This is a genomic window from Terrimonas sp. (assembly GCF_003075435.1).
In the GTDB taxonomy this organism is placed as follows: Bacteria; Bacteroidota; Bacteroidia; order Chitinophagales; family Chitinophagaceae; genus Agriterribacter.
In genome coordinates this window covers 1-57671 of the sequence record NZ_QCZJ01000011.1, presented here as the reverse complement: position 1 = coordinate 57671, position 57671 = coordinate 1, and the positions used below count along the sequence as shown (strand labels likewise).

The window sequence follows — 57671 nt, the reverse complement described above, 5'->3', positions numbered from 1 at the left end:
AAACGGCATCATAAAAAGCGATAAAGGAGAAGTATTATCATTTGCATCTATTGTAGTAAAAGGATTATCAGCCGGAACTACCGCCAATAATGAAGGAAGGTATGTGCTTAATCTTCCCGATGGGAAATACACATTGCAATGTATGCATGTTGGCTATAAAATGGTAGAAAAGCAGATTTCCATCAGCGGAACAGGTATACAGGTTGATTTTGTTTTACCACAACAGGAATTAACATTAAAAGAAGTAGTAATTGGCAGTAATACGGAAGACCCGGCTTATGAAATAATGCGCCATGCAATAAAGATGCGCCCGGTATATAAAGACCAGGTTGATGCATTTGAATGCCAGGTATATATTAAAGGGCAATTACGCCTGAAAGATTTTCCAAAAACTATTTTCGGCCAAAAAGTAGCATTTGATGATGGCGATACAGGAAAAAATAAAATGATCTACCTGTCTGAAACGATCGCCAAATATTATTTTCAGAAGCCCAATAAAGAAAAGGCTGTTGTTACCTCAACCCGCGTTAGTGGTTCTGCAGAGAGCTTTGGATTCAGCAATCCTAAATTCCTGACTTTTTATGATAATAATATACAGATAAGTAATGTGCTCAACCCGCGGGGTTTTATTTCCCCGGTTGCGGATAATGCGCTCAATTTTTACCAGTATAAATACCTGGGAAGCTTTACTGAAAATGGCAGGCTGATAAACAAAATAAAAGTGATTCCCCGCCGGGCTTATGAGCCTTTATTCAGCGGAGAGATCAACATTGTAGAAAACGAATGGCGCATACACAGTGTGAATCTCCTGCTCACCAAGTCGTCGCAGATGGAGCTTGCAGACTCACTCCATATTGAGCACCTATACGTTCCCGTTACCAATGATGTATGGATGATCCACAGCCAGGTACTATATCCATCAGTAAAAATGTTTGGATTTGATGCAACGGGGAGTTTCGTATCGGTCTATACTAACTACAATCTTGAGCCAAAATTTGATAAAAAATTCTTTAACAATATTGTGATAAAATATGACTCCGGTTCCAATAAAATGCCAAGGCAGTATTGGGATACGGTTCGCCCTGTGCCATTGCTCAATGATGAATTGCTTGACTATGTAAAAAAAGACAGTATAGAAATTGTGCGCAGGGATCCACGGTATCTTGATTCAATAGACAGGAGAAGAAACAGAATTACGGTTGGCGGACTGCTTGTTTTTGGACAAACCTTTACCAGGCAAAGTAAAAAATCTTCATTCAGTTACCCGCCGCTCATTGATATTGCCAATTTCAACACCGTAGAAGGATTTAACCTGAATATGAATGTAACATATTCAAGAAGGTTTGCTGAAGCAAAATCCGTTTCTTTTACGCCAACAGTGCGGTATGGTTTTACCAACCGGCACTTCAACACTGATCTTTCCGGCAGGTATACTTTTGGTAAAAAGCATACAAATGTTATTGCACTTTCAGGCGGTAAGCGGGTATTTCAGCTAAACAATGAAGCGCCTGTTCATCCCTTTGTAAATACGTATAATACTTTGTTCTTTGGAGATAATTATATGAAGATTTATGAAGCCTGGTTTGGAAGAATGGACTATACAAGAGGCATTGGCGATGGCTTTACAATAAAGGCTTCTGTAAGCTACCAGGACAGGATACCGCTTGAAAATACAGACAATACTTTCTGGGGCAAAAGTAAAAATCTTACCAGGCGAACACCTAATTATCCCGTAGAGCTTACCACTTCAAATTTCCCGCGCCACCAGGCATTATTAACTTCTTTTACCGTAAGCTACCGGCCCGGTACTAAATATATTCAATTACCGGAACGTAAAATAAATTTAGGCTCAAAATATCCATTGTTCAGTATCAGTTATGCCAAAGGGCTTAACGGTATTGCGGGCAGCGATATTGATTTTGACCGCTGGAAATTTTCAATTAAAGATGATATCAATGCAAAGCTTTCGGGTATTTTCAGCTATCATTTTTCTTTGGGAGGATTTTTAAACAGCCGCAAAGTTGAGTTACCCGATTACCAGCATTTCAACGGTAATCAATTACTAACTGCAACGGAATACCTGAACAGTTTTCAATTGTCGCCTTATTACGCCCGCAGTACAACAGCCAGGTTATACGGCACATTAAATATCGAGCATCATTTTAACGGCTTTCTTACCAATAAAATCCCGTTGATCAAAAAATTAAATATCTATCTCGTAGCCGGCGCAAATGCTTTTGTGGTAGATAAAAGCAACTACTATTATGAAGTATTTGCAGGAATAGAAAACATATTAAAAATTATTCGTGTTGATTATATACGCGGCTATGGAGACCGGGGGTTTTATGATTATGGCATCAGGATCGGCTTCAGGGGAGTGACAGGAAATTGATTGGAGATTGGAAATAAAAGATGAAGGGAAGGCATAGGGGTGGGAGTATCTTCGCGTTTTTAGTTTGTGGTTTACGAAACCTCTAACCATAAACCACAAACATCTCAAATCTCCTTACCTTTGCGCCGTTAAGAAATTTTGTTCGTCATGCAAACGATCCGCCAGAGGGCGTAAAATTTCAATCTTATGGCAGTATTACACAATCGCGTTTCTCAAAAGGAACTCAAACAGCTTTTGCTGGAAGAAAAAGAGCCCCGCAAAACCATTTCATTTTACCGGTATTTTTTTATTGAAGACCCTCAACAGTTCAGGGATGAATTGTATAAGGCATTGAATACTATAAAAGTCTTTGGCAGAATATATGTTGCTTCAGAAGGCATCAATGCGCAGGTAAGCGTTCCGGAAAGCAATTTCGAAGCGTTCAGAAGTTATTTATACAGTATTCCGCCGTTAAATAATCTCCGGCTTAATATTGCGGTAGACGATGATGGAAAATCTTTCTGGGTATTGAAAATAAAAGTCCGGGATAAAATAGTGGCAGACGGTATTACTGACCCGGATTTTAGCATGTCTGTAAAAGGGAAATATGTAGATGCAGAAGGATTGAATAAGCTTGCCAACGACCCGGATACTGTTGTGATTGACATGCGTAATCATTATGAGTTTGAGGTAGGGCATTTTGAAAACGCTATTGAAATTCCAAGTGATACTTTCCGGGAGCAGCTTCCGATGGCGGTGGATATGATGAAAGAACATAAAGACAAAAACATTATTATGTATTGCACCGGTGGTATTCGTTGTGAAAAAGCCAGTGCCTACATGCTGCATAGTGGCTTTAAAAATGTATTCCACCTTGAAGGAGGCATTATCAATTATGCAAAACAGGTAAAAGAGCAAGGACTGGAAAGTAAATTCATAGGTAAAAACTTTGTGTTTGATGATCGCCTGGGAGAGCGTATAACGAGCGATATAATTGCGCGTTGCCACCAGTGCGGGGAACCATGTGATGATCATACCAATTGCAAAAATGATGGCTGCCATTTATTATTTATTCAATGCAAAAAATGCGCTGAAAAATACAGTGGCTGCTGCAGTACAGTATGCCAGGAGGTTTACCAGATGCCTGAGGAAGAACAGAAAGCGCTACGAAAAGGAATTGACAAGGGTCAACATATTTTTAATAAAGCTAAAGCAAGAGTACGCCCGCGGCTTGGAGAAGTATAGGTTACAGGTTATATGTGTACCAGCTTATTAACCGTTTTGTGCTTTAAGTACCTGCAACTTGAAACCTGTAACCATTAAGATACATTTTACGTTTTACGTTTCCCGTTTAATTTGACATATCTCATAAAAAAGCAGGCTTTCACAATGAAGAAAAAAGTGCTCCGTTAAATACGAAACAAATAATCAAACGAAGTCCCGGTGCTAAAAAACTTTAATCAGCATCGGGGCTTATTTTTTATTCCTGTACGCAAAGCTGTTTGTATCTTTAAGTATATCTTTAAACCTGCAATAGTTTTTGCCGTGAAAAAAAATACATCCCGCATTCCATCTATATACATTGCCTTAATAGCAGTCGTAACCATTCTTTTTTATGCAGCTGAAGGCACAGCACAACAAAGAAGAACGAATAACAAACCTAATATCATTTTCATAATAGCAGATGATTTGGGATATGGTGATATAGAGCCATATGGGCAAAAGCTTATTAAAACTCCTCACCTCGTAAAGTTGGCAAAGGAAGGTATGCGCTTTACGCAGTTCTATTCCGGCACTACGGTTTGCGCACCATCACGCTCATCGCTTATGACAGGCATGCATACCGGGCATACTATAATCCGCGGTAATAAAGAAATGAAACCAGAAGGGCAATATCCTATAGCTGATACTACATTCACTATTGCCGAAGCATTAAAAAATGCAGGATATACAACCGGGCTTTTTGGCAAATGGGGATTAGGTCCGATGGAAAGCACAGGCGATCCTTTAAAACATGGTATAGACAGATTTTACGGTTATAACTGCCAGCGGGTGTCACACAGGTATTACCCCAATCATCTATGGGATAATGAAAAGAAAGTGATACTTGAAGAAAATGAAAATCTCAAAAAAGCGGTTACATATGCACCGGATCTTATTCAGCAGCAGGCATTAAAATTTATTGATGAAAACCAGCAACAACCTTTTTTAATGTTTCTTACCTATACATTACCGCATGCTGAATTGCTTGTGCCTGATGATAGCATCTATCAATATTATAAAGGAAGGTTTCCGGAAACACCTCACAAGGGAGATGACTATGGCACGGATGCAACAGAAGGAGGCTATACATCACAAGCTTTTCCACATGCAACATTTGCCGCGATGGTAAGCAGGCTCGATTTATATGTAGGACAGGTAATGCAAAAATTGAAAGCATTGAACCTTGATGATAACACGATCGTATTTTTCACAAGTGATAATGGTCCACATGTAGAAGGAGGTGCTGATCCTGTTTTTTTCAATAGCGCCGGCGGATTTCGTGGTGTAAAAAGAGATATGTATGAAGGCGGTATACGCGTGCCATTTATAGCAAGATGGCCGGGTAAAATAAAATCCGGAACCAATAATAATTATATTGGCGCTTTTTGGGATATTTTCCCCACGTTTACGCAAATTGCTAAAACCGAAACACCAACCAATTTAGATGGGATATCCTTTTTCCCGGCGCTCCGCTCTTCAAAGCAACACCAGCATGAATATTTATATTGGGAGTTTCATGAGGGAGGCGGTAAGCAGGCTGTGCGGAGCGGCAACTGGAAAGCCATCCGGCTGAATATTTTTGATGCGGGAAAAACTACAGTTGAGCTATATAACCTCAGTAAAGACCCTCATGAAACAAATAATATTGCCACACTGTACCCGGAAATTGTGAAAAGGCTTACAAGCCTCATCGACGAGGCTCATAATCCTTCTGATATATTTCCCTTTCCAAAAGAGAAGTAAGGCATTTCATTAATATCTTTCAGCAAAGGATCTTTATAGTTTTTTATAAACCTGAGTATATTGTTGTACCCGGTAAATTCATCTTCTGTATGCATAGTAGTAAGTACTATTGATTTCATGCCGGCGTTTTCAGCGGCTTCAACGCCTTTAGGCGCGTCTTCAAAAACAATGCAGTTTGCCGGGGAAGTATGCAACAGCGCCGCCGCTTTGGTAAAAGTTTCAGGATCAGGCTTGCTCATCTTCACATCATCAGCACTTACAATGGCAGAAAAGTAATGCCTGATATGTAAATTATCAAGCACAAAATTAATATTGAAAGGAATGGCTGCTGAACCTATAGCCATTGGTATATTTTTGCTGTGGGCAAAAGCCAGGAAGGGTTCAAGCCCTTCTATTAATTTTAAATGCGGAAGAAAAGCACGCTGGTATCTCTTTTCTTTTTCAATTGATATGCGGTTGGCTTCTGCTTCATTAAAATGCCCCTGCCCGAAAATGCGTGCAAGCACTTCTTCATTCTTTCCATACATCTGCTTTTTTACCTCTTCTTCAGTAAGATTTGCTTTCAGATCATTGTTTAAAATATCATGCCAGGCAATGGTATGGAAGGCCATATCATCTATCATAGTGCCATTAAGATCAAAAATCAAAGCTTTAATTGCTATATTTTCACTCATTATTGCTGTCTTTGAAAGCGGCAAAATTCTGGTTTTTGCCCCAATATTTAAAATAAAGCTCATGCATTATGTAAAATAATATATGTATGTACCGTGTTTTCACAGCTAAAATTAATTTTCTGTAAAATGCTGCGGCATATTGGCTCTATATGCAATACAGATGTATAATTCCTTTAAATTTGTATCCATGGCGGCAAAAACCTATGATGCAAATTTCCGCCGGTTTACTTACTAATTCCATTATTACGGTACTATAACCTCATTAAAATTCTTACTACTTACCCATTAAATCTGTATTGATCAGGTTTAAAATTGAATTGTTATGTACTCGTATGCTTTGTTAGAAAAAGGATGTTATTATCTTATTCAGGAGAAAGAAACTTCACCTGTGGTGCTGATCAGGATAATGTCAGAATCTGATCATTGTGTTTTTGTAACCAGGTATGTAGAATCTGAAGTAACTGAATGGAAAAGAAAGACAGACCCTATTGTTGAAATCCTGGAACTGCTTGATGACAGGGCGGTGAAGGAGTGGCAATCTTCATATTATAATAATGAAGACGCCTATTATGAAGACGAAGATTAAGCCATTTGTAAACAAAACAATAACTTCATCCATTGTAAAATGAAAAATACAATGGATGATTTTTTTTTACGCATAGAAGATGTTACAGTAAGGTCCGGGGAAAAAGAAGTTTTAAAAAAGCTTAATCTCAATATAAAGGATAATGAAGAATGGGCGATAGTTGGCGCATCAGGAAGTGGCAAAACCACATTGGCCAACACACTTGCGGGCAAACATTATTTTACCGGCAATATTCAATTTAAAAATGGTGCTAAGCCGGATATTGTTGTGGTTGAACAGCAGCATCGTTTTAAAAACCTCTCTAATGTTGCTGATTTTTATTACCAGCAGCGCTATAATTCTTCAGACGCGGAAGATGCAGTAACCGTAGCTGAAGCGCTGGAGCAATTAAATCCCCGGCAAAAAAAAATTGCCACAGGTATTGAAGTGGCAACTTTGCCTGCGGTACTTCATATAACACATATAATGAATGAACCCCTGATACAATTATCAAACGGGGAAAATAAAAGACTACAGATAGCCAAAGCTATTTTGCAGGAACCGGAATTACTGATACTCGATAATCCGTTTGTTGGACTTGATGTTGAAGGAAGAAAAATATTAGCGCAGATCATAGATACCCTGAAAAAAACGGGCGTTAAAATTTTGCTCATCACATCGCCATTTGAAGTGCCTGACAGCATAACGCATGTTGCTGTATTGCAAAACGGCACAATAGTATCCGCCACTAAAAGAAAAAATTTTGATCCGTATTCCGTACCTGGAAGCGAGACATTCAGCATCGATCATAAAGCTTTGCATGCGCTTAAAAAAAATGAAGCACAGGATTTTGATTATGCCATACGAATGAGAAATGTGGAAGTAAAATATGGTGATCGTATTATTCTGCATAATATAAACTGGGATGTGAAGAAAGGAGAATGCTGGAGTATATCCGGACCAAACGGCGCAGGCAAATCAACTTTATTAAGCTTGATTACAGGCGATAACGCCAAAGCATACGCAAATGAAGTATATCTTTTCGATAAAAGGCGGGGCACAGGCGAAAGTATATGGGATATAAAAAAAAAGATAGGGTACCTGTCACCTGAAATGCATATTTACTTTGACTATACGTCCACAACCTTTCAAACAATAGCTTCCGGACTTTTTGATTCCATCGGCCTATTCCGGCAGTTGAATGAAGCGCAAAGAAAACAGGTAAACGAATGGATGCACCTGCTGCAACTGGAAAAAATTCAAAACAAGCTGCTGTCCCAACTTTCTGCCGGCGAACAAAGACTTGTTTTATTAGCGAGAGCGCTGGTCAAAAATCCGCCCATGCTTATCCTGGATGAACCCTGCCAGGGTCTCGACAGCAGGCATATTGATGAATTCCGGCAGATCATAAATGATATCTGCCAAACCTTTGGTACTACATTATTGTATGTAAGTCATTACAGGCACGAAATACCCGAATGTGTAACAAAGGCTTTGTATTTGAATAATGGTGAAATGAGGATTGAAAAGCGTGATTAAATCATTTCGTGCATTTATGATTATTCACAACTGTAATTTTATCTTCAACCTGTTCAATCCTTTCACTATAAATATAGTTGCCACTGCAAACAAAAGCGACCACACAATTCCTGCGGCTCCGTTTTGCATGGAGCGAGGTGTTATTGTAATATGCAGCACGCCGGATAGCGCGTAAATAATTCCGGGCATTATATAGGCAAGCAATGGATTTGTGGCAACAGGCTTAAAGAAATTAGCCCATTTTTGTATCCCCTTTATATCAATAAGCCAGTATAAAAAACAAAAAACAACACAACTTATACCGGCGCTGTATAAAGCCCAGGTAGGTGTAGCATATATTTTAGAGATAGTATAATATGGGCGGAGAAAATAACCGGTTATAAAAAGCAGACCTGTAAAAATTGAAGCCTGTATATAACTGCTTTTAATATTAAACTGAGAGCGTTTGTCAAAAAATATCAGTGATAATATTATACCGCAAAGTACAACGGCTGTATGTATAGCGTTGCCGGATTGGCTCTTTATCCAGAGCAGGTATGGTCTTTCAGCCACATAACTGGTTTTACCCGCCATATAAAACAGTATACAGTAAATAAGACAACCAATAAGGTACCCCTTTTTTGCATCAGAAACCTGGTATAATATACAGGCGTACAAATATGCCCAGCCAATCAATCCCAGTATACCCCACCAACGCGGTGTTAAATATTCCGTGCCTTCTTCCCCACCCCGGTATATCAGCCCGAGTATAACCAGGCCTATAAAACCTGCCAGTTGAAAAACGTATTTCCACCATCTTCTTTTAAAAGCATATACATTCCATACAAGTATAATGCAGGTATAAAAAAGTAAAAGCCAAAGGCTCCTGCTCATACCGGTAGCTTTTTCATTCAGGTTTCCACCCTCACCGTTTACCATAAAAACACCCAGTATCAGTAATCCAAATGTGCGCCATATTACATGCCATTGTATCTGCAAAAAATCATCGCCCTTTTGTAATCTCCTGTTCATGGCAAATGGTATTGACATACCTACAATAAAGAGGAAAGCCGGAAACACCACATCTACAAAGGTCATGGCATCGGCATCCGCGGCTACATGCTTCATCCATGCAGGAATATTACTGATACCAGCAAGCTCATTCACAAAAATCATTACCAGTATAGTAATACCCCTGAAGGCATCAACAGATAATATACGATTAGAGGGAGAAGGCATGTAAATGATGTATTGCTTTTAAATGTGCTGATTTTTTCAATATGCCGGTTGGCTATTCAAATCTGTATCCTCTTAAAAAATCATCAATATGCATTCGCTTTTTCCCTTCAAGCTGTATATCCGTTACTGCTATCCATCCGTTACTGCACGCAAAGCGTAAGCTGGTTTTCCCATCGGTTATATATTCGCCGGCTTTAACTGTTGGCATTTGCTTTATCTTTTTTGCCGAAAATATTTTCAGGGTTTTATTATTTAAAATAGTGAAGGCCGCAGGATAAGGCGCCAGCCCCCTGATAAGATCATATACTTCATCAATGGTTCTATTCCAGTCTATTTTACAGGTGTCAGTAAAAATTTTAGGTGCATGCTTTATATCTGTATAAGATTGCGACTGTTCTATTTCTTCAATCGTTTTATTCATTAGTCCGTCAACAGTTTTAACCAATAACTGCGCACCGGTTTCCTTCATTCTGTCATGCACTTCGCCTGCAGTTTCATTTTCCCCGATGGGTATTTTCTCCTGCAACAAAATATTACCGGTATCTATTTCATGTTTGAGCTTAAAAGTAGTTACACCGGTTTCTTTTTCACCATTTATTACTGCCCAGTTTATCGGAGCCGCGCCGCGGTATTGCGGCAGCAATGAGCCATGCACATTAATCGTTCCCATCGGCGGCATATTCCATACAACTTCCGGTAACATACGAAAAGCTACTACAATTTGTAAGTCGGCATTAAGTTGTTGCAGCGCTTCAATAAATTCAGGTGCTTTCAATTTGAGTGGCTGCAAAACATGCAAGCCTTTTTCAACCGCGTATTTCTTTACAGCGCTTTCATTCATCTTCATGCCTCTGCCAGATGGTTTATCCGGCGCTGTAACTACCGCTACAATATTATAACCCGCATCTACCAACGCAGCAAGTGATGCTACTGCAAATTCAGGCGTTCCCATAAATACTATCCGTACATCCTTTTTATCCATATTACTCGGCTGAAAAATCTTTGTACAATAAATACTTTTTCCTGGTCACTTTAAATTCGCTCAACTTAGGTTCCCAGCTTTTCCTAATTTCATCTTCAGGCGTGCCTGCTTTTATCTGTTGCCACAGCTCATTATTGCCCGCCAGCTTGTTAAAAAAACTTCCTTCCATATTGCCGGATTTAGGAATAATAAAGAAGCTGTCTTTTTTTGGGAAAAGCCTATATGCTTCAAGTATCCATTTTAATTGCAACCTGCCGTTTGTTTTTTGCAGTACTTCTTCTACGGTTCCGCTAAGATCCCAGCCATAGCAAAGCTGGCCATATAGTTTGGAGTTTTTTGCACCCTCAGTAGGATTAGGTGTAAATGAAAAAAGATTTTTTGGTAAAGAAGGATGTCCAATCCACTGGAAGGGTTTGGGCGTGCCGCGCCCTTCGCTGAATACTGTTCCTTCAAAAAAACAGGTGGAGGGGAAGAGATATACGGATTGCATATCAGGAATATTAGGCGATGGTTTTACCGGAAGTGTATACCTGCTGTTGTGATCATAATTACCACATTTAATAATAGTAATACTGCATTTGGTAAGATCAATGGATGAACGCTTATCTTCATCAGTAAAGATTTCAGGTTGTGTATTTTTAAGGTCAATCCATTTTTCACGGATGATCATTTGGGCATATTCGCCCATCGTCATGCCATATACAGCGGGTATAGGCTGCATGCCTATAAATGATTTGTATTTCATGTTCAATACCGGCCCATCAACATAAAATCCATTTGGATTTGGCCTGTCTAAAATAATAACAGGCTTTTTATATGCAATAGCTGCTTCAATATAATCCTGTAAAGAAGATATATAGGTATAATATCTCACACCAATGTCCTGCATGTCAAACATTAAAATGTCAATATCCTTTACATCATCTGCTGAAGGCTTTTTTTTATTTCCATAAAGAGAGATAATGGCAACGCCGGTTTTCTGATCAATATAATTGCCAACCGTTTCGCCGGCATCAGCAGTACCGCGAAAGCCATGCTCTGGTGAAAATACTTTTTTAGGTGTAACGCCTAAGCTTTTAAGGGTGTCGATGAGGTGTTTATTCCCCACAATAGTGGTTTGATTGGCAAATATGGCAATTGATTTGCCTTTTATTAACGGAAGATATTTATCAAAACGGAAAGCACCAGGTAAAATATCAGTTTTACTTTTTTGCTCAGATAATACCGGAACAGTAGTTGTGTTGGTACAACTGTTGCAACCAATATTAGTAAACGAGAGTATAAAAGAAATTACAAAACTGGTAAAATGAACAGTTATTTGTGATAACAACATCATGAGCAAATTTTTTATTCAGGTAAAGTTTCAAAAATATAGCAAAAATGCTTCTGTATAATTTAATCAAACATTGGAAAAAATGAAAATACAGACTTGATCAGCAATAATAAGGTTATAATAACTAACAGAACCACAACTATGACATAAATAACACATCCGATGTCGGGTCTTTTATTCTCCATTTTTCAATAATCAAATATCTTAATCTTTTTTGTATAATAACCGGAATCGTATACCTTTCACGATTAAATCAATAAAACAATCTATATGAAACAGGCAAAAAAAGGTGATGTTGTAAGAGTGCATTATACAGGCCGCTTAACAGATGGCGATCAGTTTGATTCATCAGTAGGCCGTGAACCACTGGAATTTACTGTTGGCGCCGGACAAATGATAAAAGGTTTTGATGCAGGTGTGGAAGGTATGGCAGTTGGCGAAAAGAAAATTATCAATATACCATTTGCAGAAGGTTATGGCCCGAGGGATGAGCAGGCAATGATTGAGTTTCCCATGAACCAGGTGCCCGAAGGCATGAAACTGGAACCCGGCATGCAGCTTCAGCTACAAAACCAGCAGGGCTACCCTGTGCCTGTGGTGGTGGCTGAATTAAAAGATGATGTAGTAATATTTGATGCCAATCATTCTCTTGCCGGCAAAGACCTGGTGTTTGATGTGGAATTGGTGGAGATAGTGTAGGGCTGTGAGCTATGGGCTATGGGCTGTGGGCGATGAGTTATCATCAGCCCACAACCTCACAACCTGTAACTTGCAACTCACAACTACAAACCACAAACCCGAAACCTGCAACTATTCATCACCGCTTCTCTCCGCCCTCACCATCCTGTCTTTGCCCTGCATATCTTTTTTTATTACGCAATTTGAAAGTCCACGCTCTTCAAATATTCTTTTTACTGCTTCGCCCTGCGCCTCATGAATTTCTACATATACTTTACCACTGGCATTTAAATGTGATGTTGCAAACTTTGCAATGGCTTTATAAAAAAGCAACGGATCTTCATTTGGAACAAACAACGCGGTGTGCGGCTCAAAGTTCAATACATTCTCCCGCATTTCAGCCATATCTGTTACCGGTATATAAGGCGGGTTACTTACTATAATATCAAATACCGGCAGGGTATCAAGCTGTTCTTCATTCAGGGCGTCAACCAGTAAAAAATCAATATTTACATTATTATCATCTGCATTTTTTTTTGCAATGCTTAATGCTTCACTGCTGATGTCTATTGCGGTTATTACAGGTGTTGCCAGTTCTTTTTTCAGTGCGACAGGTATACAGCCACTACCAGTGCCTATATCTAATATGGCAGATGGCGGAGATGGCAAAAGCTTTGCATCTTTAATGATCCAGTCTACCAGTTCTTCAGTCTCCGGGCGTGGTATCAGCACATATTCAACCACCAAAAAACGAAGCCCGTAAAACCAGGCTTCCTTTAAAACATACTGTACGGGTTTGTGCTGTAAAAGTTCTGTGGAATATTGCGCTACTGCTTTTTCCTGTTGCATTGTAAGCTCAGTCTCTTTTTTCAATACTCTTTCCATTCGTCTCAGCCCGGTTATTTTCTCCATAACCAAATCGGCTATATTCTCCGACTCACGCTTATCATATAAACTATGGAGCGTATCAGTTAATTTCCGGAAGGCTTCAACTACGGTCATAATACAGATTCAGTGCTTAAATTTATCTACTAAGAAAATACAGGATGCATTCCAAATTATATTAGAATCAGCCACGAATTCCGGCGTCCGCCTGCGGCAGATGATTCAGGATTACAACCATTAAGAAGTTAAGAAACATTAAGACCAATTATGCAATATCCTTAGCTTCCCTCATTTCTTAATGATTGTACAGCATGCACAAATAATATTACCTGTGTATTGTTGCTGTCCAAAATCTATTTTGCAGGTTCATCCAGGCCAGGGTAATACGCCAGCTGCCATAAATCAAAACGCTTAAACTGAGTTGCGATGCGTTGCTTAAAACTGTCCCAGTTTTTATTTTGTTTCGGGCTCCATAATACTTCACTGAGTGCTGTCATGCGGGGCAAAAGCATATACTGCACTTTGGCAGGATTGGTTACATATTCCGTCCACAAATTCGCCTGACCGCCCAGTACATAGTGCTGCTTATCCGCACTTAATGCTGCGGGTACAGGATCATAGCCATATACATGCTGCAATGGAAGGTAACCACCAATCACCAGTGAATCTTCATTTCTTCTTTGTGCGTAATCAAAGTATACATAAGTAGTAGGCGTCATGATCACATCATGCTTTTGCTCCGCTGCTTCAATACCACCTTTTTCTCCACGCCAGCTCATGACAGTAGCATTGGGAGCAAGACCGCCTTCCAGTATTTCATCCCAGCCTATAATTGCTTTGCCTTTGCTGTTCAGATATTTTTCAATTCTTGACACAAAATAACTCTGCAACCCATGCTCGTCTTTTAAATTATTATCCTTGATAAGCTTCTGACAAAACTCAGATCTCTTCCATGAATCCTTGGGGCACTCATCTCCGCCTATATGAATATATTTTGAAGGAAACAACGCGGCAACCTCATCCAGCACATCCTGCAAAAAGCCAAAGGTATACTCGCTTGGGCAAAACACATCAGGATATACTCCCCATGCCTGCTGCACATTTTTACCGGTTGTATCTCCATTCCATACAACGCCCTTTGCCGGCCGGGTTGGCTCATCCGGAAAACAGCTTAACTGCGGGTAAGCAGCAATAGCAGCAGAAGCATGCCCCGGTAATTCAATTTCAGGAATGATAGTAATAAACCTGTCAGCGGCGTACTGAATGACATCCTTTATTTCCTGCTGGGTATAATAGCCGCAATATTTTGTATTGTCACTGCCTGTGCCGGGATGATGCCCGGTGATGGTTCCGTTTCTGCAAGCACCCACTTCAGTAAGTCTCGGGTATTTCTTTATTTCAATGCGCCAGCCCTGGTCGTCGGTAAGGTGCCAGTGAAAAGTATTGATTTTATGCAGCGCCAGCAGATCAATAAAACGCTTTACAAATGCTGTATCAAAAAAATGCCTTGATACATCAAGCATTATACCCCTGTACCCAAAACGCGGATAATCTTCAATGCTTACAGCAGGAATTTTCACAGCTGCGGTTTTTTCTGCAGGCAATAATTGTATAAGTGTTTGCAAGCCGTAAAAAGTTCCCTGGCGGCTGTCGCCATTAATTTTTATTGATGCCGGCGATATGTTTAGCGTATAGCGTTCAGGTTTTTCAGGCGCCTGTATAAAAGTGTTGGTGGTAAAGCTTATAAAATTTTTGGCAGCCGATTTTACAACCGGCAGTTTAATACCAAAATATTTTGTAAGGTAGTTATTGAAAAAATCAACGGTTTCTTTTTCAGTATCCTGCTTTGCAACAATTACTGTTTGTTTATTAATAGTAAAGCTGCCGCTCTTTGCCTGCAATGTAACCGGTACCGGAATAACCGGTAATGTGGTTTGTGCCTGTAATTGCATTACCGCACAACCCAGCAAAAGGAAAAATAATTTTTTCATTACATTTTTTTTAGGTGAAATAACTGAAAGCTGAACCACAGTATTTTCGGGACAAATATCTGCAAAGTTTATGATTTGGCAGATGTAAGTATATTTCAAGATTAAATGTAGGGGTTACACAAAAAACACAAAGGATTACACAAAAGACACAAAGAAGTAAATACACCCGAAGCGATTTACTAATATAAAATTATCCCGTTAATAATCTATTAACAAAAAAATTAAACAAACGTTTGATTTATTCGTTTCAATATTATTACCTTTGCACACCTGATTAATTCCTTTCCCGGTTTTTTGCCTGCCGTATGATGTACAATTTTATACATGCTGTTTAATAACTCCATGTAGCTTTTTAATTATAATTATGACAAACAGGAAGCTGCTTTTTTTTACAGGTTTATTGTTAGCCTCTTTACAACTTGCTGCGCAGCAGGAACAAGATTCCACTTTAGCAAATGCTACCTTGCCTAACGTTATAGAATATGCGCTGAAAAGACAACCCGTTGTTCAGCAATCTTTGATTGATGAAGAGATCACCAACCTGCAGGTAAAATCAAAGCTGGCAGACTGGTTTCCCCAGATCAATTTCAATTACCTGTACCAGCACAACTTCCAGGTACAAACCAGTATTATTGGAGGTAACCCCGTAAAGCTTGGTGTTGATAATACTTCGGCATTGCAGTTTACAGGCTCACAAACCATATTCAACAGGGATGTTATGCTGGCAAACCGCACCGCAAACGTGGTGAGGCAACAGGCTAAGCAGCAAACCGCCAGCAATAAAATTGATGTGGTGGTAAATGTAAGCAAAGCCTTTTATGATGTGCTGGCCACCGAACAGCAAATAAAAGTGATTGATGAAAACATTGGCAGGTTACAAAGAAGTTTAAAAGACGCGAAAGCGCAGTACGATGCCGGCGTGGTTGATAAAACGGATTATAAAAGGGCTACCATTGCATTAAACAATGCCATTGCCACAAAAAAGAGCAATGAAGAAGCTTTAACTGCCAGGAAAAATTACCTGAAAAGTTTAATGAATTACCCTGCAGGCGAAACGCTGAACATTATATATGACAGCGCTTCTCTTGAAAAAGAAATTCCGGTAGATACTTTAAACGGGGCAGATTATTCAAACAGAGTAGAATATAAAATATTGCAAAGCCAGCGCCAGTTGCAGGAAGCAAACGTGAGCTATAACAAATGGAGCTTTATTCCCAGCCTTTCTGCAAACGGCGCTTACATACTCAACTATCTTAATAATGATTTTGAAAAGCTGTACAATACATCTTATCCAAATTCTTATGCAGGGTTATCGCTCAATTTCCCCATTTTCCAGGGAGGCAAGCGCAGGTATAATATACAGCAGGCTGAATGGCAATTAAAAAGAACTGATCTTGATATAGCAAGCTTAAAAAACTCGGTGAGCAGCGAGTACAGTGCAGCAATAGCCGGCTATAAAGCAAACCTGGCTAATTATATCGCGGTAAAGGAAAATGTAGAGCTCGCCAAAGAAGTATACGATGTTATACAGATGCAGTACCGCGCCGGCGTAAAAACTTATCTTGAACTGATAACCGCAGAAACAGATCTGCGTACGGCACAGATCAATTATTTTGACTCGCTATATGGCGTACTGAGCAGTAAAATAGATGTACAGAAAAGTTTAGGGCAGATCAATCCTTAATTATTCAATTATATTATTCATATACCAGAACCAAATGATATATATGCTTTTTAAAAGAATGAATGTTTACCTGGCAGGTGCTGTAATGATCGCATTGTCTGCGTGTGGAGCTAAGCAACAACAACAGCAACAGGGCCCTCCGCCTGCATTACCGGTTACACTGCAAACTGTTCAAACAACAGATGCGGTATATTATGACGAATACCCCGGAACAGTAGTATCGCTGAACCAAACCGATATACGTGCGCAGGTTACCGGCTATGTTACCGGTATATATTTTAAAGATGGTGATAAAGTAAAAAAAGGACAAAAGCTTTATTCAATAGATCAACAACTGTACAATGCCAATTACCAGCAGGCAATTGCTAACCTGCAGGTGCAGGAAACCAATTTACTGAAAGCCCAGAAAGACGCTGATCGTTACCATGAGCTTGATAAGAATGACGCCATCGCGAAACAGCAGGTAGATTATGCTGACGCGGCGCTTGAAGCTGCAAGGAAGCAGGTAGATGCAGCAAAAGCAAATGTAAACGCGGTGAAATCTAATGTAAGCTTCTCAACTATCGTTGCGCCATTCAGCGGTACTATAGGAATTTCGCAGGTAAGAAACGGAACATCCGTTGTTGCCGGTCAAACCATATTAAATACCATTTCAACCGATGATCCGATAGCGGTTGATTTTACAATAGACCAGAAAGAACTGTATCGCTTCACACAATTGCAGCAGCAGAAAAAAACAAACGATTCAACTTTCTCTATTGCATTTGGCACTGATGTTTATCCTAAAAGCGGAAGCATCAGCGTAATTGACCGCGCTGTTGATCCGCAAACCGGCACCATAAAAGTAAGGCTGTCTTTTCTTAATGATAAACACCTGCTGAAAGCCGGCATGAGCACCACTGTTCGTGTGTTGAACGCATCAGGAAAGGAATCCATTATGATTCCGCATAAAGCCGTTACCGAACAGTTAGGAGAATTTTTTGTGTATGTATTGAGCGACAGCAGCAAGGTAACACAGCGCAAAGTGCAGCTTTCAAGATCCATTGGTACTAACATCATTGTAAAAGATGGACTGAAAGCAAATGAGCAGATAGCAGTGGAAGGAGTGCAGAATCTCAGGGAAGGTGCTGTAGTAACCACACAGGCTGCGCAACAACAGCAGGCTGCTCCTAAAAAATAGTTGAACTATTCTGGCAGAAGTGTAAGCGCATTGATCACACACTATTCATTATTATGATAGCAGACGTATTTATAAAAAGGCCGGTAACGGCAATCGTTATATCCATTGTAATTGTACTGGTTGGTATTATCTCACTGATCAATCTGCCCGTAGCGCAGTATCCTGAAATATCTCCACCCACTGTAAACATCTCCGGAAACTTTACCGGTGCGGATGCGCAAACGGTAGAGCAAACCACCACTACCGCTATAGAAACGCAGGTAAATGGTACGCCGGGCATGACGTATATGAGCAGCAACAGCGCCAGCAGCGGGCAAAGTAATATTACTGTAAACTTTGAAGTAGGCACCGATATTAATATCGCAACGCTTGATGTGCAGAACAGGGTAAGTGTGGCAGAGCCTACTTTGCCGGATGCGGTAAAGCGTTTAGGCCTTACCGTTCGTAAGCGTAACCCCAGTGTGATGGCAGTATTCGGATTTTATTCTCCTAATGGCACGCATGATGCATTGTTCATTGGTAACTATGTAAACATGTATGTTAAAGACGCGATTCTCCGTGTAAAAGGTGTTGGGGATGTATTATCCCGGTCAGATGATTTCAGTATGCGTGTATGGTTAAATCCTGAAAAAATGGCTGCTTTGGGTATTACGCCTGCTGAAGTAAATGCCGCATTGCAGGAGCAGAACCTCCAGGTTGCCGCAGGCACGGTTGGTGGCAACCCCCAGCCTGGCGTGCAAACATTTGAGTATTCCGTTTTAACCAACAGCCGCATCAACAAAAAAGAAGATTTTGAAAATATAGTAGTACGCACCCGTCCTGCTGATGGCAATATTGTTTACCTGAAAGATGTGGCAAGGATTGAGTTAGGCCGGTTTGATTATGGCATCAACGCATTTGTGAATGGCGGAAGGCCTGCATCATTTCTTTTGATATACCAGGCGCCAGGCGCTAATGCGCTCGATACTTACAAAGGTGTGATGAAAGCAATGGACGAGCTCAGAAAAACTTTTCCAAAAGATATTGATTTTATGGTGCCGCTGGAAACAGTGTCTGTCGTAAACGCATCCATCAATGAAGTGGTACATACCCTGGTTGAAGCATTGATACTGGTGGTACTGGTGGTGTTTCTCTTCCTGCAAAACTGGAGAGCAACATTGATACCTGTGCTGGCGATACCTGTATCATTGATCGGTACATTCATCCTCTTTGGACCACTTGGCTTTACCATTAACACGCTTACCTTATTTGCTTTTGTACTGGCTATTGGTATAGTAGTGGATGATGCCATCGTTGTAGTGGAAGCCGTGCAGCATAATATTGACCATGAAAAGATGTCACCCAAAGAAGCAACCCGAAAGGCGATGAAAGATATATCAGGCCCGGTAATCGCGATTGCACTGATATTGGCAGCGGTATTTATTCCTGTAGGTTTTATTCCCGGTATTGTGGGTAGATTGTACCAGCAGTTCGCCATTACCATAGCCGTGTCTGTACTCATCTCTGCGTTTGTGGCATTATCCCTTACGCCGGCGCTCTGCACTATTATGCTCAAACCATCAAAAGCCGCAGATGCAAAAAAGAATTTACTGGAAAAATTCTTTGCATGGTTTAATAACTGGTTTGGTAAAATTACCGGCAGTTACACAAGAGGTGTTGCAAAATGGGTAAGAGCAACACCATATGTATTGGCAATGATGGTAGTATTATTTGTGGGTTTATTCCTTCTTTTCAAAAACAAACCAACAGGATTTATTCCAACAGAAGATGAAGGAAGGGTAATGGTTACTTACGAAATGCCTGAAGCATCTTCAACCACACGCAACATTACATTGCTGAGAGAAATGATTGACAGGATTGGAAAAATACCGGAAGTAAGGGTTGTAGGAGGTATCTCCGGGTTGAATATAGTAAGCGGTTCAAACAGGTCGAATGCGGGTACTGTGTTTGTAAATCTTAAATCCTGGGATGACAGAAAAGGTGAAGGACACCATGCCCAGGATGTAATGAACAAGATACGTGGCGCTATAGCAGATATTAAAGAGGCAAGAATACTGGTGATTGCGCCGCCTGCAATCCCGGGTTTGGGTGCAACTGCCGGTTTTACGTTTGAATTACAGCAAACCAGCAGTTCAGACGATATAAAGCAATTTGAAAAAGTAGCGCAGCAGTTTTTAGCAAAACTCAATCAGCGCCCGGAAATTGGCGCGGCATATACCTTCTTCAGCTCTAAATCGCCAAGCTACCAGGTTGATGTTAATAAAGAGCAGGCAAAAAAGCTGGGGGTATCCGTATCTGAAGTGTATACAACGCTGTCAACCTTTTTAGGCAGCAGCTATGTAAATGATTTTAATTTATACGGAAGGAACTTCCGTGTAATGTCGCAGGCAGACAGCAGTTACAGAAGTTCACTGGAAGGGATTGAAAAATTTTATGTGCGCAACAGCCAGGGTAGTATGGTTCCGCTGGGTTCTTTAATTACAACCAAAGTTATTGAAGCGCCTGCGGTAATATCGCACTATAATATTTACCGCTCTATAGAAATCAATGGTAGTCCAAAACCAGGCATAAGCAGCGGGCAGGCAATTGAGGCATTAAAAGAAGTGGCGAAAACACTACCTGCCGGATATGGTTACGAATTTTCCGGTATGAGCCGTGAAGAAATACTGGCAGGCAACCAGCAAACCATCATATTCGCCATATCACTGGTGTTTGTATTTTTATTTTTGGCGGCGTTATACGAAAGCTGGTCAATACCTTTTTCCGTATTATTCGCGGTGCCTATCGGGGCGTTTGGTTCTATCTTAACCCTTACGCTGTTACCAAAATTGTCTAACAATATCTACGCGCAAATCGGTTTGATCACGCTGATTGGTCTGGCTGCCAAAAACGCCATATTGATCGTGGAGTTTGCAAAGGAAAGAGTAGATGCCGGTATAGATATTACACATGCCACCTTACAGGCAGTGCGGCTTCGTTTACGCCCCATTGTTATGACCTCGCTGGCATTTATCCTGGGTGTATTACCATTGGCGTTTGCAGAAGGCGCAGCAGCAGAAAGCCGTAGAACAATAGGCTGGACGGTATTTGGCGGTATGATAGCAGCCACAACGCTGGCGATATTTGTAGTGCCGGTATTGTTTGTGATCATCACCAAAATATCTTACGGCAGAAAATTAAAACGCCTGCAGGAAGAAACCGACAGGCAGCATAATATTGATAAAGAGATTGTGAGCAGCGGGCTTTAAGGAGGCGGAAGGTAAAGGTGAAAGGTGTAGGGCGTGCAAGGTGAAGGGTAGAGGATGTAAGGAAAACCTGTAACCTGTATAACGTTTTCGGCCTTACGCCCTCTACCCTTCACCTTACACCTTTTTAATCGGGGCTTTCTGCTTCATCACTTCTTTCAGCAACAGTTCCGGCTGTACGCTGCAAGTCCGGCACAGCGCCAGCACACGGGGCTTCACCGTGCTTTCCGCTTCCATCCGGCAGCCATTCAGCAGAAGAATATTATTCAGCAAGGGGAAGCGCGTATTGTACTAATAGCAATACAAAATGATAATTTCAAGTGGTTGATTTTCAGCATTGATTTTTTTGAAGAACTGGGTGTTATAATATAAATTTATGTGTTGCAAGCAAGCGTATGACGAGCCTCAAATCATTTCTCATCTTATTTATATTGACAATGGGACTTTTTTCGTTCTTTGGCTGTGGAGACAAATCAAAAAAGACGGACAACTTACCAATAACTGAGCTTGACACTATTTCATTTTATGACCTTTCTAAAAGGGCTTATGACTATTTAAACAAACAACAAGACACCTGTAATTCGGTTTACAAAATTGGGACATATCAAAATTGGTACTATGACCAGCTTACAGGAGAATTGACTTTTAGCGACAATGGCATTAAGAAGTTAATTATAGATTATGAAGAAGTTGGTTCTGTTTCCGAAGTGACGAATACATTTCTTTGGGCATGGGGCAACCCACATTTAGAGGAAAAAATAAAATCAGAAATTGTTAGAGTTAAGGAGTATGGACAGAAAAGAAAATTTGAAAAACTCATTAACCCCAAGTGGACAGCAGACCAATATGATGGTTGGGAAATGACAGCTATTGCATCGTATTTACTAAAATCAAAAGGAGCATATAGAGTTCCGACAAGCAATGACAAACTATTCTCGTTTATGATTTTTAAAAACATTCGTTGGGCTGACACAACACATTTAAACTAAAAACAATTCCTATGACAAAGAACGCCAGCTTGCAATCGAGTAGGCGGCCTCACCGCTTGCAGGCGATGAGGTGTACCTCTCACACCACTGTACGTACGGACCTCGTACTTGCCTACCGGCAGGCAGGTACAGCGGTTCATTAAGTTGTGGCTTACTTTTTCGTAGCAGCCGGGCATGGATGCATAGCCGCGTTGTTGTAATCTTTCCACTATCAACCACATATACGGCAAACCGAACAAGCAGACTGAATGATAATTCCCAACCTGAATAAAGCCGTACTCGTTAGCGGGCATTGTAAAAAGACACCGAACTCCAATAAATTCATTCCGAACAAAACTCACCTTCATACTCGGACTTGTACACTTTATAACAAAGCTCAAATAATTAACGACTTATCTTAATCTTTGGAGGGATCAGAAAATATTTTTTGAATAAAAACTTATATTTATTGTTTATCAATAAATATTTATTATATTCGTAGCATCAATTTTAAATATATTCGATCATGTTAAAAACAAACAACTTCGTATTTTGGGGCTTATATATTGTGGCTTGGCTCATTTTTGTCGGCTTGTGTATTGAAGCCGGGGGCTTGATAGTAAATTTCTTTTTCAGTCTGTATAAGCCTGAATTTGTCCAAAATCTTTATCAAAAGTTGGACTTAACTAAAATGTATAAAGACAGTAGACTAGCTTTTTTCGGCATCTATAGCTTTATTCTAACCATTTCAATTTTAAAAGCTTGTCTATTTTACATAGTTATCAGACTAATGCACAAAATGAATTTATCAAAACCGTTTAACACTTTTGTTGCGAGACAAATTTCACATATTAGTTATTACACTCTTTCAATTGGAGTATTAAGTTACATTGCCAGACAGTTAACTAAAAATTTAATGCATCACGGTTTTGTCTCCGACAGCTTAAACCAATTTTGGGCAGACAGTCAAGCCTTTATTTTAATGGGAGCTATAATTTATATTATTGCGACTATCTTCAAAAGGGGGGTAGACATTCAAAACGAAAATGATTTAACTGTATAAGGTATGGCAATCATTGTAAATTTAGATGTAATGATGGCAAAGCGAAAGATGTCACTGAATCAACTTTCTGAAAAAGTTGGGCTGACTTTATCGAACCTTTCTATTTTAAAGACAGGAAAAGCAAAGGCAATTAGATTTAGCACATTGGAAACAATTTGTAATGTATTGGATTGCCAACCAGGTGACATTTTAGAATATGTTAATGACGAACAAAAAACAACGATTCGCTAACATTGGTGGCAAGGCTTAACGACCCTCTAGCTAAACTACGAGAAGCACCAAGCGGAGGAAAATATTCTTTAGCATGGAAACTTCCCAATTTTATTAAGTCCGCAAAAAATAGGGAACGGATTTTGAAAGCTATTGCCAGACTTGAAGGCAAGTAACTAATGACATGACAAAGAATGACTAACAGGCAATCGAGTAGGCGGTCTCACCGCTTGCAGGCAATGAGGTACACCTCTCACACCACTGTACATATAGACCTCGTACTTGCCTACCGGCAGGCAGGTACAGCGGTTCATTAAGTCATGTGCTTACTTTTAGCAGTAGCCGGACATGGATTCATAGCCACCTTTTGCAGGCATAGATGTAAATACCGGGTTATTGGATACACCCATTCTATCAGAAAACTGGCTCACGAAAAATACAATAATACAGCGACAGCTATTCATGCTTACGAACAAAAAATGTTTGTACAGACCAGGGAAGCACAGCTTACACCAGGCACTAACGAAATTCAAATACACAATCAGAACTTTTATTCCCCAAAATTGTTCATTTAAAATATTATTATTTTGCAGTCAAACGCCTACGCTGGTAAATGCTGTGGAACCAACTATTTAAGTTCAATAAAACTAACAGGGCCTGGCATCTGCCGGTTGTGGCAGGCATTTGCATAGGCATTCCGATATTGCTGGGGCTTTATTTTGATAACCTTGCCGCCGGTAAAACAGCTTCCATCGGGGCGCTGGTTATCTTATACATACAATCTGACAAGCTCATTAACAGGATGATGGTTTTGATGGTCTGTGGTTTCGGATTTATTTTTTCATATACTATCGGGCTCATTTTTTCACAGAGCTTCTGGCTATCGCCACTCATTCTTGCATTATACACATTTGGTTTGCATTATGCGTTGTTTCGACTCACACTGAATAAACCTCCGGGCAATTTCTTTTTTACGATGATAGCATCAATGGCTATTGCTGTACCAAAAGACACAGTAACCATTCCCGCAAGTATTGGTTACCTGTCTATAGGCGTAATGGTATCCTGCGTAACAGGTTTGTTGTACAGCCTGCTGACTTTAAAGAAAGAAAACAGCATCGGCGAAGCTGTGATCATTCATCAGAATAAATATGTTAACATCACAGAATCCATAATACTCGGCGCTACCGTTGGCGCGTCTTTATTGGTTGCCAAACTATTCAAAATGGAAAATCCTTACTGGATCCCTATTTCCTGTATGGCGGTAATGCAGGGGATTACCACCACGCATGTTTGGGCAAGAGCCATACAAAGGGTATTGGGAACTTTGATCGGGCTTGTCTTAACCTGGTGTTTGCTGCAATTTAAATTGTCAGTATTGGGCGTATGTGTATGCATTATTGTTCTTCAAACCATAGTTGAATTTCTTGTGGTAAGAAATTATGCCCTGGCAGCTGTATTCATTACCATGCTTACTATTTTTCTTGCGGAAACAAATGTTTCTTTAACAGAGCAAACCGGGCATTTAATTAAAACAAGATTTTTAGATACGCTTATCGGAAGCGCTATCGGGGCTATTGGCGGCTGGATGCTGTATCACGAGCAGATCCATTTCTATACCAAAAAACAAATGAAAAAAACCAAGGTCATTTTGAACAGGATGAAACCTGGTAAAGAATAATGAAATGCTACAGGCATTTTAATTATTCATTTTTTTACATATTTTCATTCACGGATTAAAACCGGCTTTTGATGCACACCATATTCCCCCTTCTTTTGTCAATGATCGTTGCTATTGTGTTGCTGGAAATGTGGGCTGCCAAACTAAAAATCGCTTATCCTATCCTGTTGGTTGTGGCAGGTTTGCTCATCAGCTTTATTCCCGGCCTGCCGCCTGTAAAAATCAACCCCGACCTCATATTTTTTATATTTCTCCCACCTTTATTATGCGAGGCTGCCTGGGCTGTTTCATTTAAAGAAATGAAGAAATGGTGGCGTATTATCGGGAGCTTTGCATTTTTGGTAGTATTTTTTACAGCATTATCCGTAGCGGTTGTTACCAACTATTTAATTCCGGGCTTCACACTTGCATTAGGCTTTTTATTAGGCGGCATCGTATCACCTCCCGATGCTGTAAGTACCGGCGCTATTACAAAATTTGTAAAAATCCCGAAGTCAACTTCTGCAATACTTGAAGGTGAGAGCTTACTAAACGATGCTTCATCCCTTATTATCTTCCGGTTTGCGTTGGCCGCAGTAGGCACAGGTCAGTTTATATGGCATGAAGCAAGCCTTGTTTTTTTATGGATGATCATTGGCGGTGTTGGTATTGGTTTATTATTGGGATGGATATTTGTTCAGGCGCACAAACGCCTGCCAACAGATGCGCCTTCAGACATTACCTTAACATTGATAGAGCCTTACTTTATGTACTGGATAGCGGAGCAACTGCACAGCTCCGGCGTATTGGCTGTTGTAGCAGGAGGATTGTTCATGTCCGCCAAACGGTTAACATTTCTGAACAGTGCCAGCAGGGTAAGAGGCTATAGCGTATGGGAGAGTTTTGTGTTTGTATTGAATGGTATTGTGTTTTTTATTATCGGGCTTGATCTCCCGGAAATTGTGGGTGGACTCCGCTCCCAGGGTATACCTGTGAGTACGGCCATTGGCTATGGTGTGCTGGTTACGGTAGTTTTGATAGTGGCAAGAATCATCAGCTCTTATGCCGCATTAATAGCAACACTTATTTTTCGTCCAGGTGTTGCGCCACGCTCCAGCTCCAACAGGAGGCGGTGGTTAATACCATTACTGCTGGGATGGACAGGCATGCGTGGCGTGGTATCGCTTGCCGCGGCATTATCTATCCCGGTAATGCTTAAAGAGCATTTAGCATTTCCTCACAGGAACCTGATATTGTTCATCACTTTTGTAGTGATATTGCTTACGCTGGTTGTACAGGGGCTTACATTACCGTATTTTATAAGACGGAGCCGGTTATTTGATATTACTGACAACCATGAAGCAGAAGAAGAAATGAAGCAGCGTATGAAAAGAGGATTAAAAGAACATATATACCGGTTCTTAAAAAATAAATACGATAATAATATTATCACCGAATTAGGAATGGAAAAATTTTTGAAACAGTGGGAGGAAAGATCAAAAGCAACAGACGAAGTATTGATGAACGAAAAGACAAAAGCCATTTTTATAGAAGTGCTGAATGTGCAAAGGCAGTACCTCACCGAGCTGAACAAAGATCCTAAATTTGATGAAGAACTTATAAGACAGCAATTGTACCAGATTGACCTTGAGGAAGAAAGGTTGAAAGTGATCTGATTTTCACAACGCTAACACGGCATGCGATTAAGAAATCAGGATTACAACCAACCAGATTTTAAAGGTATTGCTGATACTTTCCCGGATTGTTTATATCAGATTATGGACAGGTCATCGGCATTATTTTTAATACTTTTTTACCCTTGTAAATCAGATGGGTACCGGTAATTTTGGGCAAGATGCAGATTATGTATCTGCCCTTTACCAATACGACCGTAACCTTGGCATTTCACTTCTTACGAGGGCATGCGTCGATTCAGTACAACCATTAAAAGAATTAAGAATACCGGAATTCGTAGCGCACATTGTTATCTGGTAATCTTAAACACCACAGCATACTTACCTTTCCATTTGGTTTGCACAAGCGAGGGAACATTAATAATCAAAGTGTCGTTTTCTTCCTTCCACTTCAACTTTGCGCCTGTGCCAAGTAATGTTATTTTACTGCCGGATGGAACAGCAAAGTTTTTGACAGTTATATCCTGCGGCAATTGAAGATTATCGTTTTCCGCTAAATAAAACACATATTGTGTTTTACCATCTTCAGATTGGGTAAAGTGAATATTACCCGATTCATAAGGCGCCAAAGGTTTTGAATCATGAATAGCTTCCCCGTTTATTTTCATCCATGCGCCAATTTCCTGCAGGCGCTGGTATGCAACCGGATCCCAGTCACCATCAGGCCCGGGCCCTATATTCAGCAATAAATTTCCACCTCTTGATACTATGCGGATCAGCATCTGCACAATTTTCTGCGCAGACTTGTAATTATCATTGGGCACATAACTCCATGAATCGCCCATGGTTATGCAACTTTCCCAGGGATATGGCAATAATTCATGCGGTACTTCCTGCTCGGGTGTAGTATAATTTTCGTAAGGACCGGTAACTGTTCTGTCAACAATAAGCAAACCGGGTTGATACGATCTTGCCATTTCAGCGATACTTTTCATATCAATATCCTGGTCTGTTTTAATACCGCGCTGCCATTCAACAGTTGTATCAACAGTTGACAAAGGGCGAACCCAACCGCCATCAAGCCATAAAATATCAACCTTACCATAATCACTCATCAATTCTTTGATCTGGTTGTATGTAAAGCTTTTAAAAGCCTTCCATCTATCAGGATATTTTGAGGGCTCATAATTCACGTTCCTGTCTTTTGGCGGGAAATACCGCCACCAGTAATCGTTACTATGCCAGTCTGGTTTTGAAAAATAAGCGCCTATAGCAAAACCGTCTTTCCTGAACGCATTAAAAATTTCTTTGGTTACATTGCTGCGGGGGTTCCTGGAAAATGGTGTTTTAGCATCCGTAATTTTATAATCTGTTTCTTTAGTATCAAACATCGAAAAACCATCATGATGCTTTGTCGTAAAGATCATATACTTCATGCCGGCATCCTTAGCTGCCGTCACCCATTTTTCGGGTTGAAACTTTACCGGGTTAAATGTGGTTTGCAAATTTTCGTATGCTTTTACATATTCAAAATAATTCTTTGAATATGGCCCTTTTCGCTGTGTCCAGCCCTCATCTTCCGGGCAAATGCTCCAGCTTTCTACAATGCCCCACTGACTGTAAGTGCCCCAATGCATGAATAAGCCGAATTTCATTTTTTGCCATTTGGCAAGGTTATTAACTACTGCCGTATCTGTTGGTGCTATATATTTTTTATGTTGAGCTGTTGCCGGAATAATTACCAGGAATAGATAAACGAAGGTTGAAATATACCGCATGTTGATTTTTTAAAATCGTAAAATATCTGCCAAAGATAAAGAGAGCACAGTGTTTTTGCTACCAGCACTAAAGGAAAGTTTATAACAAGTTCAGCCTCCTGTGCATTTTTACAGGCCACCTGGGCTAACCTGTAACTTTAACCAGTTGTGAAGTGAAGGAAAACCTGCTTCCAGATGAAAGGACTGCGTGCGCAAGCAAAAACAACTCATCTCCTACCCTTTTGTAGATAAATAATTATAATCCTTCAGCAATGTATCAAGGAAATCGAACGGAGACAATGTTGTTTCAATACCTAAAACATTCTTGATACGTACAGAAGCATTTTCTACCATTTGATAGTTACCGGTTTTTCTGCCGGTATCCACAATGCCTTTTATGGTATTAATATCCCTGTCACTTAGCCGCATTACCTGCGGAAACAACGCTGCGTAATCTTGCTCTACTTCCATAAAAATAGTTTCCTCAAGGTCTCCCTTTGGCTTAACATTAATCAGCATTGTACCTGCAGCAAGATCTCCCAAACGTTTCCCCTGTTTGGTGGTACCAATTAAAATAAGGTCGGCAATAAACATCAGCACTGTAATCCATAAGGCTTTTAATATCCCCATATCGCCAAACATCAAGGCTAGTATGATCAGCGGTAAGGTAAGATCAGAGGAACGCAGCAACCACCTGATCATATATTGCCCTAATGATGCCTTTCCGCCATTATCATTCACAACCCTTAGTCCGAGCAGCCTTTTTCCCACACTTTGCCCGTTCCACAATATTTCGCAAAACAGGTGATACGTAAATACAGGCAGCATGATCAGCCACCGGAAAGCCCATATATCATACCCCGAACTCGCTATTCCGCTAAAAAGCCCAAACAGGTTAGATACAATGACCATGTAAAATACCTGGAGTATAAAATCAAGTATCCATGCAAACATTCTTATATGAAACTGAGCGCCTTCAAATTCAAGGTCTATATTAAAGCTGGTGGAGACATTAATTTTACCCATTACTGTGCAATAATATTTTTTTTACCCTGTTATTAAACGATGTTAAGTATTTATTTATATTGAAGCAAATTTAATTGCCTTTGCGCGAAGCCTTATTCATAAAAAAGAACAAAGATCGCTGGCTGAAGAATCAACACCTTCCTGCTGACGACCCCGATGAAATGGCGGTTGAGTTCACACAGATGGTAGATGACCTTTCGTATGCCAAAACCTTTTACCCTCACAGCAGGGTTACGCGATACTTAAACGCCAGAGCATCGCAAACTTATATGAGCATCTACCAAAATCGTAAAGAAGACCGTAACCGTATAACCGAATTCTGGAAATATACCGTTCCGCTCACGGTCAGAAGGCATCATGGCGTTTTACTGTTTTGTGCAGTACTGTTCATTATATTCTTTGCGGTAGGCTTTTATTCGGCAAAGCATGATGAAAGTTTTGTAAGAGAAATGCTGACCGACAGCTATGTAAATATGACGGAAGAAAATATAGAAAACGGGAAACCCTTCGGCGTATATGCTGAAGGAAATGAGTTGATGATGTGGCTTGGTATTATGCTGAACAATATTTTTGTTTCCTTTACCTATTTTGCAAGAGGCATTGTATTGTGTTTTCCTGTTATTTTATCTTTATTAAATGAGGGTGTAAGATTGGGTGCTTTTGAATACCTGTTCTTTTCCAGAGGATTGGGCATGCAATCCATACTTACCGTATTTATTCATGGCACGCTTGAGCTTAGCGCTATAGTTATTGCCGGCGCTGCCGGTGTTGTGCTCGGAAAGGGATGGATGTTTCCCGGTACAGGAACCAGGCTGCAGGCTTTTTTGAGAGGGGCAAAAGATGGTGTTATAATATTGGTGAGCCTTATACCGGTTTTTGTTGTTGCCGCTTTTTTTGAAGGCTTTATAACAAGATATTATACGATGCCGCAATGGCTCAGTGCATTCATATTGCTGGCATCGGCGTCATATATTATATGGTATTATATTATTTACCCGGTAAGCGTTCAACGCAGGTTGAAAACAATCACCGAAACTATTGCCGGTGCATAAATTTCATATATACACACTTTTCCTCTTTTTGCTTTGTATTACAGCATCGCCATGCTTTGCGCAAGATGAAGATTCAATTCCTTTATCGGTAAAAGATACTATTGAACAAACCCTGGATAGCATTACAAAGGGTTTAACCGATTCAGTATATGACGAGGATGATGAATACTATGATGATACGCTTTACTTTCTCCGGAAAGAAGATACGACTTCCATATATGATTCTTCTGTATTTAAGTGGAGAGCGGTTCCTGATTCAATTACAGAGCATTTAAAGAATGATGATGATTTCTGGTATGCCAACAAAGATTTGCATGAAAAGAAAAAACGGCAATCAGGGTCGTGGCTGGAAAAATTTTTATTATGGCTTGCAATACTCTTAAATAATAATGCTTTCAGTACATTTTTATGGATACTGATTATTCTGTGTTTTGCTGCTGCCGTAGTATGGTTCTTGTCAAAAAACCATATGAATATCTGGGGCTCGTCAAAAGGCCCGGTAATTACCAGAACAAAACAGGATGGCGACGTTGAAGATATTTTTGCAGCCGATCTTAAAGCTGAAATTCAAAAAGCTGAGCAAAAACAGGATTACCGTTTAGCCATCCGCTTTCATTACCTGCATTTACTAAAAGTGTTGTCGCAGCACGAATTGATAAAATATACACATGATGCTACAAATATGGAATACCTTACCCAATTATATAGCAAACCATTTTATGCAACATTTTTTAAAGTTACACGCGACTATGAATATGCATGGTATGGGGAGATAGCCGTTACCCGGGAACAATACAATAATGTTGTGGAGGAGTTTATGCAGGTATATAACCAAACATCTGTAAGCTGGTGAAAAAAGCGCTACCATATATTATCGGGGCAGTATTGCTGTTTTTGATTGTCATCTTACTTATAGGCGGCAGTGGCAAAAGCTTTGACCAACGCATAACGCTGAACAAAAAAGACAAAATACCCTACGGCGCTTATGTGGCATATAATAACCTAAGCCATTTATTTCCTCAATCTCAAATAACACTCAACAAAAAAGCACCGGGACTATGGGAGGACAGCGTTTTAACGTACGACACAAGCAACCAGGCGCTATTTATTCTTACCAAAACGTTCAATCCGAGTGAGGATGAGCTGAGTGAACTGTTTCATTTTGTAAGCAGGGGCAATGATGTATTTATCTCTTCCTATGAATTTAATAGTACCGCACAGGATTTTTTTCACTTTAATTCACTATTCGACTTTAGTAGTTTCGGCCAGTTCAACAGTTCAGGACTTGATACGCTTGATGTGTGGCTCATGCAACCTCCTTTTGCGCAGCAAACAAATCATTACCGGTATCCCGGCAGAAGGGTATTAAGCTATTTTACCTCCTTTGATTCTACAATGAGTTATGTACTTGAGCGGTTGCAGGACAGCAGTGCGCTGTTGCTTCGCGTAAAAGCAGGCGATGGCAGCTTTTATATTCATGGTGCGCCGCTTACATTCAGTAATTATTTTTTGCTGCATAAAAACAATATGCAGCATTACGATCAGTTATTGTCAGCCATATCCCCGGGCATTGATAAAATAGCATGGGATGAATACTTTATTCATAAACCAGCATACAATCAACCAAAAGAGCCTTCACCATTCAGGATATTGATGGAGCAAAAAGCATTCAGGGCAGCAATCTATACTGCCTTAACCGGATTGATCATATTTGTGCTGCTGGGATTAAAAAGAAACCAACGGCAAATTCCGCGTATTGCAGCGCACAAAAACGATTTGCTTGAATTTGTAAAAACAATCGGAAGATTATATTTTCAAAAAAGAGACAATAAAAATATTTGCCGGAAAATGAGCGCATATTTTACGGAGCATGTATACAGCCATTATAAAATAAATACCGGCACTATGGATGCCATGTTTGTAGCAAAGCTTGCCAGCAAATCAGGCGTGTCATCCGTATTAATACAATCAATTGTTGATCATATCTCTTTTATAAATACTGAAGCCGCTGTACATGATCAGCAGGTAACAGAATTTTATGAATTGCTTGAAAAATTTTATAAAACCGCTTAATAATGGAAGAAAACATTTTTACGCCACGCACCGACCTGTCTCAATTGCATGATGCTGTTATGAAAATGCGTGCAGAAATAGGTAAAGTAATTGTGGGGCAGGAACAAATGGTGAAACTGATTGTTGCCGCATTGCTTGCAGACGGGCATGTATTGATTGAAGGTGTGCCCGGTGTTGCAAAAACATTAACGGCAAGGCTTGTTGCAAAATGTATAGCATTGCATTTTTCAAGGGTGCAGTTCACACCCGATTTAATGCCTTCTGATGTGCTGGGCACTTCTATATTCAATCCTAAGGAAGGCGGTTTTCAATTTAAACGCGGCCCTATATTCGGGAATATAGTGTTGGTAGATGAAATAAACCGTGCCCCGGCAAAAACCCAGGCGGCTTTGTTTGAAGTGATGGAAGAAAAACAGGTAACGGTAGACGGCTATTCGCATATTATGGAGCGTCCTTTTATGGTACTGGCTACCCAAAACCCTGTTGAGCAGGAAGGTACCTACCGTTTGCCTGAAGCGCAGTTGGACAGGTTCTTGTTTAAAATATCTGTTCCCTACCCTACCGAAGATGAAGAAGTACGCATACTCTCCCGCTTTCACCAGGCAACCAGTGAAGATATTATTGCCAATATGGAAGAAGTGCTTACCGGTCATCATATCAGCGAATTGAGAAAACAGGTAAGGCAGGTATTGATTGAAGAAAAATTATTGCAGTTTATTGCAAAGCTGGTAACATCAACGCGCTCACACAAATCCATTTATCTTGGTGCTTCACCAAGAGCATCACTGGCTATAATGATGGCGGCCAAAGCAATTGCGGCTATGCAGGGCCGCGACTTTGTTACGCCTGACGATATTATAGAAATAGCAACACCTGTTTTAAGACATCGTATTATGCTTACCCCTGAAAAAGAGATGGAAGGCGCAACCGAAGACGATGTTATTAAAGACATCATTCATTCATTAGAAATACCCCGGTAAACTTTGAAGAGGCTAAGAAATTTTTATCTTTCATTACAGCTTACACGCAGAACATATACCGTGCTTGCCGCTATTGTTTTGCTGTTTATTATTTCGTTTTTCGCGGAACCGCTGTATAATATAGCCATCGCTGCTTTACTATTGCTTGGTATTATTGTACTGATAGACATACTTGTGCTGTACAGCAGGCGTAATGCTTTTAACGCAGAAAGGCACACCGCAGAAAGATTCAGTAATGGTGATGAAAATCCTGTTCATCTTATCCTTCAAAACAATTACTCATTCACAGCACGTGTAGTGATTATTGATGAGCTCCCTTTCCAGTTTCAGCAATATAACTGGAAACGAAAAGCAGTAATTAAAGGGGGGCGTGAGCATCATATCAATTATACATTACGCCCCTTGCAAAGAGGTGAATATCATTTCGGCGCTATCAATGTATTTGTTACCAGCCCGCTGAGGTTTGCAGAACGCAGGATTATTTTTGACCGGCATACTGTTATCCCTGCCTATCCGTCTTTTCAGCAATTAAAGCGCTATCAGCTACTGGCATTTACCAACAGGCTTAATGAAACAGGTGTACGCCGCCTGCGCAAACTGGGCAGCAGTACTGAATTTGAACAAATAAAAGAATATGTATTAGGTGATGATTATAAAAAAGTGAACTGGAAAGCAACTGCACGCCGGGGTGATATTATGGTGAACACCTATACAGATGAAAAGAGTCAGCATATTTATTGCCTGGTAGATAAGGGAAGAAATATGAAGATGCCTTTTGAAGGTTTAACATTGCTGGACTATGCCATCAACGCATCGCTGGTTGTAGCAAATGTTGCTTTGCTTAAACATGATAAAGCAGGTTTGCTTACCTTTTCTAACAAACCGGAAACATTTTTACCTGCCGACCGGAAAGGAATGCAGATGGAAATGATCTTAGAGAATCTATACCGGCAGCAAACCAATTTTGCCGAGTCTGATTTTGAAGCGCTGTACGCCCATGTGCATAGCAAAATTAAAAGCAGGTCTTTATTAATATTGTTCACCAACTTTGAATCTATAACCAGCTTTCAACGACAGCTCCCCTACCTGCGCAGGCTGGCAAAACATCATTTATTATTGGTTGTATTTTTTGAAAATACAGAGCTGAGGCAATTGCGTGATAAACCTGCGGAAAACCTTGAAGATATTTATATCAAAACCATTGCCGATAAATTCGCTTTTGAAAAAAGGCTTATTGCCAAAGAGCTGCAACAGCATGGTATACTTTCTTTGCTTACCACGCCGCAACAGCTAACTATAAACGCCATTAATAAGTATATAGAATTGAAGGCAAGGCAGGTGATTTAGTGAGGTCTGCGGTGGAGGCGTAAGGTGTAGTAATGGTTTACAGTTTTGTTATATAAAACACGTGTAAAAAATGTGAAACCAGGCTTTTCTTTTCCACCAGGTAACACAAAGGGACACAAAGTATTTTGTGGAACTTTGTGCCTTCTTTGTGTGTTTTGTGGTATTATTTACTGAATATCAAATTTGACAATCAAAAAAAATTAAAGAAAAGCAACTTTCGCTCCGTTCTATCCGTATTTCATTCTTCTTTGATATTATCTATGCATGCCGTCGTAGCATTATATCATTTCGTTAATATGAAACCGCTTTCCCCGCGTTAATCTGCCCCCTTCCAAAAAAACGATCAGTTCCGCCTGCGCCCAGATCTTTAGCAGAAGCTTTCAAAATATAGTCAACAAGAAACGGAGAACAGTATTTACCATACTTACCATATAACAACGCCGCAACGCCGCTCGCATGTGGAGTTGCCATGCTTGTTCCTGCCATCCATACATAGTACAGATCATTGGTATCGCCATCAATACCACCGATGTTAAAAACAAAATTAAATGCATACTCATAGTTAGTAATTCCCCCTACAGTTGCAATGGCATTAGAAATAGGCCAGCCATAATTGCCGCCCGGTGCACCATAAGAAATAAAATTCCTGCCGCTATTGGTAAAAATGGAAGGAACATATAGTGTAGTATCCTGGTTAAAGCCCCAACCCAATGGACCATTAGATGCAATAGATAATACACCAAGGCAGTTTGCAGGATATGTAATAAAGTCTTTCTCTACATCATAATTGTATCCATCATTACCTGCGGCGGCAAATACAGTTACGCCTTTCAGGTTCGCAAAAACTGTTGCCCTGTTCATAGCGTTAATCAACGGCTTAATGTCCCTGTTATAGCTAACCAGCATATCATCACTAAGATCATCAGGCGTTCCATTGTCATCAATAAAATCCTTTCTCGGTAACTCGCCACCCAGGCTCATATTAATAACGTCCGCGCCATTTACCGCGGCATAGTAAATACCATTGATCATACTGCTCCATGGTCCCGAACCCGTTTCATCACTCAATACTTTAACCAGTATCAGCTTTGCTTCAGGAGCAATACCTATTACGCCTTCACCATCGTTAGCGGCAGCTATAGTACCTGCAACATGTGTTCCATGGCTTATACTAAAGCCTGCAGGAGCAGCATAGGCAGCCGTTTCCCCATCGATAAAACTATGGGTGAGTATTACGCTTTTTCCTATTTCACTATCTCCCAATATAAAGCCGCCATCAAGTACCGCAACTTTAGCTCCTTTTCCGCCGTATCCCTTCTGCCAGGCTTTATCAGCGTTTACAGATTGTATTCCCCACTGCAAAAAACTATATGGATTATTATTTACAACAGGCTTTTTGCCTTTGATGGCTGTGGCTATCTGTGTTTTACTGATCTTTTCAAACCGCTCCGGCAGGCGCCAGTTGGTTATCACATCTACGGCTACTGCTTCAACTCCTTTAATGCTTCTTGCCCGTTCAGCAAAACCGGGGCTTGGTGTTTGAACAATAATAAGCCCCAGGTCTTTGATCACATCTTTAAGCATCAATTCCTTTCCACCTAGGCTCCGTATTGCAGTTGATATAGCGCCCACATTCTCTCCTTCTTTTGCAATTACAATAAAACCTCTTTGCTGGTTGGGCATATGCAGCAGGGCTGTTCCTGGCCTGGCAATGTTTATCTCTTTCTTACAGGAAGAATAGATCATAGCAATAGCTAAGAGTATAACAAGTTGATTTTTTCTCATGTTACCTGGTTTTGTATAAATGATTAATAGAAGCAGGAGAAGATAGTGGATGATTCAGCTTCCGTAAGAGACAGATCAGTGTTCCGCAACAAATCTTGCAAAATAAAATCGCAAGTGCAAGTATTATTGAAAATAAATTTATTGAAAAGGTGAAAGGTATAGGGTTTGTGGTTTATAGTTTGAAGTGATGGCTGACCCCTGATAGCTGACTGCTGACAGCCCACAGCTTTCTCCGGCATGATATTTTATTTACAGTAAAAGGGTTAAATTAATTTTTCAAAAATTTAAATACATCATACGATGGAAAAAACACTCGCTGTAAAATCAAAGGCTACCAAAGCCGAACGGATTTCAATTGGCATAAGCGCTGAAAACCTGAAGAATGTTTCAATGCTGCTGCAAACCTGCCTTGCAGACCTGCATGTATTATACCTTAAAACCCGCAATTTCCACTGGAATGTAGAAGGCGAAAACTTTGGCCCCTTACATGAATTGTTTGAAAACCAATACAAGCAACTGGAAGCAATTATTGATGAAGTAGCAGAGCGGATACGCAATCTTGGCTTCTTTGCGGTTGGTTCATTGCAGGGCTTCGCCGAATTAGCTACCATTGAAGAGCACATGGAAGAAGGCACAAGCGCTAAGGACATGCTGAAAATACTGGCAACAGACCACGAATCGCATATCCGCTTTTTACGCGAAGCCATAGATAAGATAGACGAGGAATATGACGATGTAGGTACATCTGATTTCCTTACAGACAACTTAAGGGCGCATGAAAAAATCGCCTGGATGCTCAGAGTACACTTGAAATAGAGATATTTTTTAGATGATTTGAGGAAAAAAAGCAACAGTCAGTTAAATCGAAAAAGAGCCGTAAAAAATTGCGGCTCTTTTTATTATAGCAAATAAATCATGCTACAATTTAATATAGGGTTTAGTATTTTACTTTATTAATTTGCCTGTATCCGGGTTTAACTTACCAATGAAACCATAAGTTGTAATGTAAACAAACGGTTGTTGATCCTTAGATCCCGATGATACTTTTAAATTGAACCCAGGTATATTTGTTTTCCACTTGATACGTCCTGTAGCAAAACTCAGTCTTGCAATATACGTGTAGGTATCTTCTCCATCTGATTCTTCATATCCCAAAATAATATCAGTGCTGTATTTCATAACGTAAAGATTCGTAATAGCATTCCCGGTTTTAATATTTAATGAGGCATTAGATATTTTTCCGGATTTATGCCTCATACTCACTTTACCTGTTGCAGTTACTTTGAGTTTTTCACCATCAATATCAACTGTAAAATAATCAGCTTCCATTTCGTTATCAGGGGATGCTTTTATAAAGCTTTCATTCACCACCGGACTGGCATCTATTTTTTTAGTTACACCTTGATAGTTTATGGAGGTAGTATCCATATTGAAATTATTGTAATCCACGGGAGGTTGTTCAGGAATAACAGGTTTTGGGACAGAACTAATACCGGTTGACTCGCTGCCGGCATGCTCATTAATCTTATCCTCACTTCCAGGTTTCAACCGAGCCTGATCGTCTTTGAAAAGAACCCATTTTTCAACCCCGAAATTTTTTTTGGAAAATATATTGTTAGGATAAAAGGTTCCGGTTAAAGCAATTTTCCCGCCTGTTGCTTCAAAAGCAAAGTTTATTTCACCCTTAATCAGTTGCTTGTATTCAATATCAGGAACGGATATTTTAAAAGAAACCTGCTCTGTATTTTTTGTATCTCCCGATCTTAAATATTCCCCTTCTATATTCTGTTTGGTATTTCGCTGATTGTCCACCATATCGAATAATTCGATTTCAATCGTGCATTTGCCTATACTGTTTACATTAAACGTTTGCACGGAATGTATGGATGAGATCGATACTTTACACCGACCTGCTGTATTGTTATTACGTATAACATTCCCCGTCCAAACCCCTGTGAATGCTTCAGTCCGTTGTCCATAAGAAAACTGCATAAACAAAAATGCAGACAATACACACGCTACGCACTTTTTAAACATAGATGCGATTTAAGGCTAATACTACTGGGCCATATAAATGATAGTATCTCTGGGCGCCATGAAACCTTTGGTAACAGCTTCCATTTTTTCTTTACTGAGAGATATGATCTGTAATGTATAGCTTTGATTTCCCTGTGTAATTAAGACAGACTTATTGTCTGTGGCCAGCGTGTATTTTGCTTCAGTTTCTAAACTCCCGCCTTCATACATCAGGCACTGACCATTATCTTTAAATTCAAACTCGTAAGATTTTTTTTCAAATCTTTTTTCCCATTTTTCCTTTTCCTGTTCAGTTCCATGTACGCTCGTAGCTTTCCATCGGTTAACTATCAAAGTTTTAGGATCAGAACTACATGCAACAATAAAAATGAGCAATACCCATAATAAACATTTAGCTACGGAAGCATAAATTTTACAGGATGAATAACACATACATTGAAAATTTTAATAATTACGAGGATAAATACTTCCAGTTTAACCTTTGGTTTTATCATCAATATTGTTGAGACTTTTATTGATACGGAAGAAGACAATGATCAATTCGCACCATATTCTCCATATTACGTTTCCAAAAATAATCATCAGCAATCCTCCCCAAAAACCACCTGGCATCAAACTACCATACCCATAGCCACCATAACCGCCACGACTACCGCCGCTGAACATAGTAATGAAGCCTGCAATGGTAATAATAGCAGCAATTACCACGTACATGATCTGAATAACTTTTAAAGTAATCATTGTTTTAAATGAAAGAAAATCTTTCCAGTCAAATGCGTTTGATTTTTGAATGTTTGGGTTGATGTTGGTTTCCATGTTTTGATTGTTTAAATGTTAGATATATCGTATCTGAAAATTTATCTCTCCACTATTTAATCGCATTGATAAGTGTATTTCGTAGTTGAAATAACTTCCAGGTTTGAATACGGAGTATCCAAATACCTGGTTGTTTTATTCGTCATTTCCACAACATATCCTTCCGAATTGGTTATGTAGCCAAATGACTCATCATATTCAATTTTATCTAAGACCACATTAAATATCTTGCGTGTTGACGGGAGATATTTACTCGGAAGTGCCCTGCTTAAAAGTACCAAATTACTTTCCTGCTCAAACTCTTTATTTAAGACATCAGAATAAGTATATATCTGATATTCTTCAATTTCATTATTACCGTTGAACGACTCCATTTTTACGAGGTTTCCACCCTGGTAGTACCTGATGATTTTACTTGTAGTATCAGCACCTCTAAGCGTATAGCCAATAAACTTATCGCCTTCATAAGCATAATAATAGTAGGATGTATCTATGCTCCATGCATCCCAACGAATATTGGTATAACCTGAAATGCGCCCGTCAGTACCATAGGAAGCGATACGCTTTTCGCGTATATGTCCGCCCGGGGAAAACTGCGACCATGATGTTATTTTACCATTCTGATCATATTCGTAACCCTCATACCAGGTAAGATCACCATTATTAAAATAACTTTCTTTGGTTAAAAAACCTGCATTATTAAATTCGTAAGCAGTGCGGTAGGGCTGCAGGATTTCTCCGCTCGTGTTTTCCTCTTTTACTCTGCAGTTCCCCGTTGGATTGGTTGTGTTTCCGGGCTCTTTTTCTTTTGAGCAACCGTATATTAAAGCAATAACAGACAGCATTATCAAGGTGTATTTATCAACAGCAGTCATAATTGGCTTAGTGGTTATGAAATTAAATAATGTTAATTTGATTTTTAGTTTAACCTATTCCGACTCATTCTTTATATTTTTCATCAAATAATGATATACATTTTGATTACTCACTGCTATGGCAAACGCATTCACAAATTCAAAACCATTCTTTGCCATAAAATTTAAAGCGTCAATCATAGAATTAAAATCCATTATTTTCCCGTCTTTGTCTTTCAATACGGTTTCTTTACCGGTTGAAAAAAATTTAGTTTTTTGCCCAAAATCAATCTGAATGGAAACTCCTTTGCTAAACGGCTTCGATGTTCCTATTATCTGGATATACTCAACATCAATGTCTTTGATTGGTATATCATTTACCGTTTGAGCGCTTGCACTGAATGTGGTAAGAAGTGATACAATCAATAGGTAGTGTATCTTATTTGCATTGTATAACATAAAAATTAAGCTTTTGACGTATGATGAATGTAATGTGATAACAGGAGTATATTCTACTACTCTATCCCGAATGTATATGCATCCATACTATTGGCGCCGGCAGCCGGCTTCCCGGTAAAAAAATATTCGCCCTTTTCCAGTTTCTTTGCAGGAGTAACTTCAAATATCCCTTCACTTAGTTTGGAGATATTCAATGAGATCACATCTTCCCCGGTTTTAACCCCGCTAAAAGAATTTACTTTCATACTTGCAACTTCTCTTTTATTTTTTACAGACTTTAGTTTGTATAATGTAAGTTCAGGAAGCGTGGCACCTCCGGTATTAATTACAAAAGATATAGTTTCTGCTGGAGCAATTTGAACGGCAGATTTTGCACCATCTACCTGCAGCATAGCGCTGCCACCAAACATGCCTTGTTTGGTGCGTATACCGGCAACAGACTTTTCAAGTGGTTTTGCAGATTGATTACTTTTATCGTAAACATACACGTGGTTCATTAATTCAGGAGAAGGTGAGCCTGTTTTGCCTGAACTATTTGATTTGACCGGCTCTTTTATAGTTGCTGTATTAATAGCGGAATTACCTGTCCCGGATTCACTCTTATTCATCATTGCTTTTATAACATCAGCCGAAACGCCTTTTGATTTTAAGTCAATAAGTCCATCCGTAGAAAGATCAAATGCGCATTTTGACTGGGCAATTTTTGTAAGAATAATTTCATCTCCCAGCCCTGCTTTGTGGAGGTCAATTATACTTTTGTTGGTAAGGGCATCGCCTTTTGCCGTAGCGGCTGGCTTTGCTGCAGGCTTGGTTGTGGTTTTGGTTTGGCTTAGTGCTGCGGTAGTTAAAAGGGAAAATAGTACGGTAAAATAAATAATTGTTTTCTTCATAACTGACTTTTTTGCACATAGATTATACCAGCATAGTTAAGGGTATTTGTATACCTAATGCATTGCGTTGGTATTGCTATACGTTTAATAGCCGTGACCTACCTGTTCTCATCACCCTGCCCGAAAAAAATTATTGCACCAGTGTAAAATCCGCTCTGAGTAACAGTATTATAAAGCGGGGCTTCCAACCTTCCAAAGGTTGGAAGCCCTCGTGGTTGTATTTATATCCATATTTCTAATAAAAGTCATTCAACTAATCAACCAAAACAATATTGAATGCATTGTTGTAGTTTAAGCTTAAACAAGTTCCTTCCACTATAACCGAACTACCTTTTTTAGTCATTACATTTTTATCTGAATCAGTATATTTTTTTATTGTAAATTTTGTTTGAGCGCCACTAATAAACTCTACCGCAAGATTATAGTTCTCAACATATTTGGATTTATAGGAGGAGTTTTTGTTTTCCGTCAAATCCACAAATGTCAGCTTCCAATTTACCCTTTTGCCTTTTATAAAATTTTCAAACCATCGCTTTCCGGCAACTTCAGTTGCACTAAAGAAGAATAAGGCATTTATGTCTAAATCTGTATAAAAGCGCTCCTGGGCCTTTTTTATTATATCGGGCTTTTTTAGTGCTTGATTCAATTGTTCTGCAAATTCTGCAACAATTTCCCTTTCCCTTTTTTCTACAACATAATCCATCCAATTGTCTTTAGCATCAGTTGTTTGTACTTCTTTGGCCTCTACATTTAGCGTATTGTCCGAATCAATTGTCAATCGAAACCTGAAACGGTACACCCCCAATATTTTTCGATATTGATAGTATCCCGAAAGCATTTCCTTTGCACCCCAATCCAGTTTATTGATATTTATTCCATATGAGTCGTTAATAATCATAGCCGCTACAGGAAAGGCCTCCTCCACATTGGCCATAAGAATTGGCTTATATTGAATCATATTTTTTTTCTTCTGGGCGACGCCGTATAACGATGAAAACAGCAACACAATGCAGACGAAATAAAATTTAAATTTTCTATTCATATAACTTATAGTTTAAATTTGAAACATCATTAAAATTTTAATATCCCAACCCAAGCTTATTATCCAGCACGCTTTATTGACATTCGTATTAAGATGATTTGCATTTGAGAAAATTAGGGTAGTATAGAAATGCTTTTATATTAGGAGAACAGTCGCTAAAGACGGAAAAGATATCATTTTGCATGTAACAAGCTAAGGTTATAACCTGACCAAATAGAGATTATAAGTCACTTCAGTATAAAACGATCCAAACAATCCTTTATAATACAAGTGCATTGATTTATCTGAAAGTGACTTGATGATCAAGCCATCAGGGCTTCCTGGAATATTGGTACTGGCAGTAATTTCCAAATTCCCGTTGCCAAGCAGGCTCCATCTGCTAACCACTTGATAGTCGCCTGTAAAACGTTCTATAAATTCTCCATCCGTTCCAAATTCCACCCACTCACAATCAACGGCTTTATTTTCAGGTGTGCCATTAACTCCCCAGATTTCTTCTTTGCGTTCGATCTTCCACTTGCCGATGATATCGCCCGATTTGCCTTTTGGTTCATTGTCTTTTTTGCAACTTGATAGAAGACACATGAATGCCAGTGCCAGTAATTGTACGTGTCGCATATAAAAGTTGTTTGATTGTGATAATTGATCTGAGAATTCTTAGTTCTATAAACCATATATATGCTTTATGATACTTTTCGGGGTTTGCCTATACGCCAATGGATACCGTAGAGAAAAGCGTTCGTGTTGATATTATTGCCTCGTTCATACAATCCCAATTGCGTTGGATTTGCAATATTTGTCAATCCTAACTGGTATCTGGCACTTACACCGAGACCAAAGCGAAACGTATATTCGATGCCGCCTATGCCTGATAAATACACGCCCTTCTTATAATCCTTCCTGAAATCATCTTCATTGGCAGACGTACTCCTTCCTTCAATATCCCGCATAGTGAAGAATAGGAAATCGGGCTGGAGTCCTGCATAAATACCCAAGCCGCCTACTTTGTATTTGAGCAATACGGGAATACTTACATAACCCAGTTCTTCATTGACATCATAATCGCCATTGTCTCCTCTCGCGCCAAACCTTTCTTCAGTATACCAATAATACCCACCTTCGTAGAGGAGAATTTCGGGTTGCAGAGCAAGATGTTTTGACGTAGGAATTTCCAAAAAGACCCCGGCGTGAAAATTGCTTTTGGAGCCGATCTTATAACCTAAATCTTTCGAGAAATAATTATCACCCTTGTAAAGACCGGTATAACCTCCGAATTTGAAACCGAAATAAACCCTGTCCTTCATTTGCGTTTGCGCTTGCAGTGAAGTTGCTCCATACAATATCAGTAAGATTAAAGTAACCATTAACCGGTTAAATAAGTAGTAACTCATTCTCATGGTAATTGTTTTAGGTTTTGCCAGTTAATAGAAAAAATGTTGCCGGAGTTACTTCTTTATGCATAGATGCAGTACGAACCATTACTCTATTGCGAAAATCACATCGGAAAAAAGACCTTTGGCAAATAAGCAACGGTCAATAAAATATCTATCTCAATGACTGAAAACGATTATTGAGCATCTGAAGCAACACGGCGGTATTGTCATAGACTTAATAGCCATTACTGTCTATTATCATCACCCTTTACAAAAAAATTATTGCACCAGCGTAAAACCTGCCCAATAGTAAGGTGCGTATTTTTTACGCATGGTTTGTTGTGTAGTTAAAAAAGCTTTGCGGATAGTTTTCCCAGCAAACCAATGGGAGTAAAATGTTTCCATAAATTCAGCCGTTTCTTTATCAGGCACCTGCCAGAGGCTGGACATTACATAGTTTACTCCCGCCAGTTTAAATGCCCGTTGCAAGCCAAATACACCTTCGCTACCTTCTATTTTCCCCAACCCGGTTTCGCAAGCAGACAAAACTGCCAGTTGTGTATTTGGTAATTGTACCGAACTTATTTCAAGACCGGTCAATATACCGTCATCCTCGTTCAGTCCGGCTTTGCCTTTCCAGCCTTTATTGCCGCCCGCCATTATCAGCCCGCAACGCAGCAGGGGATTATCTGATACCTTAAAGGGTGCACCGGCATTGCTGCTTTGCGCAGTATCAGAAAGCGTGAAGCCATGTGTGGCAAAATGAATGACCTCCGGCGAATGATCTCCGCCCAGGTTCCTGAAAGCAGCTTCCGTAGCATTACCGCCAGTAAATATGACAGGCAGCTTTTGCAGCGCTTCAGCATCCGTTTTTATGGCATTGATCTCTGTTAAGGTATTGGGCAAAAAGCGAAAAGAATCTATATCGGCGCCACGGTTTTCGCGGTACACCCAGGCATAGGGATCGGGAAATACCGGAACACCTGTATCAGCGGACTGGCTATTGTAATTGATACCGCCAAACATGGCTATCGAAACAGGGGCAGAAGGGTGGGTTTCCCGCAAAGCTACCTGCCGGGTAGAAGTTAGCTGTACAAGATTATACTTATCGCAAAGCATCTCATTCTTGTTGTAAGGAATAGCGGCAAAAGCCACGCGGTGCAGCATACCGGCAGGTGAAAAATATATCGTTTGGGTTTCAGTAAGATAAGACTCCAATGCCTCCCATAACAGTTTATATAAGTCATTTGCAGCGCTTTGGTCGTATGCTGCCGGCTTTTCCCCCCTTGTGTTAACCGCCGCTTTGTAAGGAAATTTTTTCATGGCAGCGATCAATTGCTTTTCTTCACACAACACTACAAACCGGGGCGCCGTATCCTGCGGGCGAAGCAGCAAAGCCGCGTAATAAACAGTATCAGCAGCTTTTGCTTCGGTGTAGGTATAGGATTGCCCGTTAAGCCTTACAAACTCAATAGCTGTTTCACCACGTTGTAAATGCTTTTGCACATCCTGCCATGTAACGGTAAGCTGCTCCTTCATATTCCTGTAAGCTGCCGACCTGCGTAATATATCTTTCTCCTGCTGATTCAGGAGTGCGGCAACAGAATCTGTATTGGTATTTCTTTGGGATACCGGTGTCAGCAACAGGGTTGTATAATAAGACTTTTGCTGCAGGTAATTTTCCCAGCGTACTGCAAGCTCATCATCTTTTGACTGCGCCATATTTTGATACAACATCCTCGTATTTTGTAAGCCGATGCCGCTTATCAACAACCTGCTGTTGTAGGCTTCACCTGCTATCTCAGGATTTTTATGGCTCAGCAAAAACCGGTAAGGGTTGTCGGCAGCATCTTTCATCTCCTTTAAATAAGCAAGCAATTCTGTTTCAGATAAAAAATCCAGCTTTTGCAACAGCAGCTTGTTTTCTGTAACCATTGCTTCTTTTAAATATATAGCTGCCCCGGCGGGATCATCGGTACATAAGAGGTTTGCCATATCATATAGTAAGTTCAGACGGGAAGAATGCAATGTTAGACCCAGCTTATTGTAAATAGCAATAGATTTCTGAAAAAAAAGCTTTGCCAGCTCTTTTCTGCCGGATGAAGCATACAACCTGGCCAGGTTATTGCTGCAAATGGTATAAAGCGGCGATGCTTCCCCGCCATTTTCATTTACAATTTCCAACGCTTCTTTCAGGTATTTTTCAGCTACCCTGTATTTTCCCATCTCTGTATTTACGATCCCTATACGCCGCAAAAGATAAATATTGCTAGCAGCCTTTTTGCCCAGAACCTGCTGTTGAATTTTCAATGCCTTCCTGTATATAGAATCGGCTTTCGCCAGGTTTTGTCTGCGCTGGTATACATCTCCCAACGAAGCTAAAGCCGGGACAGATTTGTAATGATCCTCTCCGTATTTCTCCTTAATAATCTCAAATACCTGCATTGCTACGGCTTCCTGCTTTGCATAAAATCCCATTGTTCTATACAGTCTGGCCAACCTTTCCAGGGACAAAGCGTAGCCAATCGTATCAACAGGTTCCGTTAGCGCCATTTTACGTGCACTCAGGTACATTTCCTCTGCCTTATTTAAATTGCCTATTGTCAAATAAAAAGAAACATACTCATTTAAACACTCGGTATATGCTTTTTTATTTGAATTTTTCATTCCGCTTAAAATGACAGTTGCATTTTGGAACGCCTGCCCGGCTTCCCGAAATTGTCCTACGTTCGTATACATTGTCGCAACATATACAAGAAGCTGCCCGTATTGCGCGCTTGTTTCTCCATATTGCTTTTTTGCCCTCTCACAGGCTTGTACATAATAAACCAGGGCACTGTCAAACTTTGAAAGCGAATAATAAATGCCGGCTAACCGACTGGCAGCAGCTATATAGACTTTGTCATCGTTACTGATATCTTTTATGGCTTCAAAATTCTTTTTTACAAAAGGCAGCGCATTGGCCATTTGACGTTTTTCAATGTAATATCTTAGCGAGTCCATATCGCTCTGCGCCTGCACAAATAACTGCAGGCAAAAAAATATCCCCGTACATGCTAAAAAGAATTTCATACAATACCTTTAAGACTGAAAGATCACCTTCTTATAGTGGCTAATATTTTTTCCACATTTTTCACTAATATATGATTTTCTTTTATTTGAGCAGGGGCGCCTGCAAAATAGGGCGTATTTTAATTTTTCGCTGGTTTAGGATTGCACAGGGTTACTGAATGCATTAACCTTTGCTCACCGGTAATTAAGCAGGGCATATTTTTAAATACGGAAAATTGAAACGTACCCAAAATACTCCCGCAAAATATGGATATACCTAATTACATTAATTGCACAGCGAGATAATAAGGTAGGTGTGTGATGACTTGCCTGTTACTAAGGTTTATATGGTATACGGTACTATACGCTTAACAGCCCTTGCCTGCCCGCTATTATCACCCTTCCTGAAAAAACTTATTGCACCAATGTAAAACCCGCCCAGAAGTAAGGCGCGTATTTTTTTCGCATGGTATGTTGTGTAGTGGAAAATGCTTCGCGAATGGTTTTACCGTCCAGCCAATTCGCATAAAATGTTTCCATAAATTCAGCGGTTTCTTTATCAGGCACCTGCCAGAGACTGGCCATGATATAGTTAACCCCTGCCAGCTTAAATGCTCTTTGCAAGCCAAATACACCTTCACTGCTTTCTATTTTACCCAAACCGGTTTCGCAGGCAGACAAAACTGCCAGTTGTGTATTTGGTAATTGTACGGCGCTTATTTCAAGTCCTGTTAATATACCGTCATCTTCATTTGGTCCGGCTTTACCTTTCCATCCATTATTACCTCCGGCCATTACCAGCCCGCAGCGAAGCAACGGATTATCTGCCACATGAAAAGATACGCCGGCATTATTTTCCTGAGCGAAAGTATCAGGCAGTGAAAAGCCGTGTGTTGCAAAATGAATTACCTCTGGTGAACTGTTGCCGCCCAGGCTTCTGAAAGCCATTTCTGTAGCATGATCTGCAGTAAATGCAACGGTTCGTTTTTGGAATGTTTCGGCATCTCTTTTTATTGTAAAGATCTCTGTTAAAGTATTGGGCAAAAAGCGGAATGAATCCGGAGCAGCGCTGCGAATGCCAGGGTGTTCAGTGACGTAAAAGCCAGAAGAAGTATCAACTGACTGACGATTATAATTGATACCGCCAAACATAGCTATCGAAACCGGTGCAGGTGGCCGGGTTTCATGCAAGGCTACCTGGCGGGTAGAAGTAAGCTGCACAAGATTATATCTATCGCAGAGCAGTGCATTTTTTTTGTAAGGTATAGCCGCAAAGGCTACCCGGTGCAGTATACCATCAGGCGAAAAGTATACTGTTCTCGTATTGGCAAGATAAGACTCCAATGGCTGCCACACCAGTTTGTACAATGCATTGGTAAGCGTTTGGTCGTAAGCTACCGGTTTTCTTCCCCGGCTGTTAACAGCCGCTTTGTAAGGAAATTTCTTTAAGGCGTCAACCAACTGTTTCTCCTCACACAACAGTACAAATTGAGGCACTGTGTCCTGCGGGCGAAGCAACAAAGCGGCATAATATGCAGTATCAGCAGGAGCATCAATGTATAGGTCAAATTTATAATTGAACCTGACAAATTCAATGCTTATCTCACCTGGTTGCAAATATGCCTGCACATCCTGCCATTTGATCGAAAGCTTTTCTTTCATGCTCTGGTAATCTGTTGATCTTCGCAGTATATCTTTTTCCTGTTGGTTAAGGATGGCGGCAACAGAATCTGTGTTGACATTTCTTTTATTTGCAGGTGTTAATAAAAGGTTGGTATAAGAAGACTTTTGCCGGAGGTATTTTTTCCAAAGCACAGCAAGATTGCTATCCGTTGATTGCGCCATGTTTTGATAAAGAGTGCTGGTGTTTTGTAAACCAATACCGTTTGCAAGCAGCCTGCTATTGTAAGCTGCGCGGGCAATCTCGGGACTTTTATGACGCATTAAAAACAGGAAAGGCCTGTCAAAAAAAACAGATCTTCCTTTTAAATAAACAAGCAGTTCTGTTTCGGATAAAAAATCCAGCTTTTCCAGCAGCAGCCTTTGTTCTATTGCTACTGCTTCTTTTAAATATATGGTAGCTTTAGCTGCATCATCATCGTATAAAAGCTTTGACATATCATACAATTGCCTCAGACTGCTGGAATTTAGTTCTAATCCAAGTTTGTTATAAATAGCGAGCGTTTTTTGAAACAATGGCTCTGCCATTTCTTTTCGACCTGTCCGGGCGTAATACTTGGCAAGGGCATTCAAGCAAAAAGGATATTGAAATGTTTCTTCTCCACCATTTTTGTATGCTATTTCTACAGTTTCTTTTAAATATTTTTCTGCTGTTTCATATCTCTTCATTTCGGCATTAACGAGGCCTAAATTATTTAAGATCATAATGTAAGCGGTACTGTTTTCACCATTGGCCTGTTTATTGATTTTCAATGATTCGCTGAACATTGAATCAGCCCTCTCAAGCTTGTGCCTGCGCCAGTACAGGATTGCCAGATTATTTAAGGCGTTGGCGTAAGCAGGATGTTTTTCGCCAAACATCTCTTTCAGCATGCCCAATACATGCAACTGCGTTGTTTCCTGCTTATCATAATTACCCATTTTTTCGTACAGCATGCCTAGCTCGTGTAAGGCTAAAGCATATTCTGTTTTCTTTTCGAGAGGCTCTTTTGGTGCAACATTGCTGGCAGTAAGGTATAATTCTTCCGCCTTACTTAAATTACCCCTTAAATGATAAAAGCTTGCATGCTGGATTAAACTGAAGGCATAGTCATTTTTATAGGGAACATCTATTTTCTCTAAAATAGCTGTAGCTTTTTGATAAGCCTGCTCTGCTTCCTCAAATTTCCCCAATTCCCTGTACATCACTGCAACATCTACAAGGTATCTCCCATGTTTTTGACTCTTTTCTCCATATTGCTTCTTGGCTCCATTGCAGGATTTTAGAAAATAAGCCATAGCGCTGTCATTCATTGCCAGTCCGTAGTATACATTAGCCAGTGTGTATGAAGCAGAGATATATACAGTATCGTCGTTGTTGAGTGTTTTTACATTATCAAAGCTTTTCTTTGCAAAAGGTAACGCCCTGGCATACTGCCCTTTACTATAATAATATGCTGCTGAATCTTTATCATTTTGCTTTTGGGCAACTGATTGCAGACATAAAAACATTCCTGCAAGCACCAAAAAAAGTTTCATAAAATATTTTCGGAGTCAAATTTATTTTTTCAAAGCATCCAGTATTTTTCCTGCGTTTTTTACGAGGATATCGTTTTCCCTATTGTCAACAATACTCCTGCACAGCTTAGCAGCTTTCTCACCGTTATTTTCCTTTAAATGAATTAAAGCCAGGTACCATTGCGCTCTGGCACGTAAATTCTTATCCGGTTGATTATTCAATACCCATTTCAAATTAACTACAGCCTCATTGGTATTACCGGTTTGCAAAAAAGCTAATCCTTTATAATAATACCCCAGTTGCAAAATGCTTTTCCTGCTGCCTGTTTCATCAGCGCCACGGGTTTGAGGCAGGTCCTTTAAATTTAATTGTTGGAGTGCTTTATAATTGCCCGATTCATAATCCATCAAAGCTTCGGCCAGGAAAAGAGGATAGTGTTCAGGTAAAGTATCTTTTTTAAAATATTGTTTAAACAAGCCGACCAGGTCAATAACCTCAACGCTGTCTTTTTGCACTGGCTCTGCTACCATCACCTGCGGTGGAATAGCTGATTGCTGTGCTGTATCAATATTATTAGTACCGAAACCGGCTGTAACTGCATTTTTTTCTGTCTTTTTCAAAAAAATGGAAAGGAATACAATTGCCGTTACAGCGGCGGCGCTAATGGCAATCCATACCTGTAATCTCCTTACGCTAAGGTTTGATTTACTAATTTTATTAATGGTATTTACAGGCTCAACACCCGGAATAACGGTTATTTGCCGCAAAGCAAAACTATCTCTTACTGATTGCTCAAAGTCAAGCTGACTACGCATTTCCGGATTAGCGTTCAGCTCTTTTTCAAACGCGTCCATTTCCGCATCGTCCATTTCCGTATTAAGAAAACGCATGATCTTTTGATATTGTTCAGTAGTTATGTTCATACCGGAAATTTAGATATTTATAGTTTCTGGTTTTTAGTTTGTGGTTGAGCGATAGTGCGTTTATAATTTCTTGTTTATAGTTAAGGATAAACCATAAACCTCAAACCTTTCATCTCTCGTCCATCTCCTCCACCAGTTTCCGCAACCTTTCCATGCACCTGTAAATACGGTTAGTGGCAGATGGTACTTTAATAGCCAAAAGTGCAGCGATCTCGTCAGGTGTCTTTTCTTCAATATGCCGCCACTGGATGATCTGCCTGTCTTCGGCAGTCATTTTTTCCAGAGCCCGCATAATAAGTTCGTGCCTTTTTTCCTGCATTTCATTTTCCGTTTCAGTACTGTACATGGTTTGACCTGATAAAAAAAGCGCCAGCTTTTTATTCTTTCCTGCCAGCCGCTCTTCATCTTTCAATTGCGCTAAAAGTTTATACCGGCAATAATGAAACAAAACCGTTTTTACACTGGCATTGCTTTGATAAAGTTTACCTCGGCTGGCAGCTTCCTGTAACTTTAGCACCCCATCTGTAAAAGAATCATTGGCCGCAAATGCAATCACATCGGGTGAATAATGCCCATACATAATTTTAGCCCATTTTATAAATAGTGACTGGTAACAGGAGTAAAAGCAGGAAATTATTTTTTCAGACAGGGGGATTTTATTGTTTTTAAAAGCATCAGAAATAGTTTCTATATTAAGCAACTGCTGGCAAGTTATGTTCTTCATCAAATTTCAATTCTGTATTTACTCGACCTTATCGTATTATCAAATATAAAACCTCAATCTTTAACCACCAACAAGGCAATTATTTAGAATAATAACAGATAAAATACTGCTGTAGACCAAATCTGAACCTTATCAATCTCAAAAATTAAAGTGAATATTTTTTTCAGCGATTTTATTTTTATGAGCGTTGATTTAGATACAGAGAAGTAATGGTTCTTGAGATACCAATAAAAGATGAGTTCATAAAACAAGTATGCTATTATTACACCAAGTAACACAAAGGATCACAAAGTCCCACAAAGTTTTTTGTGTCTTTCGTGACTTCTCTGTGTCTTTTGTGATATTACATATTACACCAAGTAACACCAAGGCTCACAAAGTTCCACAAAGTTTCTTGTGTCTTTCGTGACTTCTCTGTGTCTTTTGTGATATTACATATTACACCAAGTAACACCAAGGCTCACAAAGTTCCACAAAGTTTCTTGTGTCTTTCGTGACTTCTCTGTGTCTTTTGTGATATTACATATTACACCAAGTAACACCAAGGCTCACAAAGTTCCTCCAATAAAAAAATCCCGGCACAGGGCCGGGACTTTTTAAAAGGCAGAGAACTTCTTTATTAATTATAGTGCAATTTTAAATCAACGCGGCGGTTTTTAGCGCGACCAGCGGCAGTTTTATTATCTGCGATTGGCTGATCCTGTCCAAAACCTGCAGAGACAAGACGGCTTGGATCAATACCACCCTTGGTAGTAAGATAATCCAATACAGATTTTGCTCTTGCTTCACTCAATATCTGGTTTTTATCAGGTTTACCGGTATTATCAGTATGACCTTCGATATCAAGTTTCAGATTAGGATCTTCATTCAATATTTTTGCAACTTCATCCAATGATTTGTTTGATTTTGCAAGAAGCTTAGCGCTACCGGTTGCAAAGAATACATTCTTAGCAGCTACATCAATACGTTTCTTAACTTCTTCCTTAATTTCAGGACATCCCTGGTTGCTTGCAGGTCCTGCAAGAGCCGGGCATTTGTCTTCTTCATCATTTACGCCATCACCATCTGTATCAGGTATCGGGCAACCATTGTATTTAGCCACACCAGCCTGGTTAGGACATTTATCTTCTTCATCATTTATACCATCGCCATCTGTATCAGGTATCGGGCAGCCATTGTACTTAGCCAAACCTTTTACATCAGGACATTTATCGTCTTTATCCTGGATACCATCACCATCTGTATCAGGACAACCGTTGAACTGGGCAAGCCCCGGAACTGTAGGACATGCGTCAATAGAGTCAACAATACCATCATTATCTGTATCAGCAGGTGGTGGGGGGGGTGGAATTACTTTTGGTTCTTTTTTCTCGAATAATGAACCGGCTACGCCAAAGCTATAGAACAAATGATTTGCTGTAGTAGCTGAAGTTACCGCAACACGGTATTGTGCGTTCAGGTTAATATAAGCCTGGTCGAGCAAGTTAATTTGCAAACCAACACCCAATGGCACATAAGCGCCCCAGTAACCGCTCCATTGTGAACCACCGATACCAGCAGTTAAATATGGAGACACCCAATACTTGTCGCTGAGTAATTTAGCGTTGATATTCGCATCAAGCTCAGCAAGCAATTTGTCGTTACCGCTCTGAGGCTTATCAGGCACAGGATAGCTAACGAATGTACCGCCAAGACGGGCCATGAAATCTAAATGATCAGTAAGACCCTGGAAATAAGACAATGCCAAACCAGGGCTCATTCTGCCTGTTTTGTACCATTGTTTATCTTTTAAAACCTGATTAAGAGAAGTGTTTTTTAAATCTTGTGCAGTTTGAAAATCGTGGAATGTAAAAGCGAAACCAAATGCAGGTCTCTTTTTGTAAGGATTTTTGATGCCATTTTCCTGGGCAACTACGGAACCGAGCATAATTGTTGCTAAAAGAACTAATACTGGTTTTCTCATAACATGTTTAATTTATTTAAGTAATGCAAAGGTAAAAGGTTGATTATGAATGTTCCAAAAATTAATATTTACTTATATCATTACTAACGCTCAACTAAGGGTTTTCTACTACTTCTACCCGCACTTTGGTCACTCCTTTTTTCAAAAAACCTAATTTCCGGGCTGCCTCCTTTGAAACATCAATAAGACGCTTATTCTTATGATGCATCCTGTCAGTAATCTGAACTATGACGGACTTTTTGTTTCGAAGGTTGCTTACCCTGACCCAGGTTCCTAAAGAAAGAGAATTATGTGCCGCAGTTAGCTTTTTTTCATCAAATTTTTGCCCGTTTGCCATCACCCTGCCATTGAACTTTCCTCCATAATAGCTTGCTATCCCTTCTTTTTTATAAATGACTTCTTTTTTCCCCCCACCATTTTTCTGGCTTTGAGCTAAAGAGCCGATAAATGCCAATACAGAACAAATAAGGATAGGTAACCATTTTTTCATGCAAACAAGGATTATTACACGCTCAGACAAACGATTTTGATATAATAAAATATAAAAAATACTATGTATCACTGGGATACATAGTTATCATAAATCAATTTTTGAGCCATTATAACGCAGAGATTACTTTTCTATTGCCCATATACATGTCGCGGGCAATTTTATCTTCAGCATAAATATCATCATACAGCACTATATTGCCGTCTTTTGCTGCAGCGGTGAAGTAGCGTATATATATAGGTAGCCGCTTTGAGAAATTCACCATGTGCTTTTCCTTTCTTTTCATCCAGGCGGCCAAAGTATCGGGTTTATAGCGTATACTGTCATTCTGTACAAGGTAATTGGACAGCTTTTTCCATTCCTGCACCCGCACGCAACCGTGACTAAGCGCACGTACCTTCCTCGAAAACAATCCCCTTGCATTGGTATCATGCAGGTAAACGCTGTATTTATTCCTGAAGTTGAATTTTATTACGCCAAGCGAATTATCATCTCCCTCACGCTGCTTTAGCTGGTATGGAAAATTATTTTTGTTGAGCTTAAACCAGTTCACAGAATGCGGATCGATAATGCTGTCGTTCTTGTCAACCACCATCAGGTTTTGCTTATCCAGGTATTCCACTTTACGTTGTATCTGAGGCAACATTTCTTTAAAAACAATACTGTATGGCACAGTCCACTGTGGAAATATTACGTAATTGGTAAGCTCGCTCGTAAGCACTGGTGTGCGGGTTTTGGGGTTTCCTATTATCACTTTCGATTCAAGCCTGAGTGTATCATTATCCCAAAGCTCAAATTTATAGGCCGGCAGGTTAACCCATAAATATTTTACAGGCATACTATCCGGCAATTGCTTATACCTGTCGAGGTTAATGGCTATACGCCTGAATTGCTCTATACCGGTATTATTTAATGCCGCTACTACGGCAGGACCTGCTTTGCCATCTACTTTTAAATCCTTGCTTTCCTGGAAACTTCTCACAGCGGCCCGTAGCTCTGCGGTATCAGCGGCGCGGTCATTAAAACTTATATAACCGCCCTCAAATAAACGCGTTTGCAGTTGGGAGATATATTCAAGAGAATCTTCAAAAGGATAGTTGATATAGGTATATGCTTTTCTGTCCATAGAGTCCAGGAAATATGGAAGAAAGCTCCGTATTTCCCGGTAGCCTTCGTAATTGGGCTCTAATTGCTGCAATACAGGAGTGAGTATTTTTTCCTGTTGAACCTTTTGCAGCAACGCTATTCCTATTGAATCGTTGAACAAGGTATCTTTCCGTAAAGTAATACTATCTCTTTGCAGGCGTCCTAATTTAATATCTCTGGTAATCTGCATGAAAGCGTCTGTAAACGATACATCCGCCCTTGCCCATAAAGCCGCGTCGAGCATTGAAACAGAATCCTTCTTAAGCTTTTCAAATATGGCATTCAGTTGAACATAATGGTAGTCTGTGGGAAACAAACCGTATGTTTCACTATGTTTAATAAAATCAAACAGGCTGTCTGCCATCTGTAACCATGCCTTTTGGTTACTCCATGTAACCAGAGAATCTTTTTGCGCATACCACGCTTTTACCAAAGGCATGCTTGTAAATATCACGCTGTCATTTAGCTTTCCGCCATTAGCCGAAGCAAAGTCTAGAATTGAAGCTATATTTTCAAAAGTTTTTTTATTGAGATCTTCCGGTTTCTTAACAATCTCAACAGGCTTGGGCGCTTCTGGTTTTTGCCGACATGCAAAAAGCAATAAGCAACAAACGCAAATACTTCCGGTCAGCCACTTACTAATAGTATAGGAGAAAGTACGATCAGAAAAAAACATCATGCAAAGGTTGGGTATAATTTGTATAATTAAGGTTAAACTAACAAATGCGATTAATACGGGTTATTAACGGAACTTTATTGCTTTTCTTTTTAAAACATCAACATATTATGACGCTAAGATACATGCGATAGATGTATGGTAATAAAAAACTTTAACTTTATCTTTCCTCACTTTTTAATATGACTAACGGTTGGTTAAAAGATAAAAATATTGTGATCATCGGCGGTACTTCCGGCATGGGCTTGGCCGCTGCCGCATTTTTTATACAGCAGGGCGCAAATGTTATTGCTGTTGGAAAAGATGATGAAAATGTACATGCAGCGGAAAAGGCCTTACCACGTAACGCCCAATTGCTTATAGCTGATGCCGTACAACCCGGTACAGCAAAACAGGCTATAGAAATATGTGCGGCAGCATATGGCTCATTCAACGGGCTGTTTCATGTGGCAGGTGGCAGTGGCAGAAAAATGGGAGACGGACCCTTGCACGAGTTAACGCTGGAAGGATGGCATAAAACCGTTGACCTGAACCTCACTTCAATGATGCTGTCGAACCAGGCGGCAGTACAATGGTTTTTGCAGCATAAAACCAGGGGCACTATACTCAATATGGGATCAGTGCTGGGAAGTTTTCCTTCTCCTGCTTATTTCAGCACGCATGCTTATGCGGCATGCAAATCTGCGGTAATTGGTTTCAGTAAATCAATTGCAGCATATTATGCAAAAAATAATATCAGGGTAAACGTAATTGCTCCCGCGCTTGTAGAAACGCCGATGGCACAGCGTGCGGCAAATGATGAAGCTATTCTTTCTTTCATAAAAACAAAACAACCTTTGGATGGAGGAAGAATAGGACAGCCAGATGATATTACAGGACTGGCTTGTTATTTTATGTCTGACTATTCCACATTCACTACCGGGCAGGTGGTATATGTGGACGGAGGATGGAATGTAAGTGAGGGACAGAGATGAGTTTTTAGCTGTTAGCTATCAGCAGTCAGGTGTCAGGTATCAGTGTCTTGTCCTAGCATAAGTAGACAGATTTAAGAACAAAAAAATCTGTAATACCATGACAAGAGATGTCCAAACGGTGATCCGGTATAGTATTAGCTTTAAGCAAAAAGTAGTCAGAGAGTTAGAA

47 protein-coding genes (1 of these 47 running past the window's edge) are annotated in these 57671 nt (G+C 39.9%); 21 read left to right on the top strand and 26 right to left on the bottom strand.

What is annotated here, in order from left to right:
* The 3 genes from DC498_RS13295 to DC498_RS13285 form a co-directional block, all read left to right on the top strand.
* Positions 1 to 2392 carry the 3' portion of a DUF5686 and carboxypeptidase regulatory-like domain-containing protein gene (locus DC498_RS13295; protein ID WP_133176848.1) on the top strand. It extends 68 nt beyond the left edge of the window, so 2392 of the gene's 2460 nt are visible here — the last part of the coding sequence; its start codon lies beyond the left edge, outside the window; the stop codon is at positions 2390 to 2392.
* Between the two features lie 186 nt (positions 2393 to 2578).
* Positions 2579 to 3616 (top strand): oxygen-dependent tRNA uridine(34) hydroxylase TrhO, encoded by a 1038-nt coding sequence (trhO, locus tag DC498_RS13290; protein ID WP_116874654.1) that lies wholly within the window; start codon positions 2579 to 2581, stop codon positions 3614 to 3616.
* Positions 3617 to 3916: 300 nt separating this feature from the next.
* Positions 3917 to 5377: an arylsulfatase gene (locus DC498_RS13285; protein WP_206197612.1), complete on the top strand. Its 1461-nt coding sequence runs from the start codon at positions 3917 to 3919 to the stop codon at positions 5375 to 5377.
* Here DC498_RS13285 and DC498_RS13280 read toward each other — a convergent pair.
* Positions 5335 to 6051, bottom strand: a complete 717-nt coding sequence (locus DC498_RS13280) for an HAD family hydrolase (protein ID WP_116874653.1) — start codon at positions 6049 to 6051, stop codon at positions 5335 to 5337. The two genes, DC498_RS13285 and DC498_RS13280, sit on opposite strands and share 43 nt — an antisense overlap.
* Positions 6052 to 6373: 322 nt before the next feature.
* On the opposite strand from DC498_RS13280, the gene DC498_RS13275 reads away from it, so the two are divergent.
* A complete protein-coding gene (locus DC498_RS13275; protein ID WP_116874652.1) occupies positions 6374 to 6637 on the top strand; it encodes a hypothetical protein in 264 nt (87 codons plus the stop codon).
* 51 nt (positions 6638 to 6688) lie between these two features.
* Entirely contained in the window at positions 6689 to 8155 is a 1467-nt protein-coding gene (locus tag DC498_RS13270) for an ATP-binding cassette domain-containing protein (RefSeq protein ID WP_116874757.1), read from the top strand.
* 24 nt (positions 8156 to 8179) lie between these two features.
* On the opposite strand, the gene DC498_RS13265 is transcribed toward DC498_RS13270, so the two are convergent.
* Genes DC498_RS13265 through DC498_RS13255 form a run of 3 tightly spaced genes read right to left on the bottom strand, consistent with a single transcriptional unit; the run spans position 8180 to position 11691 of the window.
* A complete protein-coding gene (locus DC498_RS13265) occupies positions 8180 to 9373 on the bottom strand; it encodes a DUF5009 domain-containing protein (protein ID WP_116874651.1) in 1194 nt (397 codons plus the stop codon).
* 52 nt (positions 9374 to 9425) lie between these two features.
* Positions 9426 to 10355 carry a methionyl-tRNA formyltransferase gene (gene fmt, locus DC498_RS13260; protein WP_240628006.1) on the bottom strand — a complete coding sequence of 310 codons (930 nt, stop codon included), beginning with the start codon at positions 10353 to 10355 and terminating at the stop codon, positions 9426 to 9428.
* Between the two features lies 1 nt (position 10356).
* Positions 10357 to 11691, bottom strand: coding sequence for an exo-beta-N-acetylmuramidase NamZ family protein (locus DC498_RS13255; RefSeq protein ID WP_116874650.1), 1335 nt, complete (start codon positions 11689 to 11691; stop codon positions 10357 to 10359).
* 267 nt (positions 11692 to 11958) lie between these two features.
* Between DC498_RS13255 and DC498_RS13250 the strand changes: the two genes are divergently transcribed.
* A complete protein-coding gene (locus tag DC498_RS13250) occupies positions 11959 to 12387 on the top strand; it encodes an FKBP-type peptidyl-prolyl cis-trans isomerase (RefSeq protein WP_116874649.1) in 429 nt (142 codons plus the stop codon).
* A 111-nt stretch (positions 12388 to 12498) separates the two neighbouring features.
* Here the strand turns inward: DC498_RS13250 and prmC are convergent, their stop codons facing one another.
* Together prmC and DC498_RS13240 are read right to left on the bottom strand one after the other, a co-directional pair.
* Positions 12499 to 13368 (bottom strand): peptide chain release factor N(5)-glutamine methyltransferase, encoded by an 870-nt coding sequence (gene prmC / locus DC498_RS13245; protein WP_116874648.1) that lies wholly within the window; start codon positions 13366 to 13368, stop codon positions 12499 to 12501.
* 236 nt (positions 13369 to 13604) lie between these two features.
* Positions 13605 to 15242 carry a beta-N-acetylhexosaminidase gene (locus DC498_RS13240; protein WP_116874755.1) on the bottom strand — a complete coding sequence of 546 codons (1638 nt, stop codon included), beginning with the start codon at positions 15240 to 15242 and terminating at the stop codon, positions 13605 to 13607.
* A gap of 364 nt (positions 15243 to 15606) precedes the next feature.
* Between DC498_RS13240 and DC498_RS13235 the strand changes: the two genes are divergently transcribed.
* The 3 genes from DC498_RS13235 to DC498_RS13225 are packed head-to-tail and all read left to right on the top strand — an operon-like array spanning position 15607 to position 21354.
* Positions 15607 to 16926: a TolC family protein gene (locus DC498_RS13235; protein ID WP_116874647.1), complete on the top strand. Its 1320-nt coding sequence runs from the start codon at positions 15607 to 15609 to the stop codon at positions 16924 to 16926.
* A 43-nt stretch (positions 16927 to 16969) separates the two neighbouring features.
* Positions 16970 to 18106 carry an efflux RND transporter periplasmic adaptor subunit gene (locus DC498_RS13230; RefSeq protein ID WP_206197611.1) on the top strand — a complete coding sequence of 379 codons (1137 nt, stop codon included), beginning with the start codon at positions 16970 to 16972 and terminating at the stop codon, positions 18104 to 18106.
* A gap of 53 nt (positions 18107 to 18159) precedes the next feature.
* Complete coding sequence (locus DC498_RS13225; protein WP_116874646.1) at positions 18160 to 21354, top strand: efflux RND transporter permease subunit; 3195 nt, start codon at positions 18160 to 18162, stop codon at positions 21352 to 21354.
* A gap of 114 nt (positions 21355 to 21468) precedes the next feature.
* Here DC498_RS13225 and DC498_RS26185 read toward each other — a convergent pair whose 3' ends face one another.
* Entirely contained in the window at positions 21469 to 21624 is a 156-nt protein-coding gene (locus tag DC498_RS26185; protein ID WP_165813833.1) for a hypothetical protein, read from the bottom strand.
* Between the two features lie 164 nt (positions 21625 to 21788).
* On the opposite strand from DC498_RS26185, the gene DC498_RS13220 reads away from it, so the two are divergent.
* From DC498_RS13220 to DC498_RS13195, 5 genes are all read left to right on the top strand, one after another.
* Complete coding sequence (locus tag DC498_RS13220; protein WP_116874645.1) at positions 21789 to 22340, top strand: DUF6882 domain-containing protein; 552 nt, start codon at positions 21789 to 21791, stop codon at positions 22338 to 22340.
* A 505-nt stretch (positions 22341 to 22845) separates the two neighbouring features.
* Positions 22846 to 23382: a DUF2975 domain-containing protein gene (locus DC498_RS13215; protein WP_116874644.1), complete on the top strand. Its 537-nt coding sequence runs from the start codon at positions 22846 to 22848 to the stop codon at positions 23380 to 23382.
* A gap of 3 nt (positions 23383 to 23385) precedes the next feature.
* Positions 23386 to 23613, top strand: coding sequence for a helix-turn-helix domain-containing protein (locus tag DC498_RS13210; RefSeq protein WP_116874643.1), 228 nt, complete (start codon positions 23386 to 23388; stop codon positions 23611 to 23613).
* 592 nt (positions 23614 to 24205) lie between these two features.
* Positions 24206 to 25273: an FUSC family protein gene (locus DC498_RS13200; protein WP_116874641.1), complete on the top strand. Its 1068-nt coding sequence runs from the start codon at positions 24206 to 24208 to the stop codon at positions 25271 to 25273.
* Between the two features lie 71 nt (positions 25274 to 25344).
* The gene (locus tag DC498_RS13195; protein ID WP_116874640.1) at positions 25345 to 26928 is read left to right on the top strand and encodes a Na+/H+ antiporter; all 1584 of its coding nucleotides are present in this window, start codon (positions 25345 to 25347) and stop codon (positions 26926 to 26928) included.
* Positions 26929 to 27236: 308 nt separating this feature from the next.
* Here DC498_RS13195 and DC498_RS13190 read toward each other — a convergent pair whose 3' ends face one another.
* Positions 27237 to 28664 carry an alpha-L-fucosidase gene (locus DC498_RS13190; protein WP_116874639.1) on the bottom strand — a complete coding sequence of 476 codons (1428 nt, stop codon included), beginning with the start codon at positions 28662 to 28664 and terminating at the stop codon, positions 27237 to 27239.
* A gap of 213 nt (positions 28665 to 28877) precedes the next feature.
* Positions 28878 to 29669, bottom strand: coding sequence for an RDD family protein (locus DC498_RS13185; protein WP_116874638.1), 792 nt, complete (start codon positions 29667 to 29669; stop codon positions 28878 to 28880).
* 80 nt (positions 29670 to 29749) lie between these two features.
* Here DC498_RS13185 and DC498_RS13180 point away from each other — a divergent pair, with 80 nt between their 5' ends.
* From DC498_RS13180 to DC498_RS13160, 5 genes are read left to right on the top strand one after another with little or no spacing between them, the layout of a single operon-like run.
* Complete coding sequence (locus tag DC498_RS13180) at positions 29750 to 30721, top strand: stage II sporulation protein M (RefSeq protein WP_116874753.1); 972 nt, start codon at positions 29750 to 29752, stop codon at positions 30719 to 30721.
* Entirely contained in the window at positions 30714 to 31574 is an 861-nt protein-coding gene (locus DC498_RS13175; RefSeq protein WP_133176847.1) for a DUF4129 domain-containing protein, read from the top strand. Before DC498_RS13180 ends, DC498_RS13175 begins: the two co-directional genes overlap by 8 nt.
* Positions 31571 to 32794, top strand: coding sequence for a DUF4350 domain-containing protein (locus tag DC498_RS13170; protein WP_116874636.1), 1224 nt, complete (start codon positions 31571 to 31573; stop codon positions 32792 to 32794). The genes DC498_RS13175 and DC498_RS13170 overlap by 4 nt, the downstream gene beginning before the upstream one ends.
* A gap of 2 nt (positions 32795 to 32796) precedes the next feature.
* The gene (locus tag DC498_RS13165; RefSeq protein ID WP_116874635.1) at positions 32797 to 33774 is read left to right on the top strand and encodes an AAA family ATPase; all 978 of its coding nucleotides are present in this window, start codon (positions 32797 to 32799) and stop codon (positions 33772 to 33774) included.
* 3 nt (positions 33775 to 33777) lie between these two features.
* Complete coding sequence (locus DC498_RS13160; RefSeq protein ID WP_116874634.1) at positions 33778 to 35121, top strand: DUF58 domain-containing protein; 1344 nt, start codon at positions 33778 to 33780, stop codon at positions 35119 to 35121.
* A 291-nt stretch (positions 35122 to 35412) separates the two neighbouring features.
* On the opposite strand, the gene DC498_RS13155 is transcribed toward DC498_RS13160, so the two are convergent.
* Positions 35413 to 36906: a S8 family serine peptidase gene (locus DC498_RS13155; RefSeq protein ID WP_116874633.1), complete on the bottom strand. Its 1494-nt coding sequence runs from the start codon at positions 36904 to 36906 to the stop codon at positions 35413 to 35415.
* 300 nt (positions 36907 to 37206) lie between these two features.
* On the opposite strand from DC498_RS13155, the gene DC498_RS13150 reads away from it, so the two are divergent.
* The gene (locus tag DC498_RS13150; RefSeq protein ID WP_116874632.1) at positions 37207 to 37722 is read left to right on the top strand and encodes a Dps family protein; all 516 of its coding nucleotides are present in this window, start codon (positions 37207 to 37209) and stop codon (positions 37720 to 37722) included.
* 129 nt (positions 37723 to 37851) lie between these two features.
* Here the strand turns inward: DC498_RS13150 and DC498_RS13145 are convergent, their stop codons facing one another.
* From DC498_RS13145 to DC498_RS13070, 16 genes are all read right to left on the bottom strand, one after another.
* Positions 37852 to 38943, bottom strand: a complete 1092-nt coding sequence (locus DC498_RS13145; RefSeq protein WP_133176846.1) for a hypothetical protein — start codon at positions 38941 to 38943, stop codon at positions 37852 to 37854.
* 21 nt (positions 38944 to 38964) lie between these two features.
* On the bottom strand, positions 38965 to 39375 hold the full coding sequence (locus tag DC498_RS13140) for a hypothetical protein (RefSeq protein WP_116874630.1): 411 nt from the start codon (positions 39373 to 39375) through the stop codon (positions 38965 to 38967).
* Positions 39376 to 39417: 42 nt separating this feature from the next.
* Complete coding sequence (locus tag DC498_RS13135) at positions 39418 to 39759, bottom strand: DUF4282 domain-containing protein (protein ID WP_116874629.1); 342 nt, start codon at positions 39757 to 39759, stop codon at positions 39418 to 39420.
* A gap of 56 nt (positions 39760 to 39815) precedes the next feature.
* Complete coding sequence (locus tag DC498_RS13130; RefSeq protein WP_116874628.1) at positions 39816 to 40634, bottom strand: hypothetical protein; 819 nt, start codon at positions 40632 to 40634, stop codon at positions 39816 to 39818.
* A gap of 54 nt (positions 40635 to 40688) precedes the next feature.
* Complete coding sequence (locus DC498_RS13125) at positions 40689 to 41072, bottom strand: hypothetical protein (protein ID WP_206197610.1); 384 nt, start codon at positions 41070 to 41072, stop codon at positions 40689 to 40691.
* A gap of 56 nt (positions 41073 to 41128) precedes the next feature.
* Positions 41129 to 41962 carry a hypothetical protein gene (locus tag DC498_RS13120; protein WP_116874627.1) on the bottom strand — a complete coding sequence of 278 codons (834 nt, stop codon included), beginning with the start codon at positions 41960 to 41962 and terminating at the stop codon, positions 41129 to 41131.
* A gap of 253 nt (positions 41963 to 42215) precedes the next feature.
* Positions 42216 to 43004 (bottom strand): hypothetical protein, encoded by a 789-nt coding sequence (locus tag DC498_RS13115; RefSeq protein WP_133176845.1) that lies wholly within the window; start codon positions 43002 to 43004, stop codon positions 42216 to 42218.
* Between the two features lie 198 nt (positions 43005 to 43202).
* A complete protein-coding gene (locus DC498_RS13110) occupies positions 43203 to 43622 on the bottom strand; it encodes a hypothetical protein (RefSeq protein ID WP_133176844.1) in 420 nt (139 codons plus the stop codon).
* Positions 43623 to 43687: 65 nt separating this feature from the next.
* The gene (locus tag DC498_RS13105; RefSeq protein WP_165813832.1) at positions 43688 to 44395 is read right to left on the bottom strand and encodes a porin family protein; all 708 of its coding nucleotides are present in this window, start codon (positions 44393 to 44395) and stop codon (positions 43688 to 43690) included.
* 261 nt (positions 44396 to 44656) lie between these two features.
* Positions 44657 to 47449 (bottom strand): CHAT domain-containing protein, encoded by a 2793-nt coding sequence (locus DC498_RS13100; RefSeq protein ID WP_116874623.1) that lies wholly within the window; start codon positions 47447 to 47449, stop codon positions 44657 to 44659.
* A gap of 393 nt (positions 47450 to 47842) precedes the next feature.
* Positions 47843 to 50626: a CHAT domain-containing protein gene (locus DC498_RS13095; RefSeq protein ID WP_116874622.1), complete on the bottom strand. Its 2784-nt coding sequence runs from the start codon at positions 50624 to 50626 to the stop codon at positions 47843 to 47845.
* Between the two features lie 21 nt (positions 50627 to 50647).
* Positions 50648 to 51529: a tetratricopeptide repeat protein gene (locus tag DC498_RS13090; protein ID WP_116874621.1), complete on the bottom strand. Its 882-nt coding sequence runs from the start codon at positions 51527 to 51529 to the stop codon at positions 50648 to 50650.
* Between the two features lie 109 nt (positions 51530 to 51638).
* Positions 51639 to 52253, bottom strand: a complete 615-nt coding sequence (locus DC498_RS13085) for a sigma-70 family RNA polymerase sigma factor (protein ID WP_116874620.1) — start codon at positions 52251 to 52253, stop codon at positions 51639 to 51641.
* 619 nt (positions 52254 to 52872) lie between these two features.
* Complete coding sequence (locus DC498_RS13080) at positions 52873 to 54216, bottom strand: OmpA family protein (RefSeq protein ID WP_116874619.1); 1344 nt, start codon at positions 54214 to 54216, stop codon at positions 52873 to 52875.
* Positions 54217 to 54310: 94 nt separating this feature from the next.
* Complete coding sequence (locus DC498_RS13075) at positions 54311 to 54706, bottom strand: septal ring lytic transglycosylase RlpA family protein (protein ID WP_116874618.1); 396 nt, start codon at positions 54704 to 54706, stop codon at positions 54311 to 54313.
* 109 nt (positions 54707 to 54815) lie between these two features.
* A complete protein-coding gene (locus tag DC498_RS13070; RefSeq protein ID WP_116874617.1) occupies positions 54816 to 56531 on the bottom strand; it encodes a L,D-transpeptidase family protein in 1716 nt (571 codons plus the stop codon).
* Positions 56532 to 56710: 179 nt separating this feature from the next.
* Between DC498_RS13070 and DC498_RS13065 the strand changes: the two genes are divergently transcribed.
* Positions 56711 to 57502, top strand: a complete 792-nt coding sequence (locus DC498_RS13065; protein ID WP_116874616.1) for an SDR family NAD(P)-dependent oxidoreductase — start codon at positions 56711 to 56713, stop codon at positions 57500 to 57502.
* Positions 57503 to 57671 lie beyond the last annotated feature (169 nt).

Coding starts and splice junctions, on each gene's coding strand:
- DC498_RS13075 (WP_116874618.1), bottom strand. CDS start 54,706: ATGAAAAAATGGTTACCTATCCTTATTTGTTCTGTATTGGCATTTATC.
- DC498_RS13065 (WP_116874616.1), top strand. CDS start 56,711: ATGACTAACGGTTGGTTAAAAGATAAAAATATTGTGATCATCGGCGGT.
- DC498_RS13230 (WP_206197611.1), top strand. CDS start 16,970: ATGCTTTTTAAAAGAATGAATGTTTACCTGGCAGGTGCTGTAATGATC.
- DC498_RS13185 (WP_116874638.1), bottom strand. CDS start 29,669: ATGGGTAAAATTAATGTCTCCACCAGCTTTAATATAGACCTTGAATTT.
- fmt (WP_240628006.1), bottom strand. CDS start 10,355: ATGGATAAAAAGGATGTACGGATAGTATTTATGGGAACGCCTGAATTT.
- DC498_RS13115 (WP_133176845.1), bottom strand. CDS start 43,004: ATGAATAGAAAATTTAAATTTTATTTCGTCTGCATTGTGTTGCTGTTT.
- DC498_RS13235 (WP_116874647.1), top strand. CDS start 15,607: ATGACAAACAGGAAGCTGCTTTTTTTTACAGGTTTATTGTTAGCCTCT.
- DC498_RS13190 (WP_116874639.1), bottom strand. CDS start 28,664: ATGCGGTATATTTCAACCTTCGTTTATCTATTCCTGGTAATTATTCCG.
- DC498_RS13210 (WP_116874643.1), top strand. CDS start 23,386: ATGGCAATCATTGTAAATTTAGATGTAATGATGGCAAAGCGAAAGATG.
- DC498_RS13125 (WP_206197610.1), bottom strand. CDS start 41,072: ATGTTATACAATGCAAATAAGATACACTACCTATTGATTGTATCACTT.
- trhO (WP_116874654.1), top strand. CDS start 2,579: ATGGCAGTATTACACAATCGCGTTTCTCAAAAGGAACTCAAACAGCTT.
- DC498_RS13270 (WP_116874757.1), top strand. CDS start 6,689: ATGGATGATTTTTTTTTACGCATAGAAGATGTTACAGTAAGGTCCGGG.
- DC498_RS13200 (WP_116874641.1), top strand. CDS start 24,206: ATGCTGTGGAACCAACTATTTAAGTTCAATAAAACTAACAGGGCCTGG.
- DC498_RS13225 (WP_116874646.1), top strand. CDS start 18,160: ATGATAGCAGACGTATTTATAAAAAGGCCGGTAACGGCAATCGTTATA.
- DC498_RS13265 (WP_116874651.1), bottom strand. CDS start 9,373: ATGCCTTCTCCCTCTAATCGTATATTATCTGTTGATGCCTTCAGGGGT.
- DC498_RS13255 (WP_116874650.1), bottom strand. CDS start 11,691: ATGATGTTGTTATCACAAATAACTGTTCATTTTACCAGTTTTGTAATT.
- DC498_RS13165 (WP_116874635.1), top strand. CDS start 32,797: ATGGAAGAAAACATTTTTACGCCACGCACCGACCTGTCTCAATTGCAT.
- DC498_RS13130 (WP_116874628.1), bottom strand. CDS start 40,634: ATGACTGCTGTTGATAAATACACCTTGATAATGCTGTCTGTTATTGCT.
- DC498_RS13275 (WP_116874652.1), top strand. CDS start 6,374: ATGTACTCGTATGCTTTGTTAGAAAAAGGATGTTATTATCTTATTCAG.
- prmC (WP_116874648.1), bottom strand. CDS start 13,368: ATGACCGTAGTTGAAGCCTTCCGGAAATTAACTGATACGCTCCATAGT.
- DC498_RS13090 (WP_116874621.1), bottom strand. CDS start 51,529: ATGAACATAACTACTGAACAATATCAAAAGATCATGCGTTTTCTTAAT.
- DC498_RS13155 (WP_116874633.1), bottom strand. CDS start 36,906: ATGAGAAAAAATCAACTTGTTATACTCTTAGCTATTGCTATGATCTAT.
- DC498_RS13250 (WP_116874649.1), top strand. CDS start 11,959: ATGAAACAGGCAAAAAAAGGTGATGTTGTAAGAGTGCATTATACAGGC.
- DC498_RS13220 (WP_116874645.1), top strand. CDS start 21,789: ATGGGACTTTTTTCGTTCTTTGGCTGTGGAGACAAATCAAAAAAGACG.
- DC498_RS13140 (WP_116874630.1), bottom strand. CDS start 39,375: ATGTGTTATTCATCCTGTAAAATTTATGCTTCCGTAGCTAAATGTTTA.
- DC498_RS13100 (WP_116874623.1), bottom strand. CDS start 47,449: ATGAAATTCTTTTTAGCATGTACGGGGATATTTTTTTGCCTGCAGTTA.
- DC498_RS13120 (WP_116874627.1), bottom strand. CDS start 41,962: ATGAAGAAAACAATTATTTATTTTACCGTACTATTTTCCCTTTTAACT.
- DC498_RS13135 (WP_116874629.1), bottom strand. CDS start 39,759: ATGGAAACCAACATCAACCCAAACATTCAAAAATCAAACGCATTTGAC.
- DC498_RS13095 (WP_116874622.1), bottom strand. CDS start 50,626: ATGAAACTTTTTTTGGTGCTTGCAGGAATGTTTTTATGTCTGCAATCA.
- DC498_RS13195 (WP_116874640.1), top strand. CDS start 25,345: ATGCACACCATATTCCCCCTTCTTTTGTCAATGATCGTTGCTATTGTG.
- DC498_RS13110 (WP_133176844.1), bottom strand. CDS start 43,622: ATGCGACACGTACAATTACTGGCACTGGCATTCATGTGTCTTCTATCA.
- DC498_RS13085 (WP_116874620.1), bottom strand. CDS start 52,253: ATGAAGAACATAACTTGCCAGCAGTTGCTTAATATAGAAACTATTTCT.
- DC498_RS13080 (WP_116874619.1), bottom strand. CDS start 54,216: ATGAGAAAACCAGTATTAGTTCTTTTAGCAACAATTATGCTCGGTTCC.
- DC498_RS13145 (WP_133176846.1), bottom strand. CDS start 38,943: ATGTTTAAAAAGTGCGTAGCGTGTGTATTGTCTGCATTTTTGTTTATG.
- DC498_RS13070 (WP_116874617.1), bottom strand. CDS start 56,531: ATGATGTTTTTTTCTGATCGTACTTTCTCCTATACTATTAGTAAGTGG.
- DC498_RS13150 (WP_116874632.1), top strand. CDS start 37,207: ATGGAAAAAACACTCGCTGTAAAATCAAAGGCTACCAAAGCCGAACGG.
- DC498_RS13240 (WP_116874755.1), bottom strand. CDS start 15,242: ATGAAAAAATTATTTTTCCTTTTGCTGGGTTGTGCGGTAATGCAATTA.
- DC498_RS13215 (WP_116874644.1), top strand. CDS start 22,846: ATGTTAAAAACAAACAACTTCGTATTTTGGGGCTTATATATTGTGGCT.
- DC498_RS13280 (WP_116874653.1), bottom strand. CDS start 6,051: ATGAGTGAAAATATAGCAATTAAAGCTTTGATTTTTGATCTTAATGGC.
- DC498_RS13105 (WP_165813832.1), bottom strand. CDS start 44,395: ATGAGTTACTACTTATTTAACCGGTTAATGGTTACTTTAATCTTACTG.